This window comes from Methylobacterium sp. EM32, assembly GCF_040593685.1.
Lineage (GTDB): Bacteria > Pseudomonadota > Alphaproteobacteria > Rhizobiales > Beijerinckiaceae > Methylobacterium.
Map to the genome: position 1 here is coordinate 1 of NZ_JBEXZS010000177.1, position 40,787 is coordinate 40,787.

The window sequence follows — 40,787 nt, forward strand, 5'->3', positions numbered from 1 at the left end:
CCCCCCCCCCCCCCCCCCCCCCCCCCCCCCCCCCCCCCCCCCCCCCCCCCCCCCCCCCCCCCCCCCCCCCCCCCCCCCCCCCCCCCCCCCCGCCGCCGCCCCCCCCCGCCCCCCCCCCCCCCCCCCCCCCCCCGCCCCGCCCCCGCCGCGCCCGCGGCGGGCCCCCCCGCCCGCCGCCGCCGCCGGCCCCGGGGCGGAGGTGGGCAGGGCGGGAGCGGGCTCGGTCGCGGCCGGCTTCGGCGCGTCGGCAGGCTTCTGTCCGTCGCCGGGATCTGGCGCCGCCGTGACGGGCTTGAAACTGTCCGGACCGGGCGAGAGGAGGTCAATGCCGGCCCGGGTCGCGTCCTTGGGCGCATCCCTCCTGGAGGTATCCTTGGCTGTGTCCTTGGACGGATCCCTGGGCGCGTCCGGGATCGCCGTGATCGCGGGAGGCGGCGTCGTGGCCACGGCCCCCGGCATCGCGGCGGCGACGCCCTCGGCCCGCGCCGCCGGCAGGCCGGCTTGCGCCGCCAGCAGCACCGCGAGGGTCGCTGCCGCGCCCGCGTTCCGGCCGGTCCTGCGCCTGGGAGCCATGGTCCTCTCCTCGAAGCCGCGGCCGGACGATGCGGCCACGCTGGTCAATCTAGACTAGTAAACACGCCGGCGCAGGCCGCGCCATCGCACGGCAGCCACACCTGGACGACATGCAACCTTAGGCGTGTGCGGCGTGTTCTGGCGCACCGCGATGGTGATCGCGGTGCGAAACCGGAGACGGCGACCGCGAGACGCCGCCCATGACAGGCAAAATGCGGTTTTCTTCGGACCGGACCTCGCGCGGGAGCGAAGATCAGGCGGCGTCCTCGGCCTTCTCGTCGTCGAGACCGAGCTCCTTCAACTTGCGATAGAGCGTGGAACGACCAATCCCGAGCCGGCGCGAGACTTCCGACATCCGCCCGCGGTAAAATTGCAGGGCGTAGCGGATGATCTCGCCTTCCAGGCCCTCCATGGTCTTCATCTCGCCGGTCTCCTCGGCGACGAGGGACAGGGCGTGGGGGTCGCGCACCTCGACCCGGACGATCTCGCGTACCGGGGCCGGCCCGGTGCCGGGTTCGGGCGAGGCGGGCAGGGGTGGGATGCGCACATCGAAGCCCTGGACCTGGGCGGCGATCTGCGGGAACTCCGCCACAGTCAGTTCGTCGCCGTCGGCCAGCACCACGGCGCGGAACAGCGCGTTCTCGAGCTGGCGCACGTTGCCGGGCCAGTCGTAGCGGGTGATCAGCTCCATCGCCTCGGGCGCGATGCCCCGGACCCGCTTGCCCTCCTCCGCCGCGAAGCGGGCGCAGAACGAGCGGGCGAGGTCCGGGATGTCCTCGCGCCGGGCCCGCAGGGGCGGCAGGGTCATCGGGAAGACATTGAGGCGGTAATACAGGTCCTCGCGGAAGCGGCCCTGCTTGACGAGGTCGAGGAGCGAGCGGTTCGTCGCCGAGATCAGCCGGATGTCGACCCGAACGCTCTTGCGCCCGCCGACCGGATCGACCTCGCCCTCCTGGAGCGCGCGCAGGAGCTTCACCTGCGCGTCGAGGGGCAGTTCGCCGATCTCATCGAGGAAGAGCGTGCCGCCGGAGGCTTCGACGAACTTGCCGAGATGGCGCTCGGTGGCGCCGGTGAAGGCGCCCTTCTCGTGGCCGAACAGAGTCGATTCGACGAGGTTGTCGGGGATCGCCCCGCAATTGACCGTGACGAAGGGCTTGCCGCGGCGGTCGCCCGAGCCCTGGATCGCGCGGGCCAGCACCTCCTTTCCGACGCCGGATTCGCCCTCGATCAGCACCGGGATGGTCGATTTCGCCGCCCGCTCGGCGAGCCGCATCACCCGGCCCATGTCGGGGCTCTTCGAGGTGAGGTCGCGGAACGAGAGGGCGCCGGACGCCCGCCGGCGCATGCGCCGGATCTCGTCCTGGAGCTGGTCGACCTGGAGCGCGTTGCGGATCGAGACCTGCAGCCGCTCGGGGCCGGCAGGCTTGACCACGAAATCGACCGCGCCGGCCCGCATGGCGTTGACGACCGCGTCGATCGAGCCGTTCGCGGTCTGGACGATGACCGGCGTGTCGATGCCGGCCTTGCGCAACTCGCCGAGCACCCCGAGCCCGTCGAGGCCGCCCGGCATCGCGAGGTCGAGGAGCACCACGTCGATGCTGGAATCGGGCGCCCGGATCGCGTCGAGGCCGGCTGCGCCGCTCTCGGCCACCACGGCCTCGAACCCGAGGCGCCGCACCATGGCCTCCGCCAGCCGGCGCTGCACGGGATCGTCGTCGACGATGAGGACCGTGGTGGTCATCTGTACTCCTCGGAAGGACCGGCGCTGCGGGGGCGCCGCCCTGGATGCCCTCGGTGCGTCCGGCCCGGCGAGCGGACGACCGGCGAATCACGCGGCTGTTTCGTTTCGAGCCGCATGCTGCGTCACAAGCGTAAAGTGGCTCTTAACGCCAACGAGAGGTTACCGGGCCAAGCCCCTCTCGCGCCGCAATCGCCGCGGCGTCGGTTGATCGCGGGCGGGTCGCGGCCGATATGTCCCCCGCATCGCTTGCGCCTGAAGGAACATCGTCCATGCCGCTGAGTGCCGCCGCGCCGTCCGACAGCGCCCTGAGCACCGCGAAGGCCGCGGCCCGCGCCGTCGATCTCGGGCCGCTGCCGGAATGGGACCTGTCGGATCTGTATGCCGGCCTCGACGACCCGGCCTTCGCCGCGGACCTCGCGACGGCCGAGACCGAGTGCCGCGGCTTCGCCGAGAGCTATCGCGGCCGCATTCGGGACCTCGTCGCCGGCGAGGGCGCGTCCGACCGGCTCGGCACCGCGGTGGCCGCCTACGAGGCGATCGAGGACCGTCTCGGCCGGTTGATGTCCTATGCCGGCCTCGTCTATTCGGGCGACACCACCGACCCGGCGCGGGCGAAGTTCTACGGCGACACCCAGGAGCGGCTGACGAACGCCGCGAGCGACCTGCTGTTCTTTACCCTCGAGCTCAACCGGATCGAGGACGCGCTGATCGACGCGGCCGCCGCCCACCCGCCGCTCGCGCGCTACCGCCCCTGGCTCGAGGACATCCGTCGCGAGAAGCCGCACCAGCTGAGCGACGAGGCGGAAAAGCTCTTCCTCGAGAAGTCGGTGACCGGCCGCGCCGCCTGGAACCGGCTGTTCGACGAGACGATCGCGTCCTTGCGCTTCCCGCTGCGCGGCGAGGAGCTGACGCTGGAGCCGACGCTCAACAAGCTCCAGGACCCCGACGAGACCGTGCGCCGGGACGCGGCGGGCGCGCTCAGCACCGTGTTCCGGGCGAACCTCCGGGTGTTCACGCTGATCACCAACACGCTCGCCAAGGACAAGGAGATCTCCGACCGCTGGCGCGGCTTCACCGACGTGTCGGATGCCCGCCACCTCGCCAACCGGGTCGAGCGCGACACCGTCGAGGCGCTGGTCGCGGCGGTCCAGGCCGCCTATCCGCGGCTGTCGCACCGCTACTACAAGCTGAAGGCGCGGTGGTTCAACCGTGACGACCTCGCCTACTGGGACCGCAACGCACCGCTGCCGAAGGTCGAGCAGCGCACGATCCCCTGGGCGGAAGCGCGCGAGACCGTGCTCTCGGCCTACGGCGCGTTCTCGCCGAAGATGGCCGAGATCGCCCGGCGCTTCTTCGACGGCAATTGGATCGACGCGCCGGTGCGGCCCGGCAAGGCGCCGGGCGCCTTCGCCCACCCGACCGTGCCCTCGGCCCATCCCTTCGTGCTGGTCAACTACCAGGGCAAGCCGCGGGACGTGATGACGCTCGCCCACGAGCTCGGCCACGGCGTCCACCAGGTGCTGGCGGGCCACAACGGCGCCCTGATGGCACCGACGCCGCTGACGCTCGCCGAGACCGCCAGCGTGTTCGGCGAGATGCTGACCTTCCGCCGCGTCCTCGAGGCCACCACCGACCCGGTGCAGCGCCGGGCGATGCTGGCCGCCAAGGTCGAGGACATGATCAACACGGTGGTGCGCCAGATCGCGTTTTACAGCTTCGAGCGCAAGGTCCACCTCGCCCGCCGCGAGGGCGAGCTGACCGCCGAGGCGATCAACGCCCTCTGGATGTCGGTGCAGGCGGAGAGCTTGGGGCCGGCGATCCGGCTCGACGAGGGCTACGAGCCCTACTGGGCCTATATCCCGCACTTCATCCACTCGCCGTTCTACGTCTACGCCTACGCCTTCGGCGACTGCCTGGTGAACTCGCTCTACGGCGTCTACCAGCGGGCGAGCGGCGATCCGGCGGCGGAGGAGGGCTTCGTCGAGCGCTACTTCGCCCTGCTGGCGGCCGGCGGCAGCCAGCCCTACGGCGAATTGCTGGCGCCGTTCGGGCTAGACGCCCGCGACCCGGCCTTCTGGCAGATCGGCCTGTCGATGATCGAGGGGATGATCGCGGAGCTGGAGGCGATGGAGGGGTGAGGCGTCATCGAACCGTCGCGCCCGGCCCCTAGCGACGGCGGCCGGGTGCGGCGGCGTCCCGGTCGCGCCCCTCTCGACAGGCGGGGACGAAGGACGCCCGATGCCGCCCCTCCTCAGCGACGAACCCGCCCTGCCGGGCCTGATCTGGGCGATGCGGTTCGACGCGGCGGGCCGCGGGCGGCTGGTCGAGCCGGGCGAGGAGATCCCGGCGCTCGGCCGCTTCGGCGAGGGCTTCGTCTGGCTCCACGTCAACCTCAACGACGCGCGGGTGCCGGCCCTGGTGGCGGAGGGGCGCCTCGGCCCGCCGGACCTCGCGGCGGCAGCCTTCGCCAGCGATCCCCACCAGCGGGTCACGATCGAGGACGGCCAGGTCGGCGGCGTCATCGCCGACCTCACCCGGGACGCCGACCTCGCCCGCGATACCGAAGCGCCTGCCGCCCCGGAGCGCCTGCCCGACGCCGCCGGGCGGCTGCACTTCGTGCTCGGGCCGAACTACCTCGTCAGCGGGCGCCGGCACCCAATCATCGGCCCCGACGCGGTGCGTGAGGCGATCGCCGAGGGGAGGGCGCTGCCCGGGCCGGTGGCTCTGCTCGAAACCCTGATCGGCCGTGTCGCGGCGGCGATCGGCGCCCGCGGCACGCTCCTGTCCGACCGCTTCGACGGGATCGAGGACCACATCCTCGACGAGCGCATCCGCGACGAGACCCGCCATCTCGGGCCGATCCGCCGCGACGCCGTGCGGCTGCACCGCCAGCTCAACGGCCTGCGGGCGGTCTTCCACCGCCTGGAGGAGGACGGCGAGGACCTACCCGAGGAAACCCGGGAGGCGGCCGCCCGCATCGCCCAGCGCCTCGACGCGCTGGACCGCGACATGGTGGTGCTGGCCGAGCGCAGCCGGCTGCCGCAGGAGGAATTGTCGGGGCTGCTCGCCCGCCAGTCGAACCGCCAGCTCCAGACCCTGTCGGTCCTGACCGCGCTGTTCCTGCCGCCGACCCTGGTCACCGGCCTGTTCGGCATGAATACCAAGGGCCTGCCCCTGGCCGAGTGGGACGACGGCTCGACGGTGGCGATCGGGATTGCCGTCCTCTCCGCCGCCGCGGCCTTCCTGCTGATCCGCCGGCTCGGGCTCGGCGGGCAGAAGGGCTGACGCGTCCCGGGTCGAGAACGCGGTCGGCGCGACGGGCCGCTCGGAGGATCGTGTCGTTGGTCCGACGGCGACCGACTTGCTCACCGCCAAGCGTACGCGCCCGACAGGATGGCCTGCAACCCGATCGGGAACTCCGCCGCCACCGGCAGACCGAGCGGCGACATGCGGCCATGCATCAGGTCGAGCACCGCGAGCGGCAGGTCGAGGACGACCGGCGCCGAGCCGTCGGAGATGTCCCTGACGAGGCAGAGGTGGTGGCGCCGGTCGCTCGGCTCCCCCCGGGGGGGGTCGGCCGCGCCGCCGGTGATCGCCGTGTCGAGCGCGTCCTCGACGACCGTCCAGGAGAACAGCGGATCGGCCGCCGCGATGGCCGCGGCGTTGAGACGTGCCAAATCGGAGACGAAGCTGAATACGAGATCCGCACCCGCACGGTCGCTCGCGAACCAGCGGGCGTACGGCGCGTTCACCTCGCCATCGCCGCGGGCGGGGTCGAAGGGGCGGTGCGGGACCCAGCCGGCCAGCCACGCATCGATCCGTCGCCCCTCGGCCAGCGCCGCGTCGTCGCCCCTCAGCACGGCCGCCCCGTCGAGCCCTTCCCGGGCGAGCCGCGAGACGAGGACGGCGATCCGGTCCGCGTCGCGGGCGAGGAACCGGGCCAGGTTCTCGGCGCGCTGCTCCCGTGTCAGCCCCCGGGGATCGCCGCGATGGAGCGGCGTGTCGGGCGGGTAGTCGCCGAGGCGGGCGGAGAGACGGGCATAGGGATCGCCGGCCGCTCCACCGGGACGCACGGCCGCGCCGTCGTCCTGCCGTCCGGACGACCTTCGGCCGCCGAGCCAATCGAAAATGCCGGGCATGGCTCCCGTCTAACAGCCGGCGCGCGACGCGGCCAGCCGTCGGAACCAGTGTCAAACCATGCCGATATCCGGAGCCGTCGAATACCAGCATCCCGGGAGCCCGCGAGGGCTCCCAAGCAGTCCCCGACCCGGTCGAGCCGACCGGGCTTCGACCCTACGCCGCCTTGCGCCGCCCCGATATCTCCGCCACCGCGATCCCGCCGAGCACCAGGGCAAGCGCCGAGGCCTCGACGAGGCCGAAGGGCTCGCCCACCAGCCCCACCGCCAGGATCGCCCCGAAGGCCGGCACCAGGTTGTTGAACAGCCCGGCACGGTTCGCCCCGATCGTCTTGACCCCGCGCATATAGGCGAGCTGCGCCACGAGCGACGGGCCGAGCGCCGTGAAGGCGATCAGCGCCCAGCCGGCGGCGCCGGGCCAGAGGACGCGGCCGGCGGCCCATTCGGCCAGGAGGAGCGGCACCGAGGTCGCCCAGGCGGCGACCGCCATGGCGGCGAAGAAGGCGAGGCCCGGTACCGCCGGCCGCAAGGGGAGGGCAATCGTGTAGCCGGCGTAGAACAGGCAGGCCAGCAGCACCAGGAGGTCGCCGCGGTTGAGATCCAGCGCCCGCAGCCGCGCGAGGTCGCCGTGGCTCGCCACCAGCACCACCCCGGCGAGCGTGATCGCGGCGCCGACGATCTGCCCGCCCCGCACCGCGACGCCGCGGACGAGGAAGTTCAGGACGAGCACCAGGACCGGAATGGTGCCCTCGATCAGCGACAGGTTGACGGCGCTCGTCAGCGCGCCGGCCTCGTAGGTGAGCGCGTTGAAGCCGGTATAGCCGACGCCCCCCATCAGCAGGATCAGCGGCCAGTGCGCCCACAGGGTGCGCCGGTGGGCCCAGGTCTCGCGCCCGGCCATCGCGGCGATGGCCGTCAGCGCGATCGACCAGCGCAGGGCGACGAGCGCCTGCGGCGAGACGAGACCGACCGCGATCTTGCTCGCCACCGCGTTGCCGGCCCAGAGAAAGGTCGCGAAGGCGAGGAGCGCGTAGGCGGTCGCGGCCGAACGGCCGCCGCTCACGCCAGGGCCATCAGGAAGCGCTCGATCAGTTCCAGGGCCCGCTGGGTCATGGCGATGGGATAACGGATGAAGACGTGGCAGCCGCCGGTATAGACCGAGGTGTAGCCGCCATTGTTGGCCGCGGCCCAGCGCATCGACATGAACAGGGTGTCGTCGAGGAGCGGATCGCGGGTGCCGACCGAGAACAGGGCCGGCGGCAGGCCGGCGAGGTCGGCGTAGAGCGGCGACACATCGGGCGAGCGCCGGGCGACGCCCTCGGGCACGAAGCCGTCGGCGAAGCGGCGGATGTCGGTGGAGTTGAGGACGAGGCGCTCGTCGCCCCAGTTGCGGGCGCTCGCGGTGACGCCGAGGTCGTAGAGGCCGGAAAACAGGTTGGCGCCGCGGAACGCCTTGGGCAGCCGGTGGCGGTCGCGCAGGCGCAGGAGCGTCATGACGCTCAGATGCGCGCCGACCGATTCGCCGCCGATGGTCAGCGCCTCGACGCCGAACAGCTTGCGGCCCTCGTGGTAGAGCCAGAGCGCCGCGGCCTCGCAATCGTCGATCGGGGCCGGGTAGGGGTGCTCGGGCGCCAGCCGGTACTCGACCGAGACGCAGACGAAGCCGCAGCGCTCGGCGATGCGCTCGAGCCAGGGATCCTGCTCGTCGGCCCCGCCCCAGATCCATCCGCCGGAATGGATGTGCAGGTAGGCGCCGCGGGCCTTCCGCTGCGGCCGGATCACCCTGAGCGCCAGCGGCCCGCCGGGGCCGGGAATCGTGATCGTCTCGGCCCGCTCGCTGCGGGGCATCGCCGGATAGGCGACGCTGCCGCGCCGGCGGCGCTCGCGCACCTCGGCCACGGGCATGGACCAGGGGTCCGGCGCCTGGGCCTGGGCGGCGATGATCTCCCGGTTCAGCCGCTCGGCGTCGGGATCGGTTTTCGCCGGGTCGAAGAGCGCGTGGTCGATCATGCTCGGGGTATCAATCTCGCGGCGCTGCGCCGCCGGCCTCGCGGGCGGCGGAGCGTCTCGGGGTTGCGGGCGGGCCACCGTCCTGCCCGGTGTGGCACACCGGGCATCTTGGGATAATCCGCGAAGGTTGCCATCTCAGGTCCGGATTGCCAAACGGTGCAATGCGCCGGGTCGCGCAGGGTTTCGTCCGGGATGTGACAATCCCGCAACGCTGCCCCGCAACGCCCGGGTTGCGTTGCGTCACGGTTCACCGTCCATCCGCAACGGCAGGGTCGCGAGGAAGCATGAGCGAGCAGAGATTCCACCGTCCCTTCGGCGGGCAGGGTGCGGGCCCCCAGGGCGGCCCGCAATTCGGGCAGGAACCCTACGATTCGGGCTACCGGCAGGACCGGCGCTCGACCCTGCACCGCTTCCTCGGCGGCTCGCCGGGGGCGGTGCTGGTGCGGCTGGTGTTCCTGTCGCTCCTCGTCGGCGCCGGCATGGCGATGATGGGGGTGACGCCCGGGCTCCTGTTCGCCCAGGCCTACGACACGATCCACTCGCTGATCGCGCTCGGCTTCGAGACCTTCCACGATGCCGGCCGCTGGTTCGTCGCCGGCGCGGTGGTGGTGGTGCCGCTCTGGCTCCTGTCGCGCGTCTTCGCCCGCGGCCGCTGACGCGACCGTGATGCACCAAGCCGCCTTGAGCCGGCCCGGCACGAGCCCGGAGGTCACGCACCGCCGGATCCTCGCCCTCGCCCTGCCGATGACGCTCGCCAACGTCACGACGCCGCTGCTCGGCCTCGTCGGGACGGCGGCGGTGGGACGGCTCGGCGACGCGTCCCTGCTCGGGGCGCTGGCCCTCGGCGCGGTGGTGTTCGATTACCTGTTCTGGACCTTCGGGGCGCTGCGGATGGCGACCGCCGGCCTCACCGCGCAGGCGACCGGGGCGGGCGACCGGCCGGAGATCGACCGCACCCTCGCCCGGGCGCTCGCGGTGGCCGTCACCGTCGGCCTCGTCATGGTGGCGTTGCAGGGGCCGCTCGGAGCTCTGGCGCTCACGCTGTTCGGCGCCAGCCCGGCGGTGACCACGGCGCTCGCCGGCTATTTCGCCGTCCGGATCTGGTGCGCGCCGTTCACGCTCGCGAACTACGCCATCCTCGGCTCGACCCTCGGGCGCGGCCGCACCGATCTCGGCCTCGGCCTGCAAGTCGCGATCAACGCCGTCAATGTCGCGCTCACCCTGCTCTTCGTCCTCGGCCTCGGCTACGGCGTCGCCGGGGCGGCGCTTGCCACGCTGCTGGCGGAGGTCGCCGGCACGATCCTCGGCCTCGTCGTGCTCCGCCGCCTCGGCTCGCGGCCCTGGCGCGTGCCCCTCTCCGAGATCGCCGAGCGCGCGGGCCTCGCCCGGATGCTCGCGGTCAACGGCGACGTGATGGTGCGGACTCTCGCGCTCATCACCGCGCTCGCCCTGTTCACCGGCCTCGGGGCGCGGGCCGGCGACGTAACGCTCGCGGCCAACGCGGTGCTGCAGAACCTCTTCCTGATCGGCAGCTTCTTCCTCGACGGCTTCGCCACCGCCGCGGAGGTGCTGTGCGGCCAGGCGCTTGGCGCCCGCGACGAGGGCGCCTTCCGGGGGGCGGTGCGCCTCTCCCTCGGCTGGTGCCTCGGCTTCGCGCTGGCGATCTCGGGCCTGTTCCTCGCCGTAGGTGGCCCGTTCATCGACGCGATCACCACCGCGCCGGAGGTGCGGGCCCTCGCGCACGACTTCCTCGCCTACGCTGCCCTGACGCCGCTCGCCGCGGCGGCCGCCTTCGCATTCGACGGCGTCTATATCGGGGCGACCTGGACCCGGGCGATGCGCAACCTGATGCTGGCGGCGCTTGCGGTCGACGCCGCGCTGCTGGCGGCGATGCGGGATCTCGGCAATACCGGCCTGTGGCTCGCCATGCTGGCCTTCCTGGCGGTCCGCGGCCTCGGCCAAGCCGCCTTCTACCCGCGGCTCGCGGCCGGCGCCTTCCCGCAGCCACGGGTCGGACCCCTGACGGAGGCGGCGCGATGAGCGGGACGATCTCGGGCGGATGCCGGTGCGGCGCGGTGCGCTACGAGGCGCGGGGCGACGCCTGGAACGTCACGGTCTGCCACTGTGCGGATTGCCGCGGCGCCACCGGCGCGCCGATGGTCGGCTGGCTCACGGTGCGGCGGGATTCCTGCCGCCTCAGTGCAGAGCCGGCCTGGTTCCGCTCGAGCCCGCGGGCGGAGCGCGGCTTCTGCCCGGCCTGCGGCACGCCGCTCGCGTACCGGGCCGACGACCTGCCCGGAGAGATCGATTTGACGCTCGCCAGCCTCGACGATCCGGAGCGTTTCCCGCCGCGCGACCACGTCTGGGTTTCGCGCCGCCTGTCCTGGGTCGCGCTGCCCCCCGGATTGCCGGCCTACCCGCAGGCGCGCGGGTCCTGACGCCTCCACCCGACCCCGCCGCACGAGACCATCCCGCATGACGATGGCGGACCCGACCGCTCCCTGTGAGACCGATGCACCGGACTCGGCACCGTGCTCAGCTCCGTACTTGGCCCCCCGCGCGGTCGATGACCCGGCGGCCTGCACCTTCAACCACACCATCGACCTGCCGGGCCACGGCACCGTGGCGGGGGCCTGGGACCTGAGGCCGGGGCTCGACGATTATCTCGGTCACGTCGCGGTGGCGGGCAAGCGCGTGCTCGATTTCGGCGCCACCAGCGGCTTCCTCGGCTTCGCCATGGAGGCGCGGGGCGCCGAGGTGGTGTCCTACGACTTCGCCGGCGAGGCCTGCTGGGAGATGGTGCCGTATCCGGATTTCGAGCGCGCGGTGATCGCGCCGGAGATCCGCAACCACCTGCGCCGGTTCGAGAACGCCTACTGGTACAGTCACGCCGCCCTCGGCTCGCGCTCGCGCCGCGCCGGCGGCTCGCTCTACGACGTGCCGGAGGCGATCGGCCCCGTCGACGTCGCGGTGCTCGGCAACGCGCTGGCGCGCCTGCGCGACCCGTTCCGGGCCCTCCACGGCACCCTGCGGCTCACCCGCGAGACGGTGGTGGTGACCGAGATGCTGCCGAAATCATTGCAATTCCTGCGCTGGCTGCCGCGCAGCCTCGGCCTGCCGCTGTTCCTGCTGCCCCGCACCGACCAGCGGATCCGCTTCGACGCCTGGTGGACCATCGCCCCGGCCACGATGCAGGAATTTTTGGCGATCCTGGGCTTCGGCGAATCGACGGTGACCTATCACCGCCAGTCGCTGCTCGGGCAGAAGCGGCTCTGCTACACGGTGGTGGCGCGGCGCACCGAACCGACGAACCCGGAATTGTGAGCTTTTTGGACCTGGCGCGCCCGAACCCTCCCTCCCTCTGCGGGGGAGGGTGCCCCACTGCGAGTGCGAAGCACTTGTGCGTGGGGCGGGAGAGGGGGCGCCGCTTCCGGAGAGGTCGCGCGCTCCATGAAGGGCGCCACCTGGATCAGCGTCGCGCTACCCCTCTCCCGGCCTGCTCCGCAGAGGGGGGAGGGGTCGGACGCGAGCCCCGTCCCGGATGCGATTCCGTCACGCCGAGCGCGCCAGCTCCGCCGCGTCGCGTCCGACCACGTCCGTGAGGCTCGAGATCCCCTCCGCCTCCATCCGGCGCAACAGGCCCGCCTTGATCTCCCCGACGAGGCCCGGGCCGGCATAGACCAGCGCCGAGTAGAGCTGGACCAGGCTGGCACCGGCCCGGATCTTGGTCCAGGCGGCCTCGGCCGAATCGACGCCGCCGACGCCGATCAGCGGCAGCGCGGTCCCGACCCGCAGGTAGGCCTCGGCGAGGAGCCGGGTCGAGGGCGAGAAGAGCGGCCGGCCGGACAGGCCGCCGGTCTCTCCCTTCGCCGCCCCGACGAGGCTCGCCGGCCGCGCCACGGTGGTGTTGGAGACGACGAGCGCGTCGACGCCGCGGCGGCGCGCGGTCGCCGCCATCGCGTCGAGACCGTCGAGGCCGAGATCGGGGGCGATCTTGAGCAGCACCGCCGTGCGACGTCCCGCGTCCTGCCCGGATTCGTCGCGGGCCGCGACCACCCGGGCGAGCAGGTCGTCGAGGAACGCTTCCCCCTGCAGGTCGCGCAGACCCGGCGTGTTGGGCGAGGAGACGTTGACGGTGATGAAGTCGACGAGCCCGGTGAGGCCCCGGGTGCAGGCGACGTAGTCGGCGAGGCGGTCGGCCGAGTCCTTGTTCGCCCCGATATTGACCCCGACGATCCCCGGCCGGCCGCGTCGAGCCGCGAGGCGGGCCCGCACCACCGCCAGCCCCTCGCTGTTGAGGCCGAATCGGTTGATCACCGCCCCGTCCTCCGGCAGCCGGAAGACCCGCGGGCGCGGATTGCCCGGCTGCGGCCGGGGCACTACCCCGCCGACCTCGACGAAGCCGAATCCGAGCCCCAGCAGCGCGTCCGGCGCCCGCGCGCCCTTGTCGAACCCTGCCGCAAGGCCAATCGGATTAGGGAAAGTTCGCGATATAACAGTTACGCAGAGACGGGGGTCATCAGCCGGCGGATGTCGTACGGGAAGGCGCGTGAGTGCCCCAACGGTCAAGGTGTGGGCGGTCTCGGCATCGACGGCGTGCAGCAGCGGACGGACGAGAGGAAAGACGGCCGAGAGCAAGATCAACCCCTTGCAAGATCAGGGAAAATATGGGTTCCCCCGGGTCCCGCCGGCAGCGGCGCGACGTGCCGGACGGCCGAGAGCGGCAGCGGGCCGTAGAGGTGGGGAAACAGGGCGCCGCCGCGGGATGGCTCGTATCGCAGCGCCTCTCCCAGTGCCTCAGCGTCAACTGCGATCAGGAGAAGATTGTCCTGTCCCGAGAAGTGCTTGGCGGCCGTCTCGGGCGCCTGCGCGGCGGTCGAGAAATGGATGAAGCCGTCGGCCAGATCGACCGGCGCACCGTCGAACCGGCCAGCCGCCTCGGCTTCACGCCACAGGGCCGCCGGGCATATCTTGTAGATGAGGGTCATGGGCGCCTCTGGCCTCCTCGGCGGGGTGCGGGCGAGCGATAACCGCCCCGGAACGGCCCGGCAACGCCCGTTGCCTTTCGGCGAGGGTTCGGTACTTTACATTTGTTAGTTCGCTGGTGAACGTACACCGCGCGGCAAGCCAGGTCTCCCATGCTGTCCCACGAGCGAATCTGGTCCGCGATCGACCATCTCGCCCAACGTAACAATCTGACGGCGTCAGGCCTCGCCAAGCGCGCTGGGCTCGACGCGACGAGCTTCAACCGCTCGAAGCGGATCAGTCCTGACGGACGCAAGCGCTGGCCCTCGACCGAATCGGTCGCCAAGATCCTGGCCGCGACGGGGGCCTCGCTCGACGACTTCCTGGGCCTGATCGAGCCGCGGAACGGCGGCACCCGCGTCGCGGTGCCGCTGATCGGCAGCGAGAGCGCGATCGGGCATATCGGGGCCAACGGCCTGCCGGGCAACGGCGGCGCCACGGCGGAGGTGGAGCTGCCGGGCCTCGGTCCCGAGCGCTGCTTCGCCATCGAGGTCCGGGACGGCGCCCTCTCCCCGCTCTACCGGGAGGGCGACGTGCTGGTGGTCTCCGCCACCGCGGCGATCCGCAAGGGTGACCGGGTGGTGACCTGCCTCGGCGGCGGCAGCATCCTGGTCGCCGAGCTGAAACGGCGCACCGCCCGGGCGGCGGAGCTCAGCGGGCCGGCGCCCGGCGATCCCGACCGGGTCGTCCCGGCCTCGGAGATCGCGTGGATGGCTCGGGTGATGTGGGTGCGGCACTAACTCTATTCCGCCTCCGCCCGTCGGTTGCGCCACTGGGTCAGCAGGGCGCGCAAGGCCGCCGGCTTCAGGGGCTTGCTCAGCACCTGGACCCGCTGCGCGCTCGCCGCATCGCGCACGTCCGGCGAGCGGTCGGCGGTGAGGAGCACCGCCGGGATGTCGGCGGCGAGCGCCGCCCTCAAGGACGCGATGAGATCGAGGCCGGTGCCCTGGTCGAGGTGGTAGTCGGCCACGATCACGTCGGGGCGCACAGACCCGCCGAGCACCAGGGCCAGGGCCTCGGAGAGCGAGCCGGCGGTGTGCAAGCCGCAGCTCCAGCTGCCGACGAGCACCCGCATCCCGTCGACGATCGCCGGCTCGTTGTCGACGGCTAGCACCGTCAGCCCGGCGAGCGGCACGGTGGCCGGGCGCGGCGCCTCGCCCTGCGCTTCGACCACCGGCCGCAAGGGGGCGCCCGGTACCGCGACCGAGAAGGCCGAGCCGCGGCCGGGCCGCGAGGCCAGGCTCACCGGGTGGTCGAGGAGCCGCGCGGTGCGCTCGACGATCGACAGGCCGAGGCCGAGGCCGCGGGCGACCCGCGCGCCCTGGTCGAGGCGCTGGAACTCGCGAAACACCAGCTTCTGCTGCGCCGCCGGGATGCCGAGCCCGGTATCCAGCACCATCAGCACCACCCGGTCGCCGCGCCGCCGCGCGCCGACGAGCACGCGCCCTTGCGGCGTATACTTGATGGCATTCGACACCAGGTTGTGCAGGAGCCGGCGCAGCATCTGCCGGTCGGAGCGGAGCGCCAGGGAGGAGGGCATCACCGTCAGGCTCAAGCCCTTCTCCTGCGTCAGCGGGCCGAACTCGCGCTGGACCTGGCGGAAGAGCTCCGACACCCGCACGATCGAGAGTTGGGGCTTCAACGCCCCGGTATCGAGGCGCGAGATCTCGAGCAAGGCGGTCAGGATCTCCTCGACGGCGTCGAGGGAGGCGTCGACGTTCTCGGCGAGCGTCGGGTCGGTGGTCCGGTCGCGCTCGACCAGCGCGCTGGCATAGAGCCGCGCGGCGTTGAGCGGCTGGAGGATGTCGTGGCTCGCCGCGGCCAGGAAGCGGGTCTTCGAGGCGTTGGCCTCCTCCGCCTCGGCCTTGGCACGGGTCAGCGCCGCGTTTAGGCGGGTCAGCTCCTCGGTGCGCTCGCGCACCCGCGTCTCCAGCTCCTCGTTGAGGCGGGTGCGGGCTTCCTCGGCGGCGACCGAATCGGTCACGTCGGTGTAGGTCGCCACGACGCCGCCATTGGGCAGGAGGTTGGCGCGGATCTCGATCACCCGGCCGCTCGGGTGCAGGCGCAGGCGCTGGGGGCCGGATTCGAGGCGGAAGGCGGCGATGCGCTCCCGCACCAGGGTGTCGGCGTCCCGCGCCCCATAGGCGCCGCGGCCGGCATTGAAGCGCACGATCGCTTCCAGGCCGATCCCGGTCTGGATCATGTCGGGGGGCAGGTCGTAGAGGTCGGCGAAGGCCCGGTTCCAGACGATCAGCTTCATGTCGCGGTCGAAGACCGTGATGCCCTGCTTGGCGTGATCGAGCCCGTGCTGGAGGACGTCGCGGCTGTACTGGAACGCCGCCGAGGCGTCGTCGAGGAGCTTGAGGGCAGCCTTGGGCGAGACGTTGCGCCGGCGCAGCAGCAGCGACAGGGCGAGCCGGGCCGACGACGCCCCGATCGCCGAGGCGAGCAGGTGTTCGGCGTGGCGCAATTCGGGCAGGCCGGCGACCGCGTCGTCGCGCCAGGGCCCGCGCCCCTGCGCTTGCGCGAAGTCCTCGAAGGCCCGCACCGCCCGCTCCTCGCCGAGGAAGCGGGCCACCGTCGCGCGCAGCTCGGCGAGGGTCACGGCGCTGCGAAACAGCCGGAAGCTCGGGGCGACCGGCCCGGCCTCGTCGAAGCCGGCGACCTGCCCGAAAGCCTCGGCCTGCAGGCGCTCGATCGCGCTCGGCGGGCGCAGGAGCGAGAACCCGATATAGGCCAGCGTATTGAGGCAGAGGCTCCACAACGTGCCGTGGACGAGGCGGGGAAAGTCGTCGACGCCCATCAGCGCCGTCGGGCTCAATGCCGCGATGCCGAACGGCCCCTCGGCGATGAGCGTCGCCGCCCAGCCGTCGCTCGTCACGAGGCTCGGCAGGAGCAGGGTGTAGAGCCAGACCGCGAAGCCGACGATCAGCCCCGCCGCGGCGCCCAGGCCCGTGCCCCGGCCCCAGGAGAGCGCCCCGACGAAGGCCGGGCCGATCTGCGCCACCGCCGCGAAGGAGAGGAGCCCGATCGAGGCGAGCGCCACCTCGCCGGCGATCCGCGAATAGGCGTAGGCCACCAGCACCACCGCGACGATCGCGATGCGCCGCACCACCAGAACGTAGCCGCCGAGATCCGGCGCGCCGGGCTCCGGCGAGGGGGCGCCCGCCACCAGGTTGCGCCGGCGCAAGGCGACCGGGATGACGAGGTGGTTCGAGATCATGATCGCCACGGCGACCGACTCGACGATCACCATCGCGGTCGCCGCCGAGAGGCCGCCGATGAAGGCGATGAGCGCGATGCCGTCGGCCCGCTCGTGCAGGGGCAGCGCCAGCACCGTCATGTCGCGCTGCACCGTGCCCTCCGGGAACAGGGAGAGGCCGGCAAGCGCCAGGGGCACCACGAACAGGTTGATGAGCACGAGGTAGAGCGGGAAGGTCCAGGCCGCCCGCCCGACATCGGCGACCGCGCGGTTCTCCACCACCGCCATGTGGAACTGGCGCGGCAGCAGCAGCACGGCGGCGGCCGAGAGCAGGGTCTGGACGATCAGCGTCGCGGGCCCGGAGGTCTGCCCGACCAGGGTGCCGAACCCGTGGACGGCGCTCGCGGCTTCCGGCAGGTCGCCGAGCATCCAGCCGACCACGAAGCCGCCGACGGTGAGGAAGGCGAGCAGCTTGACGAGGGATTCGAGCGCCACCGCGAGGGTCAGCCCGTCCTGGTGCTCGGTGGCGTCGGCGTGGCGGGTGCCGAAGGCGACCGCGAAGCCCGCGAGCACCAGGGCCACGAACAACCCGAGATCGCCCAGCATCCCGGCCGGCGCCCCGATCCCGTCGGTGGCGCGCAGGAAGACCTGGAGCGAGGCCGTCACCGCCCGCAATTGCAGGGCGATGTAGGGCACCGCGCCGACCACCGCGATCAGGCAGACGAGTGCGGCGATGCGCTCGCTCTTGCCGTAGCGCGCGGCGATGAAGTCGGCGATCGAGGTCGAGTTCTGGGCCTTGGCGATCCGCACCACCCGGGCGACGAGCCGGTAGCCGAGGCCGACCACCAGGACCGGGCCGACATAGATGGTGAGGAAGTCGAGGCCGGCATGGCTCGCGAGGCCGACCGAGCCGAAGAACGTCCAGGAGGTGCAGTAGACGGCGAGCGACAGGGCGTAGATCGTCGGCCGCACCCGCGCGTCGCGCATCAGGGTCCGCCCGGCGACGTCGCCCCAATGGGCCACCGCGAACAGGGCGCAGATATAGACGAGGGCCGCCAGCACCACCGTCCAGCCCGCGATCATCGGCGTCGTCCATCCCCGGCCCGGAAGACCGGGCGTTGCTCATCTTGACGGGGCTTTAGAGCATGTGGGGGGCGTTGGCACGCCCCCGGCCTCGTTCAGCCGTGGCAGGCGCAGCCGGCATGCTCGCAGCCGGCGTGGTGGGGGTGGCCCTCGGCGCATTCCTCGCAGCAGAAGGCCTTGCCGTCGCGGGACACGGCGCTAGCCACCGGGACCACGCAGACGCAATCCTCGCAGGCGCACTTCACAGTCTCGGCATTGGTGCTGGTCATGGATCCTGTTCCTCGTCGGGGTGATCGTGAGAATGGTGGGCGTGCTCGTGCGGCTCGGTGTAGTGGGCGACCATGCCGCGCAGGACGTCGCGCACGTGATCGTCGTCGATCGCGTAGGCGACGTGCCGGCCGTGGCGGATCGCGCGCAGGATGCGGGCGGTCCGCAGCAGGCGCAGGTGATGCGAGGTCAACGATTGCGACAGACCGAGCGTCTCGCCGATCTCGCCAACCGTGCAGTCCGCCTCCAGGCAGACGAGCACGATGCGCAAGCGGTTCGGCTCTCCGAGGAGCCGGAACACCTCCGCCACGTCACCGACCTGCTCCGACGACAGGAGCCGCACGCCCGCCCTTTCCTCAACACATGAACACGTGCTCATGTGTTGCTGACCTAGGGAAAAGTGTCAAGGGGCGAGCGGCCGCGGGATGCTCAGTCGTCGTCGATGTCGGCGGGCGAGCCCGGTGCCATCGGCCCGCTGTCCTCGACGTCGTTGTCGTCGAACAGGCCCGGCGGTCCATCGAAGCCGACGACCCCGTCCGGGTTGTCCGGGGTGACGTTGGGATCGACGAGCGGGGGCTGGCCGTCCTGCTGGAGCCGGCGCTCGAGGCGCCGCTCGCGCCGGAGGTCGCGCTGGATCGGCACGTCCTCCGCCCCTTGCGCGAGCAGGGGAGTGCCGGCGTCGGTGCAGATCGCGCCGAGCAGCGCCGCTGCCATCACCGCCCTCATCATCGCCTCCCTCGTCCCGAGACGTGACGCCTCGCTGATCCCACTCTGCCGTCCGGTGGCGTAGCCGTCTGCCGCCCCATTCGGCGGTACCACCTGACCCTTAACGCGAACGACCCCGCGGCGCAGACAGCGCCGCGGGGTCGTTGCAAGGCGAGATCGGGGAGGAGCGGCGGCCTCAGGCCACCGCGCGCCCGCGCATCAGGTCGGCGCCGTTGCCGACGACGCGGGTGTAGAGCGAGGAGTAGCCGTCGGCGGCCTTGTCCCAGCCGAAGTCGCGGGCCATGGCGTTGCGGCGCATCGCGCCGAGGCGGCGCTTCGAGGCGAAGACGTCGAAGGCGCGGCGGATCGCGCCGCTCAGGCCCTTGAGCGAGGATTCGCCGAACAGGAAGCCGGTGACGCCGTCCTCGACCGTGTCGGCAAGGCCGCCGGTGCGGTGGGCGATCGGCAGGGAGCCGAAGCGCTGGGCGTACATCTGGGCGAGGCCGCAGGGCTCGAAGCGCGACGGCATCAGCAGGAAGTCGCTGCCGGCGAACATCCGGTGGGCGTCGGTCTCCTCGAAGCCGACCCGCACCCCGACCGAGCCGGGATGGCGCCGGGCGAGGTCGAGGAAGGCGGCCTCGAAGCGGGGTTCGCCCTGGCCGGTCACCACAAGCTGGCCGCCCTCGGCGACGATCGATTCGGCCGCCGCGAGCGTCAGGTCGACGCCCTTCTGGTGCACGAGGCGCGACACGATGGCGAAGAGAGGCCCGCGGGAGACGCCGAGGCCGAAGCGGGTGCGCACCGCGTCGGCATTGGAGCGCTTGCCCTTCCAGTCGTCGGGCTCGAAGCGGGTGGCGAGGTGGGGATCGGTGCGGGGATCCCAGGATTCGTCGATGCCGTTGAGGATGCCGGCGAGCCGGCCCTGATGAGCGCGGGTGCGCAGGAGCCCGTCGAGGCCGCAGCCGAATTCCGGCGTGGTGATCTCGTGGGCGTAGGTCTCGCTGACGGTGGTGACATGCGAGGCGTAGTACAGGCCGGCCTTGAGGAAGGACAGCTTGCCGTAGAATTCGACCCCGTCGATGTGGAAGGCGCTCTCCGGCACGCCGAGGCGGCCGAGATTCTCCCACGGGAACAGGCCCTGATAGGCGAGATTGTGGATGGTGAGCACGCTCGGCGTGCGCAGGCCGCGCCAGGCGAGGTAGGCCGGGGCGAGGGCCGTCTGCCAGTCGTTGAGGTGCAGCAGGTCGGCGCGCCACTCGGGATCGACCCCTTGCGCGAGCTCGGCGGCGGCGAGGCTGAGGCGGCCGAAGCGCAGGTCGTTGTCGGGGAAGTCGACGCCCTGGTCGCCGTAGGGCGTGCCGTCCCGCTCGTAGAGGCCAGAATTGAGGATGACGTAGACCGGCAGGCCGTCGCCGGTCTCGATCAGGCCGAGGTCGCAGGGCGGCATTTCGGCGCTGCCGCCGAGCTGGGCCACCACGGTGATCTCGGGGTGACGGTCGACGACCTGGCGGTAGCCCGGGATCAGGATGCGGACGTCGTAGAGCTGGCGCAGGGCCCGGGGCAGGGAGGCCGCGACCTCGCCGAGGCCGCCGGTCTTCACGAAGTCGGCCATCTCGGGCGTGGCGTAGAGGATCCGCGGCTTGAGCGAGCCGCGCAACGCCTCGACGGCTCCTCTCGGGGAGCCACCAGACGACAGGGCCGGCGCTTGCGAAGCCGACCGTGCCGACGCCGGAAATGTCATGAAGAGCCCCCACGCCGCGAGCCGGACGGACTGCGAGCGGACGATGCCGCGGCGTACTGCCACGACAACGCGCCATTCCGGTCCCGGTTCCAGTGCACTGCACAATATCATGGATCGGGGAGACGGCAAGACGAATTTGATTAACGAAAAGCAAAAAATCCGTTTTTCGCCGCATCCCGAAGCTGTGCCGCGCCTTGTCGAGAGCTTAGGCGGGTAAAGGTCGGGCTCGGCCTTTCGCCTCCGGCGCGCGCCGGATCAGCACCAGGGCCTCGTCTCCCGCAAGTGCGAAAGACCCCTCGTCCGGAGCCTCGCCGCGCCGGCCGCCGGCGCTCGACAGCAGCACCTCCCAGGCGGCCTCCGCCGGCACCGGGACCTCGCAAGCCTCGTGCCCGAAATTGAGGGCGACGCGGATCACCTCGTCGCCGTGCAGGCGCTCGTAGACGAGGACCTCGCCGGAGACAGACACCGCCCGGTAGGCGCCGGTGCTGAGCGCCGGGTATTCGCGCCGCAGCGCGATCAGGCGCCGGTACAGGGTCAGGATCGAGACGGGATCGTCGCGCAAGCACTCGACGTTGCGGGTCTGGGCCTGGGGATCGAGGGGCAGCCAGGGCTCGACGGTGGAGAAGCCGGCCTGCAGCCCGGGCGCCCACTGCATCGGCGTGCGCTCCGGGTCGCGGCCGCGGCCGGGCTCGTTGTGCTCCCAGGGATCGCGGACGCGCTCCGGCGGGATCGGCACCCGGCCGAGGCCGATCTCGTCGCCGTAATAGAGCGTCGGCGTACCGCGCAGGGTGAGGAGCAGGGCCGCCGCGACCCGGGCCTGCGCGTCGCCGACCCGGGCGGCGATGCGGGGCTGGTCGTGGTTGCCGAGCACCCAGTTCGGCCAGCCGCCGTCCGGCAGGGCGGCCTCGTACTCGGCGATCAGCCGCGCCACGGCCTCGGCGTGCCACGGCGTCTGGATCAGCTGGAAGTTGAACGGCAGGTGCGCGCCCGACAAATCGACGCCGTAATACGCCACCAGCCGCTCCAGCGGCAGGTAGATCTCGCCGATCAGCACCCGCGCTTCGTACTCCTCCAGCACCGCCCGCATCTCGGCGATGACCTGCATCACCTCGGGCTGGTCGGCGGAGTGGAGCTGGACGAGCGTGTTGATCTCGGGCTCACCGGCGACGTAATCCGGGTTGATCGGATTGTCGCGAAGCCCCTCGTCCTTCATCAGGTGCCAGATCACGTCGACCCGGAACCCGTCGACGCCGCGGTCGAGCCAGAAGCGCAGCACGTCCATCATCGCGGCGCGCACCTGCGGGTTGCGCCAGTTCAGGTCCGGCTGCTCGCGCAGGAAGGCGTGGTAGTAGTACTGGCCGGTCGCCGGATCGAGCGTCCAGGCCGGACCGCCGAAATTGCTGATCCAGTTGTTCGGCGGCCCGCCATCGGGGCCGGGATCGCGCCAGATGTACCAGTCGCGCTTCGGGTTGTCGCGCGACGCCCGCGCCTCGCGGAACCAGGGATGCTCCTCAGAGGTGTGGTTCGGCACGAAATCCATGATGACGCGCAGGCGCCGGCGATGCGCCTCGGCGACGAGCGCGTCGAAATCGGCCAGCGTGCCGAAGAGCGGGTCGATGTCGCAGTAATCCGAGACGTCGTAGCCATAATCGGCCATCGGCGAGCGGCAGACCGGCGACAGCCACACGGCGTCGACCCCGAGCCAGGCCAGGTAGTCGAGCCGGGACGCCACGCCCTCGAGGTCGCCGACGCCGTCGCCGTTGGTGTCCTGGAACGAGCGCGGATAGACCTGATAGACGACCCCCGCCTTCCACCACAGCTCGCCCGCCAGCAAGGTGGCGGGCTTCGCGTCGTCGGTCATGCTGGGCTCCTGGGGAGGGGGACGGGTGAGGTCGGACGGACGCCGGGCGAAGGGGCGGCGGGCGAGGAGGGCACGGGGTTGAGCCGCCGGGCGGCCGCCCTTATATGGGGCGCCCGCGGCGGGGCGTCCGCTCATGAAGACGTCCCATCGCATCCGGTTCCTGCGCCTCCGCGCGCGGGACCGCGAGCGTGGCACGCCTGCATCACCGGCAGCCGCGACACCATCATGACGGCCCCGGCATGGCGGGAGGCGCGGTCCGCGCCCGTGCCGGGACGACCCGCGGCCGATCCGCCGGAAGAGCGACGCGCCGCGGCCGGAAGGTCAGACCTCCGGCGCAACCCTGCCCTAACGGTTATCCATTCCCCAAGGGCAGCGCTTAACCCTAAGGTCCGACCTGCGGAGAAGCCCGAAAGCGTTCACACTCGCTTCAGGCCGCTCCGTCAAAATCAAGTCTCGTTTCCGTGAGACGTGTCGGGACAGCAACACGCAGCGATTCGCGTGCTCAAGCTTAGTCTCGGCGTCTCGACATCGCCGTCCCACAGCCACACGATGCTGCCGTGGCCAAAGGTTTGCTGCACAGCACGCGACGTGAGATCGCGCTGCAGCACCCGAGAGACCTGCGGCAGGGAAGGGGGTTCCAAGGTGCTGAACGAAGTTCTTCTGTCCGGTCGCCAGCGCGAAGAGGCCCAGCGGGAGGCGCAAGCCCCGCAGGATGCCGAGACGCGCTCCTGGATGCCGCAGGCGTCGCCCACTGCGCCCGCGGGCGACGAGGTCACGGTCATGCGCACCGCGATCCTGTCGAAGCTCGCCTATGGCCTGGGCAAGACGCCCGCCACCGCCCGCGACCGCGACTGGTTCGTGGCGACGGCGCTGGCCCTGCGCGACCGGGCGGTCGCCGCGAGCGCGATCTCGGCTGGGATCGTGCCGCCGAAGCGCGTGCACTACCTCTCCCTCGAATTCCTGATCGGACGCCTGCTCTCCGACGCGATGGGCAATCTCGGCGTCGCCGAGACCGTGCGGGCGGCGCTCGCGGGCCTCGACGTCGACCTCGAGGCGGTGGCGGGCGCGGAGCCCGACGCGGCGCTCGGCAATGGCGGCCTCGGCCGTCTCGCCGCCTGCTTCATGGAGAGCATGGCGAGCCTCGCGATTCCCGCCTACGGCTACGGCATCCGCTACGATCACGGCCTGTTCCGGCAGGTGATCGAGGACGGGGTGCAGCGCGAGGTGCCGGAGACCTGGCTTTCCGAGGGCAATCCCTGGGAGTTCGAGCGCGCGGACGCGGCCTGCGAGGTCGGCTTCGGCGGCGACGTGGCGATGAGCGTCCAGCCGGACGGCACGCTGCGCCGGGTCTGGCGCCCGGCCGAGACCGTGCGCGCCGTGCCCTACGACACGCCGGTGATCGGGCGGGGCGCCAAGCACGTCAACGCCTTGCGCCTGTGGGCGGCCCGCGCGCCCGAGGCGATCGATCTCGCGCGCTTCAATGCCGGCGACCATGTCGGCGCGGTGGCCGAGCGCGCCCGGGCCGAGGCGATCTCGCGGGTGCTCTATCCGAGCGACGGGACGCCGGCCGGCCAGGAATTGCGCCTGCGCCAGGAGTTCTTCTTCACCTCGGCCTCGCTCCAGGACCTGGTGCGCCGCCACGTCGCCGAGCGCGGCGACCTGCGCTCGCTGCCCGACCACGCGGCGATCCAGCTCAACGACACCCACCCGGCCATCGCCGTGCCGGAGCTGATGCGGCTCCTCGTCGACCTGCACGGGATGTCCTGGGAGGATGCCTGGCACGTCACCACCCAGACCCTCGGCTACACCAACCACACCCTGATGCCGGAGGCGCTGGAAACCTGGCCGGTGGAGCTGATGGAGCGGCTGCTGCCGCGCCACATGCAGATCATCTACCTGATCAACTGGATGCATCTCGAGGAGGTGTCGAAGCACGGCGCCTCGGTCGCGCAGCTCGCCGAGGTCTCGCTGATCGACGAGAGCCACGGCAAGCGGGTGCGGATGGGGCACCTCGCCTTCCTCGGCGCGCGCCGCGTCAACGGCGTCTCGGCGCTTCATACCGAGCTGATGCGCCAGACGGTGTTCGCGCCGCTCCACGCCCTCGACACCGACAAGATCGTCAACAAGACCAACGGCATCACCTTCCGGCGCTGGCTCCACAACGCCAATCCGGGCCTGACGCGCCTCGCCGTCGAGGCGGTGGGGGCGAAGGTGCTCGACGATCCGCACCATCTCGAGGGGCTCGCGGCCTTCGCCGACGATGCCGGCTTCCAGGCGCGCTACGCGGCGGTGCGCCGCGAGCGCAAGGAGGCGCTGGCCCGCGTCGTCGAGGACCGCACCGGCATCACCCTCGATCCCGACGCCCTATTCGACGTCCAGATCAAGCGTATACACGAGTACAAGCGCCAGCTCCTCAACATCCTGGAGACGGTCGCGCTCTACCAGGCGATCAAGGCCGAGCCGCACCGCGACTGGACGCCTCGAGTCAAGCTCTTCGCCGGCAAGGCGGCGCCGAGCTACCACCAGGCCAAGCTGATCATCCGCCTCGCCAGCGACGTGGCCAAGCGCGTCAACGCCGATCCGGACGTGGCCGGCCGCCTGACCGTGGCCTTCGTGCCGAACTACTCGGTCAGCCTTGCCGAATCGATCATTCCGGCCGCCGACCTGTCGGAGCAGATCTCGACCGCCGGCCTCGAGGCCTCGGGCACCGGCAACATGAAGCTGGCGCTCAACGGCGCGCTCACCATCGGCACGCTCGACGGCGCCAATATCGAGATCAAGGATCATGTCGGGCCGGAGAACATCTTCATCTTCGGTCTCGATGCGGCGGGCGTGCAGCGCACGCAGAGCCAGCCGGGCTATGCCGGCCGGGCCATCGCGGCCTCGCCCCGACTGCGCAACGCCCTCGACCTGATCGCCGCGGGCGGGTTCTCGCCCGGTGAGCCGGGCCGCTTCCGCCCGCTCGTCGACGAGCTGATCCACGGCGACCGCTTCCTGCTCACCGCCGATTTCGACGATTACTGGCGGGCCCAGCGCGAGGTCGACGCGGCGTGGCGCAAGCCCCGGACCTGGTGGCGCGCGGCGATCCTCAACACCGCCCGCACGGCGTGGTTCTCGTCGGACCGGACAATGCGGGAGTATGCCGAGGAGATCTGGCGGGTGCGGGTAGGCTGAAACGGCTTGACCGTATGATGGAAAGGAAAGCCTCGCGGTGTGAGCTGCGGGGCTTTCTGCTGTGTGCTGGCATTCGAGCCGGTGGCTGCCGGCGAGTGTGTCACGATTTCCATTTGATTTGTTGAGTTAAGTAGAGCGCGTCTCCCCTCTCCCGTGTGGGAGAGGGGCCGGGGTGAGGGTGGCGACGGTTCTGAGTCTGGCTCGTACCGTCCCGCTGCCAGCACGGCGCTCAGAGTGTCTGACTGAAGCGCGCCACCCTCACCCCTACCCCTCTCCCACACGGGAGAGGGGATCCCGCGCTTAATTGATGTCAGGATGGATCAGGCTGAGTTTATCTGAAGCTAGCGCTCTGCATGGTGGCGATGAACGGCTCCTTGAGCGACAGGTACCGCTTCATATCCATGCTCTCGTCTTCGGCAATCTTTCGCTTGAACTCGCCGTAGCGCTCGCGTGAGGCGGGATCGGCTCGCAGCAGGTCGCGGAACGCGAGCATCCGCTCGGCATCGGGATGGTGAGCCATGCAGAGGTGCAACTTGTGCGTCCTGACGCCGTTCACGTCCCGTTTGAAGAAGAAGTGCCCGCGAGACAGATCGCCGCCGCGCCGATAGCCCAGATCGGCAAGCGGCGTCGTCCATTGCTGGGCGTCGGCGTCCGGATGGACTTCCACAAGGATGTCGATCTCAGGCTTCGCGAGCAGACCAACGACGGCGGTGCTTCCGACGTGATGAAATGAGACAAGCCGATCCGAGAACACCCCGGCGAGCCGCGCCGCTTCGTCCGCATACATCTGCGGCCAGTGCGGATCGTACTCGACCAGGGTGTTCGTGAGCGGCACAGATTCGAGGCCCGGTCACGCCGCCGGAATATACTGGTACGTCCAAGTCTCGCTCAGCGTCTCGTCGCCCCGGCGCAGGAACAGCCGCAGCTCCACCGGCTCCGCTCCCGTCACCGCGAGGTCGAACTCGGCCCGCCAGTGGCCCGGCACGTCGTCCGGCACCGCCTCGGTGCGGGCGAGCGGGAAGGTGCCGCGCGATGCGGTGAGCACCGCCTCCGGCTTCACCCCGGCCGGCAGGCGGCCGAGCGGCTCGCCCAGGAACTCGACCACGAACTTGCGCACGCCCTTCGGCCGGTCGGTGCCGGCCTGGCCGCCATTGCCCTCGCGGGTGGCGACGCAGCGGGCGAGGTTGCTCGGATAGGGCTCGTCCGCGACCCAGTGCAGGCGGTAGGCGAGGTCGTGCGAGGAGCCGGCGCGGGCGGGTTCCGCCGGCACCCACATCGCCACCACGTTGTCGTGGATCTCGTCGTCGGTGGCGTTCTCGACCAGCTGGACGCTACCCTTGCCCCAGTCGCCGAGGGGCTCGACCCAGAGCGAGGGCCGGCGGTCATAGTAGACGCCGTCCTGGTAGTGGTCGAACAGCCGGTCGCGCTGCATCAGCCCGAAGCCGCGCGGGCGCTGGTCGGAGAAGGCCGAGACCATGGTGCGGGGCGGGTTGCGCAAGGGCCGCCAGATCCGCTCGCCGGCGCCAGTCCACAGCGCGAGGCCGTCGGAATCGTGCACCTCCGGGCGCCAGTCGGTCGCCGTGGGCTTGGCGGTCTCGGAGAACCAGTACATCGAGGTCAGCGGCGCCAGGCCGAAGCGGCCGACATCCTTGCGCAGATGCAGGCTCGCCTCGATGTCCATCACCACCGACTTGGTGCGGCGCATCTTGAAGCGGTAGGCGCCGGCGGCCGAGGGGCCGTCGAGGAGCGCCAGAACCGTGACGGTGTCGGAATCCGGCGCCGGGGTCTCGAACCACACATGGGTGAAGTCCGGGAATTCCTCGGGGCGGTCCGGCATCACGGTGTCGAGGGCGAGCCCCCGGGCCGACAGGCCGTACTGGTACAATTCACCGATCGCCCGGAAATACGAGGCGCCGAGGAAGGCGACCCAGTCGTTGCGGCGCCAGTCGAGGGGGCCGCCGCGGCGCTCCTGGAAGCGGAAGCCCGCGAAACCCGGATTCGGGGGCAGGCGGCGGGCAGGCGAATCGGCCGGCATCTCGAAGGCGGCCGGATCGTAGATGATCTCACGCGCCTGGCCCCCTTCGACCACGTGCATCCGCACCGGCTTCTGGAAGTAGCGGCCGAGATGAAAGAACGTGACCGGGAAGGCGCTCGGCCCGTCGGCCCACAAAGCGTGGTCGGGCTTGTACTTCAGCTTGCCGTGGGCGTCGTAGTCGATCGCCTGCAGGACGTCGCGGTCGGGGATCGCCGGCGGCGTGTAGGGCCGGGCGGCGAGGTCCCGCGCCCGGGCCTTGAGACCCTCGAAGCTGAAGGCCTCGGGGGTGCCCAGCGGCAGCTCGGCGGACAGCACCGCGGGGCTGGAGCCGAGCAGCAGCGCGGCGCCGGCGAGGAGCGTACGGCGGTCGATCATCGCGGTACGTCCTTAGCGAATCGGCTCGATGCTGGTGGCCCGGCGCCAGAGCTGGATCATGATGGACAGGGCGCCCAGGCTGAACAGCACCATCAGCACATGGCCGACGGTGTCGCCGAGCTCGAAGATGCCGGCGAGCGCCCAGCCCGCCGCGATCGCCACCGCGAAGACCTCGACGCCGACCAGCACCATGATGCTGAGGATGGTGAGGAGGCTGCGGGGCTTGAGGGAACCTGATGCGGGCACGCGGCCTGATCCTTGTCCTTGTGGGCGGGCGACGGGCGGCCGAGGGAGCGCCTATCGTTTCATGGCTGCGGGGACTAGCCTGAACCGCAGGGCCGGCGCAACCGCGCGGGTCCGTTCCGTATCGTCATCCATCGGTGAGATGCCCGAGACCCCCGTCTTCTCCCGCGCCGCCTGCGCGGCTCCCCACCAGCTCGCGGCTGAGGCCGGCCGGGCGATCCTCGAAGAGGGCGGCAACGCCGTCGAGGCGATGCTCGCCATGGCGGCGACGATCGCGGTGGTCTACCCCCACATGAACGGCCTCGGCGGCGACGGCTTCTGGCTGATCCGAGGCCCGAACGGGGTGGTGCGGGCGATCGAGGCCTGCGGCCCGGCCGGCAGCCTCGCGACGATCAAGCGCTATCGCGACAAGGGCTACGACGCGATCCCCGAGCGCGGACCCGACGCGGCGCTGACGGTGGCCGGCGCGGTCGGCGGCTGGGCGCTCGCCCACGGCATCGCCCGCGACCTCGGCGGGCGCCTGCCGCTGCCCCTGCTCCTCTCCGACGCGGTCCGGCACGCCCGCGAGGGCGTGTCGGTGTCGCCGTCCGAGGCGCGCTACGTCCCGAAAGAGCTCGACACGCTCCACGACCAGCCGGGCTTCAAGGACACCTTCCTCATCGACGGGAAGCCCCCGAAATCCGGGACGAAGCGGGCGCTGCCGGCTCTCGCCGCGACGCTGGAGCAGCTCGGCCATGCCGGGCTGGAGGATTTTTACCGCGGCGATATCGGCCGCGAGGTCGCCGCCGACCTGGAGCGCGCCGGGAGCCCGGTCACCCGGAGCGACATCGAGCGCTACCGGGCGGTGTCGCGGGCGCCGCTCGCGCTGAAACTCTCGGGCGGCACGGTCTACAATTGCCCGCCGCCGAGCCAGGGGCTGGCCGCCCTGATGATCCTCGGCCTCTACGAGCGCCTGGGAACCATCCGTCCCGAGACGGCGGCGCATTATCACGGGCTGATCGAGGCGACGAAGCGCGCCTTCCGGATCCGCGACGCGGTGGTGACCGATTTCGACCGCCTGCGCCACGACCCCGCGACCTTCCTGGCGCCGGAGCGGCTGGAGGCGGAGGCCGCGGCGATCCGCATGGACCGCGCCTCGCCCTACCCGGTGCGCCCGGTCGGCGACGGCGACACCGTGTGGATGGGGGCGATCGACGCAAACGGCGTCGCGGTCTCCTACATCCAGTCGGTCTACTGGGAGTTCGGCTCCGGCCTCGTCCTGCCGCGCACCGGCATCACCTGGCAGAATCGCGGCCTCGCCTTCTCCCTCGATCCGCGGGCCGTGAACCCGCTGGAGCCGGGGCGGAGGCCGTTCCACACCCTCAACCCGGCCCTCGCCGTGCTCGCCGACGGGCGGGTGATGGCCTATGGCAGCATGGGCGGCGACGGGCAGCCGCAATTCCAGGCCCAGGTCTTCACCCGCTACGCCACCTACGGGATGGGCGTCGCCGAGGCGGTGGACGCGCCGCGCTTCCTGTTCGGCCGCACCTGGGGCGCGGAATCGATGACCGTGAAGGTGGAGGATCGGTTCGACTCGTCCTGCATCGCGGCGCTCGCGCGAATGGGCCACGAGGTCGAGGAACTGGGCGGATCCTACATCGACTCGCTCGGCCATGCCGGGTTGCTGGTCCGCCACCCGGGCAACGGACGGGTCGAGGCGACGCACGACCCGCGCTCGGATGGCGGCGCGGCGGGGCTCTAGCCCCGTCTCACGGCGTCACCGCCTCGAAGAGCAGCATCTGCAACCGGGCCGTCGCGGGGGCGCCGAGCGCGTCCCGGAGCCGGCGCTCCAGTTCCGCGACAAGCGGCTCCGGCGCGATCCCGCGCTCGTGCAGCAGGGTGGCGGTCGGGTTGCCGCGCAGGAGGCCGGCCGCGAACAGCCCGACATCCGGCACCGGCACGTCGAGGCGGACCACCTCGGCGCGGAAGCCCGTGAACCCCGCCTCCTGCACGAGCGTCCGGACCGCGTCGAGGCTCGTCAGGCCGTAGGCGAGGCCGAAGACCCCGGGCTCGCCGGTCGTCTCGACGACGAGGTCGGCGGCGATCTGCGCGCAGGGGTTGGCTGCCCGAGAATCCCAGGTGGTGAACAGGATCCGTCCGCCGGGACGGAGCACCCGCGCCGCCTCCCGCATCGCGCCGGCCCGGTCGGGGAAGAACATCACGCCGAACTGGGTGAGCACGAGGTCGAAGGCGGCGTCCGCGAAGGGCAGCGCCTGCGCGTCGGCAGGGCGCAGCTCGACCGCGGGCGCGTCCGACAGGGTCTCCGTGGCGAGCGCCAGCATCGCGGGGGCGAGGTCGGTGGCGGTGATCGCCGTCCCGGCCGGCAGGCGCGCCGCCGGGAGCCGCGTCACCTGCCCGGTGCCGGCAGCGGTCTCGAGCACCCGCTCCGGGGCGAGGGCGGCGACCCGGGCTGCCGTCACCGCGGCAGCCGGTGCGAACATCACCGGTGCCATGCCGCGCTCGTAGAAATCCGGGATCGCGCCGCCGAAATTGCGGTGGAGGTTCGCGGTCATGGCGTTTCCGCTCCACAGCCGAGGAGCCTTTCCGGGACTATCGTCATAATCCCGCATGACCATGAAGATGAACGGGATTTACATGGCGTAACCTTCGCGCATGACGGCTACACATGCGAAGGGCCCGGCACCTCGCGGTGCCGGGCCCTTCGCCATCCATCCCCAGGGCTCTAGCGCGGGGCGCGCTTCGCCAGGATCCGCTGCAGCGTGCGCCGGTGCATGTTGAGCCGGCGCGCCGTCTCCGAGACGTTGCGGCCGCACAATTCGTAGACGCGCTGGATGTGCTCCCAGCGCACCCGGTCGGCCGACATCGGGTTCTCGGGCGGGTCGGCCCGCTCGCCCGGCTCGGCCATCAGGGTGCCGTGGATCTCGTCGGCGTCGGCGGGCTTCGCCAGGTAGTCGAAGGCGCCGAGCTTCACCGCGGTCACCGCCGTGGCGATGTTGCCGTAGCCGGTCAGGATCACGCCGCGGGCCTCGGGCCGGCGCTCCTTCAGGCGGGCGATCACGTCGAGGCCGTTGCCGTCGCCGAGGCGCATGTCGATGACCGCGAAGGCCGGCGGCTGCGCGTCGACCGCCGAGACGCCCTCGGCCACGCTCTCCGCCACGTGCACCCGGTAGCCGCGCGCCTCCATCGCCCGGGCGAGGCGGGTCGAGAACGGCTTGTCGTCGTCGACGATCAGCAGGCTGCGGTCGGCGTGGTTGAGGAGGGCGTCGCCCTCCGGGATGGTGCCGGCCGCGGCCTCCGGGCTCAGTGTTCCGTACTGCGTCATCAGGCGACGCTCCTTGCGAATTTCAGTCAGTCTCTTCAGAGCGTTATATAGGAACGTCGCGGGCCTGCGTCAGGGGTGCGGCGCCCCCCGTACCCGGGTTTCGCAGGCCTTTGGCCTCCCTCTCGAAAACGTGACGGGGCCAGACGATCCGCACCACCGCGCCGGTCGAGGGATCGACCGCGTTGGCGAGATTCAGCTGCGCGCCGGAGCGCTCGATCAGGGTCTTGGCGATGAACAGGCCGAGGCCGAGGCCGGTCCCGCCCTCCGGTCCGGCGCTCTCCTGCGCGCCCCTGGCCGCGCTGCGGGTGCTGACATAGGGCTCGCCGACCCGCAGCAGCACCTCGGGGGCGAAGCCCGGCCCGTCGTCGCGGATCTCAAGCGAGACCCGGTCCGGGCTCCAGCGCGCCTCGATCGACACGCAGCTCTCGGCGAAGTCGACCGCGTTGTCGACGATGTTGGCCAGCCCGAACATCACGCCCGGGTTGCGCCGGCAAGCCGGCTCCGGCCCGTCGCCCTTCGTCGTCACGTCGAGCACGATGCCGAGGGCGCGCTGCGGCGCGACGAGCTCCTCGACGAGGTGGCTGAGCGAGATGGTCTCGATGAAGCCGCCCTGGTCGGCATCGAGCGAGGTGAGCTTGGCGAGGATGCCGCGGCAGCGCTCGACCTGATCGCGCAGGAGCGCCAGGTCTTCCGCCACGCTCGGGGAGGCGGCGGGCCCGAGCTGGCGGTCGAGCTCCTTCGCCACCACCGTGATCGTGGCGAGGGGCGTGCCGAGCTCGTGGGCGGCCGCCGCCGCGAGCCCGTCGAGCTGCGACAGGTGCTGCTCGCGGGCCAGCACCAGCTCGGTCGCGGCGAGCGCCTGGGCGAGCTGGCGCGCCTCCTCGGCGACACGCCAGGCGTAAACCCCCGTGAAAGCAGTTCCGAGCAGGATCGCAGTCCAGACGCCCGAGACGTAGAGGAACGGCAATTCGAGCTTCTCGCCCGCGAACCACGGCAGCGGCCGGTAGACCAGCGCCAGCAGCGTCGAGAGCCCGACCGCCAGGAGGCCGAGGGCCAGGGTCCGGGCCGGGGGGAGGGCGGTGGCCGAGATCAGGACGGGGGCGAGGAACAGGAGGGCGAACGGGTTCTGCAGGCCGCCGGTGAGGAAGAGCAGGGCGGCGAGCTGGATGATGTCGAAGGCGAGCAGCAGCACCGCAGCGTCGTCGCTGAGCCGGTGGCTCGCCGGGTAGCGGATCCGGAGGGTGAGGTTGAGCCAGGACGAGGCCGCGATGACGAGGAAGCACCAGCCGAAGGGCAGGGGCAGGCCGAGCCCGAGATGGGCGCCGGCCACCGCCGCGCCCTGCCCGGCCACCGCGAGCCAGCGCAGGCGCACCAGGGTATCGAGGCGCAGGTGGCGGGCGTCGCGCACCAGGTCGGTCTGCAAGGTCTCGAACATGGCGGAAACCATAGTGCGCCGCCGCCCGCCGGCCAGGGCGGCGGGCCGGAAACCCTTCGCGGCCCAGTGCGTTATTGTCGACGGCGCATTCCCTGGTTCAGGATCGTCGACGGGGCGGTTCCGCATCGGTTACCGCATCGCACAAGGCACACGCGGGAGTTGAGGCAAAAAAGGCACAGTTCCACCTTTTGACACCTTGGATTTCCGCAGATGTTGCCCTTCTATATCAGGCCTCTATTGTCCTGGCTCCCGGTCGGGACAGGCGTCTCCTAACGGCGGGTGCGCGCGTCGTTGGGTCAATCGTGGACGGTGGCGTCATGGATCTCTCCTATTTCTGGTATGAAGCTGCGCACTGGATGTTGACGCCTGCCCGAGCGGCCGCCGACGCCACGCAGCTCGTGTTCAAGAATCCCGTCAATCCGATCACCTACACGCCCTACGGCCGGACCGTGTCGGCGGCCTGCGAGATGTTCGAGCGCACCACGCGCCGCTACGGCAAGCCGGCCTTCAACCTGCCCACGACCGTGGTCGAGGGCCTGGTGACGGAGGTCACCGAGCGGGTGGTGTGGTCGAAGCCGTTCTGCCAGGTCCTCAAGTTCGACCGCGCGCTGAAGCGCCCGACCACCCAGGCCCAGCCGAAGGTGCTCGTCGTGGCGCCGATGTCGGGCCACTACGCCACGCTGCTGCGCGGCACGGTCGAGGCGCTGCTGCCGGCCCACGAGGTGATGATCACCGACTGGATCGACGCCCGCATGGTGCCGCTCGAGGCCGGGCGCTTCGACCTCGACAGTTACATCGACTACCTGATCGAGATGTTCCAGGCCCTCGGGCCGGACCTGCACGTGATCGCGGTCTGTCAGCCCTCGGTGCCGGTCTTCGCTGCCGTCGCCCGGATGGAGGCGGACGGCATGGAGGGCGTGCCGACCTCGATGACCCTGATGGGCGGCCCGATCGACACCCGCCGCTCGCCCACCGCGGTGAACTGCCTCGCCGCCGAGCGCGGCTCGGAATGGTTCAAGCGCAACTGCATCACCGTGGTGCCCCCGGGCTATCCCGGCACCTGGCGTGAGGTCTATCCGGGCTTCTTCCAGCTCTCCGGCTTCATGGGCATGAACCTCGACCGTCATCTGACGGCCCACTGGGACATGTACAAGCACCTGGTGCGCAACGACGGCGACTCGGCCGAGAAGCACCGCGACTTCTACGACGAGTACCTGTCGGTGATGGACCTGACGGCGGAGTTCTACCTCCAGACGGTCAACACCGTGTTCGTCGAGCACGCCCTGCCGAAGGGCGAGATGCGCCACCGTGACAAGCCCGTCGACCCGACGGCGATCCGCCACTGCGCGATCATGGCGGTCGAGGGCGAGAACGACGACATCTCCGGCGTCGGCCAGACCCTGGCGGCCCACGACCTGACACCCAACCTCCCGGCCGAGCGCAAGCTCTACCACCTGCAGAAGGGCGTCGGCCATTACGGCGTCTTCAACGGTTCGCGCTTCCGCGCCAACATCGCGCCGCGCATCTCAGCCTTCATGCACGCGATGCAGGGCACGCAGGCAGTCGAAGACTTGCGCGAGGCCTCCTGATCCGTCCATCCGGCGCCGCCTCGAGCGGCGCCGGCTCCCGCCGATGTCACCGGCCCGCTCCCTACGCTCCTGGTTCGCGCACCTCGTCGGCCTCGCGCGATCACGCGGGACGCTGACAGGCTCCGGGTCTCCCGGATACAAGGGTGGCATGCGAGTCGCGCTCCTGCGCCGTTCGGCGCCCGAACCCACCCACGTCACCGTCATCCACGCCGGCACCTGCTACCCGGTCACCGTGCGCCGCCGCGCGGCCGCGCGCCGCATCACCCTGCGGGTGTCGAGCGCCACCGGCGAGATCGTCCTCACCCTGCCGGAGCGCACCCCCCTCGCCGCCGCGCAAGCTTTCGCCGATTCGCACGGCGCCTGGATCGCCGCCCGGGTGGCGAAGCTGCCCGAGCGCGTCGCCTTCGTGCCCGGCGCGGTCGTGCCCCTGCGCGGCGTGCCCCATCGCATCCTGCACTGGTCGAGCACATCGGGCGCGACGCTCGCCACCACGGATGCCGACGGCGCGCCGGTGATCGCAGTGTCGTGCGGGCTGCCCCACGTGGCGCGGCGGGTGCGCGACTTCCTGGAGGCCGAGGCGCGCCGCGACCTCACCGCGGCGGTGACGCGCCATGCCGGCGCGCTCGGCCGCACGCCGAAGCGCCTGACCGTGCGCGATACCCGCAGCCGCTGGGGCTCGTGCACCGCGGCGGGCCAGCTGAATTTTTCCTGGCGCCTGATCATGGCGCCGCCCTCGGTGCTCGACTACCTGGCGGCGCACGAGGTCGCGCACCTCGCCGAGATGAACCACTCGGACCGGTTCTGGCGCGTGGTCCAGAAACTTTCCCCGGGCTACGACGAGCCCGAGGCCTGGCTGAAGCGGCACGGCACCGAGCTGCACCGCTACGGCTGAGTTCAGCCCTTGGTGCGCACCACCACGACGCGCTCGCGCCGCACCGGCCAGGCCGGGCGCGGGTCGACATAGCCCGGAGCGAGGGTGCGCGGCGCGATGCTGTCGCAATTCTCGCGCTGGCGCAGGATGATCTCACCCTGCTCGCCCCGGCGCCGGATCACCCCGCCGTCGCGGCAGAACCCGGCGATCTCGGCCGAGCGCGAGGCCCGGCGCCCGCGCGGGTTGCGCGGCACCGGCGGGTGCTCGATCGTCAGCGTCGCATCCCGGTTGAGCGAGCGCTCGACATAGGTGGTCTCGCCGACCGGCAGCGAGTCGACCAGCAGAGACTGGGCGGCCGCGTGTCCGGCGAACGGGCCGGCGGCCAGGACCAGGAGGGCGAGGGAGGTGGCGGCGGGTCTCATCGGGGGTTCTCGCGAGGAGGGTGAGGGCGGGGGTCGGTCGATCCGATATGAACCGGAAACCATGCACAACCACTAACGACGGATGCAGCCCGGCTCCTTCCCAAGCTAAGCCGGTCCGGCGGCACCGGTTCCCCGCGAGAGTTCCCGATCTCGAAACGGCGCCTCGGCTTGACAGCATCCCGGCCCCGTGGTCGGAACGCCCCCGGGCCGGCGGATGGCCCGGACAGCGGAGCGGTGAGCGGCGTGGGAGACAGCTTGCGACGGATCGGACGCCGGGTGCGGGCCGCCACCCTCGGACTCGCGCTGACGCTCGGCCTGCCGGCCGGGGCCGCCCTGGCGCAGGGCGCGGTCAAGCAGAGCTTCGACGACTGGCAGCTGCGCTGCGAGACGCCCGCCGGCGCCAAGGCCGAGCAATGCGCCCTGGTGCAGTACGTCGCGGCGGAAGACCGGCCGAACCTCTCCCTGGTGGTGATCGTGCTGAAGACCGCCGACAACCGCGGCATCCTGCTGCGGGTGGTGGCGCCCCTCGGCGTGCTCCTGCCCTCCGGCCTCGGCCTCAAGGTCGACCAGGCGGAGATCGGCCGCACGTCGTTCGTGCGCTGCCTCTCCACCGGCTGCGTCGCCGAGGTGGTGATGGACGACAAGCTCATCAGCCAGCTCAAGGGCGGCCAGCAGGCCACCTTCATCGTCTTCCAGACGCCCGAGGAGGGGGTGGGCATCCCGCTCTCCCTCAAGGGGTTCAAGGAAGGCTTCGACAGCCTGAAGTGATCGACGATCGGGAGAGGACCGTGACGGCTCACAGTCTCCGCACCCTCGGCCTCGGGATGCTGGGCCTCACCCTGGCGCTCGGCGTGCTCGCCACTCCGGCGCGGGCGCAGGACGCGGCGCCGCAGGAGGGGGGCAATCCGCTCCTCAACATCTTCAAGTACGGCGGCACCACCAAGCCGCCCGAGGCGCCCCCGAACCTCGACGACGTCTACTGCCCGCCCCTCGACGTCAGCGAGGGCGGCTCCTCGCTGCAGACCATGGCGGGCGGCACCGTGCGGACGCAGATCCGCCTCGGGCAGATCAGCCGCTCCTGCCAGCCTGGGCCGAACGGCAGCGTCACCGTCGCGGTCGGGGTGCAGGGCGTGGTCCTGCTCGGGCCCGGCGGCGCCCCCGGCCGCTTCAACGCCCCCGTGACCATCACGGTCAAGAGCGGCACCCAGGTCATCACCCGGCGCAGCCGCCAGGCCGCGGCGACGATTCCCGCCGGCAGCGCCAACGGCACCTTCACGGTGGTGGAGGAGGGGATCTCCGTCCCGGCCAACCTCGCGCAGGATTTCGAGATCGAGGTCGGCCTCGGCGGCGGGTCGAAACCCGCGCGGGCGCCGCGGCGCAAGCCCGCCGCCCCGTCGCCGGCCGACGGTTGACCGCCGGGGTGGCGCCCTGGCGCATCGCCTCCCGCCCGGACGATCCGGATTTCTCCCGCGCCCTGGTCTTCGAGCGGCCGATTGCCGGGCGCTGGCTCGCCCTCGACTACGCCCTCGACCGCTTCGCCGCGCCGGTGCGGCCGATGCTGCGCTTCGCGCGGGCGGACGGGTCCCACGAGGATGCGCTGCTGCCGGGCCCGGTGCTCGGCCGTGCCGCCTGGCTCGGCCCGGTGCCTCCGAGCACGGACGAGATCCGGCTCGCCGCTCCGGCGGAGGGGTTCCGGATCGAGGCGGCGCGGCTTCTCTCCCGCACGGCGGTGCTCGCCCTCTGCGCCCGGCGCCGGCCGGACACGCTGCCGGTCGCGCTCTACCAATGGCTGCGCCGCGACGCCCGCCGCCTGCGCAACACCCTGCGCATCGCCGCCGGCGTGCGATCGCTGGCGCAATACCCGCTCTGGAAGGCCGAGCGGGCGCGGCCGTTCGAGCCCGCCCTCGACCGGGTGCCGCCCGGATTGCCGCGCCTCGGCCTGATCCTGGAGGCGGCACCGGGGGATGAGGCGGCGGTGCGGCGCACCCTCGCCGCCCTGCTGGCACAAAGCCATCGCGACTGGCGCCTCGCCCTGCACTGGCGCGGACAGGCGCCGGCCGGCTTCGCGGGTGACCCGCGAATCTCCGCGGAGGCCCTGCCGGACGGGATCGCGATCGGTTTTCTACGCCCCGGCGATGCGCTGGCACCCGACGCGCTCACCCATCTCGCCGCCGCCTTCGCGGGGCTGGAGCCCGCCGACCTCGCCTATGCCGACAGCGAGGCCGAGACGTCGGAGGGCCTGCGTCCCCGGCTCAAGCCCGGCTGGAGCCCGGACCTCGCCCTGACCACGCTCTATCCCGGGCGGCCGCTCCTGGTGGGACGGAACCTCGTCGCGCGTAGCGGCTGGGCGCCGGGGCAGGGGGCCCGGGCGCTCCTCCTCGCGGTCGCGCTCGCTGCTCCTGAGCGGGTGCGCCGCATCCCCCGCCTCCTCTGCCGCGTCGCGCCGGACGTGCCGGATCCCGACGGCCACGCCGCCGACCTGGCGCGGGCCCTCGACCGGGCCGGCTCGCCCGCCGCCCTGGTGCGGACCGGCGACACCCTCGACCTCGACTGGCCGCTCCCCGATCCGCCCCCCCTGGTCTCGGTCATCGTCCCGACCCGCGACCGGCCGGACCTGCTGCGCGTCGCCGTGCGGGGCGTGCTGCACGAGACCGCCTATCCGGCGCTCGAACTCGTCATCGTCGACAACGGCTCGACCGACCCGGCGGTGGCCGCCCTCTATGCCGACTGGGCCTCGGACCCGCGGGTGCACCGCCTCGACCGGCCGGGCCCGTTCAACTTCTCGCGCCTCGTCAACGACGGTGCCGCGGCGAGCCGCGGCGAGGTCCTGGTGCTCCTCAACAACGACGTCGAGGTGCTGCATCCCGACTGGCTCTCGGCGATGGTGCGCCAGGCCCTGCGGCCGGAGGTCGGCGCGGTCGGAGCCAAGCTCCTGTTCGGCAACGGCCGGATCCAGCATGCCGGCGTGGTGGTCGGGCTCGGCGGCCGGGCCGGGCACATCCTGCGCAACCGCCCCGCCGACACGCCGGGCCATCTGAACCGGCTCACCGTCGCGCACGAGGTCGCGGGCGTCACCGCCGCCTGCCTGGCGGTGGCGCGCCACAAATTCGAGGCGGTCGGCGGGCTCGACGCCGAGGCGTTTCCGGTCGATTTCAACGACATCGACCTCTGCCTGCGCCTCGCCGCCGCGGGCTGGCGCTCGGTCTGGACCCCGCGGGCCACGCTCGCCCACCACGAATCGGTCAGCCGCGGCCCGAGCGTCGGCCCGGCCCGGGCGCGGTTCGAGGCGGAGGGCAACCGTTTCGCCGCCCGCTGGCGGGCGGTGATCCGCGACGACCCGTATTACCACCCGGCCTTCTCGGTCACGACCTTCGGGGAGGAACTGGAATGAGGCTGCCGCCTCATCCGGCCTTCGATACCTTACGCTTCGCGGAAGACCGGCCCGGTCCCGCCCGGCGCTGGCTCGTCCGGCTGCTCCTGGCGCTGAAGCGTCCGGGCGAGGCCTGGGCGGTCGCCCGGGCCTTCCTCGCCGGCAAAAGAGTGCGGGCGCGCGACCGCGCCGCGATCCTGTGGGGCGCCCGCCACGCCCTGACGCCGCCGCCCGTGCCGGCGGGCGAGGCCGAGGCTGTGCCCGGCCTGCGCGTCGCGACGCCGGCGGAGATCCTCTCCGGCGGCGCCGTTCCGGCCGACATCGTGGTGCTGACGGCGCCGGGCCACCGGCTCGTGCCGGGGGCGGCCACCGCCATCGCCGAGGCGTTCGCGGCCGATGCCGGCATCATCGCCCTCTACGGCGACGCCGTAGTGCTGGGGCCGGAGGGGGCGCCGCGTCTGCCGGTGCTGCGCCCGGCCTTCGACACCGATTACCTGCTCGCCGCGGATTACATTGGCCCGGTGGTCGCCTGTCGCCGGGCGGTGCTGGACCGGCTCGGGCTCGATCCCGCCCTGCCGGGGGCGGAGGCCGCCGACCTGCTGTTGCGGCTCGCGGCCGGGGAGGTGCGCCACCTGCCGCGCCTCCTCTCGACCTGGGCGCCCGACGCGGCCGCGCCTCCGGCGGGTTGGGCGGAGTCGCGCCGGGCCCTGGCCGAGCGTCACCTCGCCGGGGCTGGCCGGGTCGAGGCGGCGGGCGGCATCCTCGCCTTGCGCCGCGACCTGCCCGCGCCGCCGCTCGCCAGCCTGATCATCCCGACCCGCGACCGGGTCGAGCTCCTGCGGGCCTGCATCGAGAGCCTGCGCGCCCGGACCGACTGGCCGTCCCTCGAGATCATCGTCTGCGACAACGACAGCCGCCATCCGCGCACCCTCGCCTATCTCCAGCGTCTGGCGGGGGAGGGGGTGCGGGTGCTGCCCTGCCCCGGCCCGTTCAACTTCGCGGCGATGAACAACCGGGCCGCCGCCGAGGCAAGCGGCGCGCTGCTGGTCTTCGTCAACAACGACGTGGTGGCGCACCGGAGCGACTGGCTGCGGCGGATGGCCGAGGAGGCCCTGCGGCCGGAGGTCGGGGCGGTGGGAGCGAAGCTCCTCGACATCCGCGAGCGGATCCAGCACGGCGGCATCGTGCTCGGCACCGGCGGTCTCGTCACCCACGCCCACCGCCACTTCCCCGGCACGGCGCCGGGCTACCTCGCCTCGTTGCGGGCGACGCACCGGGTCTCGGCGGTGACGGCGGCCTGCCTCACGGTGGAGGCCGAGAAATTCCGGGCCGTAGGGGGCTTCGACGCGGCGGCCTTCGCGGTCGATTTCAACGACGTCGACCTCTGCCTGCGGCTGGAGGCGGCGGGCTACCGGACGATGATGGTGCCGGGCGCCGTGCTCTACCACCACGAGGCGGCGAGCCGGCGCTGGAACCCAGAGGCGAAGAGCCGCCACGAGGCCGAGGTGGCGGCGCTGCAGGCGCGGTGGGGGGCACGGCTGGAGGCCGATCCCTGGTACCACCCGGGGTTCGATCCGCGGGCGGGGACGTATGTGCGGGTGCGGGGG

35 protein-coding genes are annotated in these 40,787 nt (G+C 71.9%); 16 read left to right on the forward strand and 19 right to left on the reverse strand.

Annotation, left to right across the window (positions count from 1 at the left end; genetic code table 11):
- Positions 1–439 precede the first annotated feature (439 nt).
- On the forward strand, positions 440–631 hold the full coding sequence (locus ABZT49_RS23385; RefSeq protein WP_355289442.1) for a hypothetical protein: 192 nt from the start codon (positions 440–442) through the stop codon (positions 629–631).
- 195 nt (positions 632–826) lie between these two features.
- Here ABZT49_RS23385 and ABZT49_RS23390 read toward each other — a convergent pair whose 3' ends face one another.
- Positions 827–2,314 (reverse strand): sigma-54 dependent transcriptional regulator, encoded by a 1,488-nt coding sequence (locus ABZT49_RS23390; protein WP_355289444.1) that lies wholly within the window; start codon positions 2,312–2,314, stop codon positions 827–829.
- A 269-nt stretch (positions 2,315–2,583) separates the two neighbouring features.
- Between ABZT49_RS23390 and ABZT49_RS23395 the strand changes: the two genes are divergently transcribed.
- Complete coding sequence (locus ABZT49_RS23395) at positions 2,584–4,452, forward strand: M3 family oligoendopeptidase (protein ID WP_355289446.1); 1,869 nt, start codon at positions 2,584–2,586, stop codon at positions 4,450–4,452.
- A 100-nt stretch (positions 4,453–4,552) separates the two neighbouring features.
- Positions 4,553–5,599 carry a transporter gene (locus ABZT49_RS23400; protein WP_355289448.1) on the forward strand — a complete coding sequence of 349 codons (1,047 nt, stop codon included), beginning with the start codon at positions 4,553–4,555 and terminating at the stop codon, positions 5,597–5,599.
- 80 nt (positions 5,600–5,679) lie between these two features.
- Here the strand turns inward: ABZT49_RS23400 and ABZT49_RS23405 are convergent, their stop codons facing one another.
- The 3 genes from ABZT49_RS23405 to ABZT49_RS23415 all read right to left on the reverse strand — a co-directional run bounded on the left by ABZT49_RS23405 (position 5,680) and on the right by ABZT49_RS23415 (position 8,460).
- Entirely contained in the window at positions 5,680–6,387 is a 708-nt protein-coding gene (locus ABZT49_RS23405) for a hypothetical protein (RefSeq protein WP_355289450.1), read from the reverse strand.
- Positions 6,388–6,607: 220 nt separating this feature from the next.
- Complete coding sequence (locus tag ABZT49_RS23410) at positions 6,608–7,513, reverse strand: DMT family transporter (protein WP_355289451.1); 906 nt, start codon at positions 7,511–7,513, stop codon at positions 6,608–6,610.
- Positions 7,510–8,460, reverse strand: a complete 951-nt coding sequence (locus ABZT49_RS23415) for an alpha/beta hydrolase (RefSeq protein WP_109971764.1) — start codon at positions 8,458–8,460, stop codon at positions 7,510–7,512. Before ABZT49_RS23415 ends, ABZT49_RS23410 begins: the two co-directional genes overlap by 4 nt.
- Before the next feature lie 284 nt (positions 8,461–8,744).
- On the opposite strand from ABZT49_RS23415, the gene ABZT49_RS23420 reads away from it, so the two are divergent.
- From ABZT49_RS23420 to ABZT49_RS23435, 4 genes are all read left to right on the forward strand, one after another.
- Complete coding sequence (locus ABZT49_RS23420; protein WP_355289454.1) at positions 8,745–9,116, forward strand: DUF6460 domain-containing protein; 372 nt, start codon at positions 8,745–8,747, stop codon at positions 9,114–9,116.
- Positions 9,117–9,126: 10 nt separating this feature from the next.
- A complete protein-coding gene (locus ABZT49_RS23425) occupies positions 9,127–10,500 on the forward strand; it encodes an MATE family efflux transporter (RefSeq protein ID WP_355289456.1) in 1,374 nt (457 codons plus the stop codon).
- Entirely contained in the window at positions 10,497–10,898 is a 402-nt protein-coding gene (locus ABZT49_RS23430) for a GFA family protein (protein WP_355289458.1), read from the forward strand. Before ABZT49_RS23425 ends, ABZT49_RS23430 begins: the two co-directional genes overlap by 4 nt.
- A 109-nt stretch (positions 10,899–11,007) precedes the next feature.
- Complete coding sequence (locus ABZT49_RS23435; protein ID WP_355289460.1) at positions 11,008–11,784, forward strand: hypothetical protein; 777 nt, start codon at positions 11,008–11,010, stop codon at positions 11,782–11,784.
- A 228-nt stretch (positions 11,785–12,012) separates the two neighbouring features.
- Here the strand turns inward: ABZT49_RS23435 and ABZT49_RS23440 are convergent, their stop codons facing one another.
- Both ABZT49_RS23440 and ABZT49_RS23445 read right to left on the reverse strand, forming a co-directional pair.
- Complete coding sequence (locus ABZT49_RS23440; RefSeq protein ID WP_355289462.1) at positions 12,013–13,098, reverse strand: quinone-dependent dihydroorotate dehydrogenase; 1,086 nt, start codon at positions 13,096–13,098, stop codon at positions 12,013–12,015.
- 2 nt (positions 13,099–13,100) lie between these two features.
- The gene (locus ABZT49_RS23445) at positions 13,101–13,448 is read right to left on the reverse strand and encodes a DUF952 domain-containing protein (protein ID WP_355289464.1); all 348 of its coding nucleotides are present in this window, start codon (positions 13,446–13,448) and stop codon (positions 13,101–13,103) included.
- Between the two features lie 150 nt (positions 13,449–13,598).
- On the opposite strand from ABZT49_RS23445, the gene ABZT49_RS23450 reads away from it, so the two are divergent.
- Positions 13,599–14,225: a helix-turn-helix transcriptional regulator gene (locus ABZT49_RS23450; protein WP_355289465.1), complete on the forward strand. Its 627-nt coding sequence runs from the start codon at positions 13,599–13,601 to the stop codon at positions 14,223–14,225.
- A gap of 2 nt (positions 14,226–14,227) precedes the next feature.
- On the opposite strand, the gene ABZT49_RS23455 is transcribed toward ABZT49_RS23450, so the two are convergent.
- The 6 genes from ABZT49_RS23455 to ABZT49_RS23480 all read right to left on the reverse strand — a co-directional run bounded on the left by ABZT49_RS23455 (position 14,228) and on the right by ABZT49_RS23480 (position 22,344).
- On the reverse strand, positions 14,228–17,770 hold the full coding sequence (locus tag ABZT49_RS23455) for a PAS domain-containing hybrid sensor histidine kinase/response regulator (RefSeq protein WP_355289466.1): 3,543 nt from the start codon (positions 17,768–17,770) through the stop codon (positions 14,228–14,230).
- A gap of 95 nt (positions 17,771–17,865) precedes the next feature.
- Positions 17,866–18,039, reverse strand: coding sequence for a metallothionein (locus tag ABZT49_RS23460; protein ID WP_355289468.1), 174 nt, complete (start codon positions 18,037–18,039; stop codon positions 17,866–17,868).
- Positions 18,036–18,380 carry a metalloregulator ArsR/SmtB family transcription factor gene (locus ABZT49_RS23465; protein ID WP_355289470.1) on the reverse strand — a complete coding sequence of 115 codons (345 nt, stop codon included), beginning with the start codon at positions 18,378–18,380 and terminating at the stop codon, positions 18,036–18,038. Before ABZT49_RS23465 ends, ABZT49_RS23460 begins: the two co-directional genes overlap by 4 nt.
- An 86-nt stretch (positions 18,381–18,466) precedes the next feature.
- Positions 18,467–18,751, reverse strand: a complete 285-nt coding sequence (locus ABZT49_RS23470) for a hypothetical protein (RefSeq protein WP_355289472.1) — start codon at positions 18,749–18,751, stop codon at positions 18,467–18,469.
- A gap of 187 nt (positions 18,752–18,938) precedes the next feature.
- On the reverse strand, positions 18,939–20,483 hold the full coding sequence (gene glgA, locus ABZT49_RS23475; protein WP_355289474.1) for a glycogen synthase GlgA: 1,545 nt from the start codon (positions 20,481–20,483) through the stop codon (positions 18,939–18,941).
- Between the two features lie 205 nt (positions 20,484–20,688).
- Positions 20,689–22,344 carry an alpha-amylase family glycosyl hydrolase gene (locus ABZT49_RS23480; protein ID WP_407943555.1) on the reverse strand — a complete coding sequence of 552 codons (1,656 nt, stop codon included), beginning with the start codon at positions 22,342–22,344 and terminating at the stop codon, positions 20,689–20,691.
- A 642-nt stretch (positions 22,345–22,986) separates the two neighbouring features.
- Here ABZT49_RS23480 and ABZT49_RS23485 point away from each other — a divergent pair.
- On the forward strand, positions 22,987–25,518 hold the full coding sequence (locus tag ABZT49_RS23485; RefSeq protein WP_355289476.1) for a glycogen/starch/alpha-glucan phosphorylase: 2,532 nt from the start codon (positions 22,987–22,989) through the stop codon (positions 25,516–25,518).
- 331 nt (positions 25,519–25,849) lie between these two features.
- On the opposite strand, the gene ABZT49_RS23490 is transcribed toward ABZT49_RS23485, so the two are convergent.
- From ABZT49_RS23490 to ABZT49_RS23500, 3 genes are read right to left on the reverse strand one after another with little or no spacing between them, the layout of a single operon-like run.
- Positions 25,850–26,353: a GrpB family protein gene (locus tag ABZT49_RS23490; RefSeq protein WP_355289478.1), complete on the reverse strand. Its 504-nt coding sequence runs from the start codon at positions 26,351–26,353 to the stop codon at positions 25,850–25,852.
- A 15-nt stretch (positions 26,354–26,368) separates the two neighbouring features.
- Positions 26,369–27,928, reverse strand: a complete 1,560-nt coding sequence (locus tag ABZT49_RS23495; RefSeq protein WP_355289480.1) for a glucan biosynthesis protein D — start codon at positions 27,926–27,928, stop codon at positions 26,369–26,371.
- Positions 27,929–27,940: 12 nt separating this feature from the next.
- Positions 27,941–28,120: a hypothetical protein gene (locus ABZT49_RS23500; protein ID WP_355289499.1), complete on the reverse strand. Its 180-nt coding sequence runs from the start codon at positions 28,118–28,120 to the stop codon at positions 27,941–27,943.
- Between the two features lie 193 nt (positions 28,121–28,313).
- Here ABZT49_RS23500 and ABZT49_RS23505 point away from each other — a divergent pair, with 193 nt between their 5' ends.
- Positions 28,314–29,912, forward strand: a complete 1,599-nt coding sequence (locus ABZT49_RS23505; RefSeq protein ID WP_355289482.1) for a gamma-glutamyltransferase family protein — start codon at positions 28,314–28,316, stop codon at positions 29,910–29,912.
- 7 nt (positions 29,913–29,919) lie between these two features.
- Here the strand turns inward: ABZT49_RS23505 and ABZT49_RS23510 are convergent, their stop codons facing one another.
- From ABZT49_RS23510 to ABZT49_RS23520, 3 genes are all read right to left on the reverse strand, one after another.
- Positions 29,920–30,723 carry a class I SAM-dependent methyltransferase gene (locus ABZT49_RS23510; protein ID WP_355289484.1) on the reverse strand — a complete coding sequence of 268 codons (804 nt, stop codon included), beginning with the start codon at positions 30,721–30,723 and terminating at the stop codon, positions 29,920–29,922.
- Between the two features lie 170 nt (positions 30,724–30,893).
- Positions 30,894–31,493, reverse strand: a complete 600-nt coding sequence (locus ABZT49_RS23515; RefSeq protein WP_093567068.1) for an ActR/PrrA/RegA family redox response regulator transcription factor — start codon at positions 31,491–31,493, stop codon at positions 30,894–30,896.
- A gap of 43 nt (positions 31,494–31,536) precedes the next feature.
- Entirely contained in the window at positions 31,537–32,928 is a 1,392-nt protein-coding gene (locus ABZT49_RS23520; RefSeq protein WP_355289485.1) for an ActS/PrrB/RegB family redox-sensitive histidine kinase, read from the reverse strand.
- Positions 32,929–33,245: 317 nt separating this feature from the next.
- Here ABZT49_RS23520 and ABZT49_RS23525 point away from each other — a divergent pair, with 317 nt between their 5' ends.
- Both ABZT49_RS23525 and ABZT49_RS23530 read left to right on the forward strand, forming a co-directional pair.
- Positions 33,246–34,517 carry a polyhydroxyalkanoate depolymerase gene (locus ABZT49_RS23525; RefSeq protein ID WP_355289487.1) on the forward strand — a complete coding sequence of 424 codons (1,272 nt, stop codon included), beginning with the start codon at positions 33,246–33,248 and terminating at the stop codon, positions 34,515–34,517.
- A 148-nt stretch (positions 34,518–34,665) separates the two neighbouring features.
- A complete protein-coding gene (locus tag ABZT49_RS23530; RefSeq protein WP_355289489.1) occupies positions 34,666–35,409 on the forward strand; it encodes a SprT family zinc-dependent metalloprotease in 744 nt (247 codons plus the stop codon).
- Between the two features lie 2 nt (positions 35,410–35,411).
- On the opposite strand, the gene ABZT49_RS23535 is transcribed toward ABZT49_RS23530, so the two are convergent.
- Positions 35,412–35,810 (reverse strand): hypothetical protein, encoded by a 399-nt coding sequence (locus ABZT49_RS23535; protein WP_355289491.1) that lies wholly within the window; start codon positions 35,808–35,810, stop codon positions 35,412–35,414.
- 264 nt (positions 35,811–36,074) lie between these two features.
- Here ABZT49_RS23535 and ABZT49_RS23540 point away from each other — a divergent pair, with 264 nt between their 5' ends.
- The 4 genes from ABZT49_RS23540 to ABZT49_RS23555 all read left to right on the forward strand — a co-directional run.
- Positions 36,075–36,578 (forward strand): invasion associated locus B family protein, encoded by a 504-nt coding sequence (locus tag ABZT49_RS23540; RefSeq protein ID WP_244539420.1) that lies wholly within the window; start codon positions 36,075–36,077, stop codon positions 36,576–36,578.
- A gap of 20 nt (positions 36,579–36,598) precedes the next feature.
- Positions 36,599–37,222 carry a hypothetical protein gene (locus tag ABZT49_RS23545; protein ID WP_355289493.1) on the forward strand — a complete coding sequence of 208 codons (624 nt, stop codon included), beginning with the start codon at positions 36,599–36,601 and terminating at the stop codon, positions 37,220–37,222.
- On the forward strand, positions 37,219–39,201 hold the full coding sequence (locus ABZT49_RS23550; protein ID WP_355289495.1) for a glycosyltransferase family 2 protein: 1,983 nt from the start codon (positions 37,219–37,221) through the stop codon (positions 39,199–39,201). The genes ABZT49_RS23545 and ABZT49_RS23550 overlap by 4 nt, the downstream gene beginning before the upstream one ends.
- A partial coding sequence (locus tag ABZT49_RS23555) for a glycosyltransferase family 2 protein (protein ID WP_355289496.1) occupies positions 39,198–40,787 on the forward strand: 1,590 nt, incomplete at its 3' end. The genes ABZT49_RS23550 and ABZT49_RS23555, both read left to right, overlap by 4 nt.

Excerpts from the sequence above, each read along its gene's own strand:
- ABZT49_RS23390 (WP_355289444.1), bottom strand. The coding sequence starts at position 2,314 with ATGACCACCACGGTCCTCATCGTCGACGACGATCCCGTGCAGCGCCGG.
- ABZT49_RS23395 (WP_355289446.1), top strand. The coding sequence starts at position 2,584 with ATGCCGCTGAGTGCCGCCGCGCCGTCCGACAGCGCCCTGAGCACCGCG.
- ABZT49_RS23400 (WP_355289448.1), top strand. The coding sequence starts at position 4,553 with ATGCCGCCCCTCCTCAGCGACGAACCCGCCCTGCCGGGCCTGATCTGG.
- ABZT49_RS23415 (WP_109971764.1), bottom strand. The coding sequence starts at position 8,460 with ATGATCGACCACGCGCTCTTCGACCCGGCGAAAACCGATCCCGACGCC.
- ABZT49_RS23420 (WP_355289454.1), top strand. The coding sequence starts at position 8,745 with ATGAGCGAGCAGAGATTCCACCGTCCCTTCGGCGGGCAGGGTGCGGGC.
- ABZT49_RS23425 (WP_355289456.1), top strand. The coding sequence starts at position 9,127 with ATGCACCAAGCCGCCTTGAGCCGGCCCGGCACGAGCCCGGAGGTCACG.
- ABZT49_RS23430 (WP_355289458.1), top strand. The coding sequence starts at position 10,497 with ATGAGCGGGACGATCTCGGGCGGATGCCGGTGCGGCGCGGTGCGCTAC.
- ABZT49_RS23445 (WP_355289464.1), bottom strand. The coding sequence starts at position 13,448 with ATGACCCTCATCTACAAGATATGCCCGGCGGCCCTGTGGCGTGAAGCC.
- ABZT49_RS23450 (WP_355289465.1), top strand. The coding sequence starts at position 13,599 with ATGCTGTCCCACGAGCGAATCTGGTCCGCGATCGACCATCTCGCCCAA.
- ABZT49_RS23455 (WP_355289466.1), bottom strand. The coding sequence starts at position 17,770 with ATGATCGCGGGCTGGACGGTGGTGCTGGCGGCCCTCGTCTATATCTGC.
- ABZT49_RS23460 (WP_355289468.1), bottom strand. The coding sequence starts at position 18,039 with ATGACCAGCACCAATGCCGAGACTGTGAAGTGCGCCTGCGAGGATTGC.
- ABZT49_RS23470 (WP_355289472.1), bottom strand. The coding sequence starts at position 18,751 with ATGGCAGCGGCGCTGCTCGGCGCGATCTGCACCGACGCCGGCACTCCC.
- glgA (WP_355289474.1), bottom strand. The coding sequence starts at position 20,483 with ATGACATTTCCGGCGTCGGCACGGTCGGCTTCGCAAGCGCCGGCCCTG.
- ABZT49_RS23480 (WP_407943555.1), bottom strand. The coding sequence starts at position 22,344 with ATGACCGACGACGCGAAGCCCGCCACCTTGCTGGCGGGCGAGCTGTGG.
- ABZT49_RS23495 (WP_355289480.1), bottom strand. The coding sequence starts at position 27,928 with ATGATCGACCGCCGTACGCTCCTCGCCGGCGCCGCGCTGCTGCTCGGC.
- ABZT49_RS23500 (WP_355289499.1), bottom strand. The coding sequence starts at position 28,120 with ATGGTGCTGGTCGGCGTCGAGGTCTTCGCGGTGGCGATCGCGGCGGGC.
- ABZT49_RS23505 (WP_355289482.1), top strand. The coding sequence starts at position 28,314 with ATGCCCGAGACCCCCGTCTTCTCCCGCGCCGCCTGCGCGGCTCCCCAC.
- ABZT49_RS23510 (WP_355289484.1), bottom strand. The coding sequence starts at position 30,723 with ATGACCGCGAACCTCCACCGCAATTTCGGCGGCGCGATCCCGGATTTC.
- ABZT49_RS23515 (WP_093567068.1), bottom strand. The coding sequence starts at position 31,493 with ATGACGCAGTACGGAACACTGAGCCCGGAGGCCGCGGCCGGCACCATC.
- ABZT49_RS23520 (WP_355289485.1), bottom strand. The coding sequence starts at position 32,928 with ATGTTCGAGACCTTGCAGACCGACCTGGTGCGCGACGCCCGCCACCTG.
- ABZT49_RS23525 (WP_355289487.1), top strand. The coding sequence starts at position 33,246 with ATGGATCTCTCCTATTTCTGGTATGAAGCTGCGCACTGGATGTTGACG.
- ABZT49_RS23530 (WP_355289489.1), top strand. The coding sequence starts at position 34,666 with ATGCGAGTCGCGCTCCTGCGCCGTTCGGCGCCCGAACCCACCCACGTC.
- ABZT49_RS23535 (WP_355289491.1), bottom strand. The coding sequence starts at position 35,810 with ATGAGACCCGCCGCCACCTCCCTCGCCCTCCTGGTCCTGGCCGCCGGC.